Annotated in this window: 47 protein-coding genes, 1 tRNA gene and 1 riboswitch (1 of these 49 running past the window's edge); of the genes, 28 read left to right on the top strand and 20 right to left on the bottom strand. The window is 70.2% G+C overall.

The genetic code is table 11. The annotated features are described in order from the left end of the window. A protein-coding gene (locus tag KV106_RS23815) for a TetR/AcrR family transcriptional regulator (protein WP_261212766.1) crosses the window boundary here: on the bottom strand, nt 1–886 show its 5' portion. The gene continues 368 nt to the left of window position 1, outside the view; 886 of the gene's 1,254 nt are visible here — the first part of the coding sequence; it begins with the start codon at nt 884–886; its stop codon lies beyond the left edge, outside the window. Between the two features lie 256 nt (nt 887–1,142). On the opposite strand from KV106_RS23815, the gene KV106_RS23820 reads away from it, so the two are divergent. From KV106_RS23820 to KV106_RS23840, 5 genes are read left to right on the top strand one after another with little or no spacing between them, the layout of a single operon-like run. Next, nucleotides 1,143–2,375, top strand: coding sequence for an acyl-CoA dehydrogenase family protein (locus tag KV106_RS23820; RefSeq protein WP_057596515.1), 1,233 nt, complete (start codon nt 1,143–1,145; stop codon nt 2,373–2,375). A gap of 23 nt (nt 2,376–2,398) precedes the next feature. After that, nucleotides 2,399–3,163 (top strand): SDR family NAD(P)-dependent oxidoreductase, encoded by a 765-nt coding sequence (locus KV106_RS23825; RefSeq protein ID WP_057596516.1) that lies wholly within the window; start codon nt 2,399–2,401, stop codon nt 3,161–3,163. A gap of 11 nt (nt 3,164–3,174) precedes the next feature. Further along, a complete protein-coding gene (locus tag KV106_RS23830; protein WP_261212770.1) occupies nt 3,175–4,377 on the top strand; it encodes an acyl-CoA dehydrogenase family protein in 1,203 nt (400 codons plus the stop codon). A 40-nt stretch (nt 4,378–4,417) separates the two neighbouring features. Then, nucleotides 4,418–5,539, top strand: coding sequence for an acyl-CoA dehydrogenase family protein (locus KV106_RS23835; RefSeq protein ID WP_261212772.1), 1,122 nt, complete (start codon nt 4,418–4,420; stop codon nt 5,537–5,539). A 14-nt stretch (nt 5,540–5,553) separates the two neighbouring features. Then, nucleotides 5,554–6,630, top strand: a complete 1,077-nt coding sequence (locus tag KV106_RS23840) for a phosphotransferase (RefSeq protein ID WP_261212774.1) — start codon at nt 5,554–5,556, stop codon at nt 6,628–6,630. 25 nt (nt 6,631–6,655) lie between these two features. On the opposite strand, the gene KV106_RS23845 is transcribed toward KV106_RS23840, so the two are convergent. Continuing rightward, the gene (locus tag KV106_RS23845; RefSeq protein WP_261212776.1) at nt 6,656–8,338 is read right to left on the bottom strand and encodes a long-chain fatty acid--CoA ligase; all 1,683 of its coding nucleotides are present in this window, start codon (nt 8,336–8,338) and stop codon (nt 6,656–6,658) included. Nucleotides 8,339–8,650: 312 nt separating this feature from the next. Here KV106_RS23845 and KV106_RS23850 point away from each other — a divergent pair, with 312 nt between their 5' ends. From KV106_RS23850 to KV106_RS23885, 8 genes are read left to right on the top strand one after another with little or no spacing between them, the layout of a single operon-like run. Beyond that, nucleotides 8,651–9,640 carry an ABC transporter permease gene (locus KV106_RS23850; RefSeq protein ID WP_261212778.1) on the top strand — a complete coding sequence of 330 codons (990 nt, stop codon included), beginning with the start codon at nt 8,651–8,653 and terminating at the stop codon, nt 9,638–9,640. Then, nucleotides 9,630–10,520 (top strand): ABC transporter permease, encoded by an 891-nt coding sequence (locus KV106_RS23855; protein ID WP_057596521.1) that lies wholly within the window; start codon nt 9,630–9,632, stop codon nt 10,518–10,520. The genes KV106_RS23850 and KV106_RS23855 overlap by 11 nt, the downstream gene beginning before the upstream one ends. Continuing rightward, entirely contained in the window at nt 10,517–11,506 is a 990-nt protein-coding gene (locus KV106_RS23860) for an ABC transporter ATP-binding protein (protein ID WP_261212780.1), read from the top strand. The genes KV106_RS23855 and KV106_RS23860 overlap by 4 nt, the downstream gene beginning before the upstream one ends. Next, the gene (locus KV106_RS23865; protein ID WP_261212782.1) at nt 11,503–12,534 is read left to right on the top strand and encodes an oligopeptide/dipeptide ABC transporter ATP-binding protein; all 1,032 of its coding nucleotides are present in this window, start codon (nt 11,503–11,505) and stop codon (nt 12,532–12,534) included. Before KV106_RS23860 ends, KV106_RS23865 begins: the two co-directional genes overlap by 4 nt. Beyond that, a complete protein-coding gene (locus tag KV106_RS23870) occupies nt 12,531–14,066 on the top strand; it encodes an ABC transporter substrate-binding protein (protein WP_261212784.1) in 1,536 nt (511 codons plus the stop codon). Before KV106_RS23865 ends, KV106_RS23870 begins: the two co-directional genes overlap by 4 nt. Nucleotides 14,067–14,101: 35 nt before the next feature. Further along, nucleotides 14,102–14,626 (top strand): carboxymuconolactone decarboxylase family protein, encoded by a 525-nt coding sequence (locus tag KV106_RS23875; protein WP_261212786.1) that lies wholly within the window; start codon nt 14,102–14,104, stop codon nt 14,624–14,626. 49 nt (nt 14,627–14,675) lie between these two features. Beyond that, complete coding sequence (locus tag KV106_RS23880) at nt 14,676–15,527, top strand: SDR family NAD(P)-dependent oxidoreductase (protein WP_057594458.1); 852 nt, start codon at nt 14,676–14,678, stop codon at nt 15,525–15,527. 16 nt (nt 15,528–15,543) lie between these two features. Next, nucleotides 15,544–16,527: a Bug family tripartite tricarboxylate transporter substrate binding protein gene (locus KV106_RS23885; protein ID WP_064262298.1), complete on the top strand. Its 984-nt coding sequence runs from the start codon at nt 15,544–15,546 to the stop codon at nt 16,525–16,527. Nucleotide 16,528: 1 nt separating this feature from the next. Here KV106_RS23885 and KV106_RS23890 read toward each other — a convergent pair whose 3' ends face one another. Both KV106_RS23890 and KV106_RS23895 read right to left on the bottom strand, forming a co-directional pair. Continuing rightward, nucleotides 16,529–16,756 (bottom strand): hypothetical protein, encoded by a 228-nt coding sequence (locus tag KV106_RS23890; protein WP_057594459.1) that lies wholly within the window; start codon nt 16,754–16,756, stop codon nt 16,529–16,531. 159 nt (nt 16,757–16,915) lie between these two features. Then, nucleotides 16,916–17,116: a hypothetical protein gene (locus tag KV106_RS23895; RefSeq protein ID WP_261212790.1), complete on the bottom strand. Its 201-nt coding sequence runs from the start codon at nt 17,114–17,116 to the stop codon at nt 16,916–16,918. 440 nt (nt 17,117–17,556) lie between these two features. Between KV106_RS23895 and KV106_RS23900 the strand changes: the two genes are divergently transcribed. Continuing rightward, on the top strand, nt 17,557–17,793 hold the full coding sequence (locus tag KV106_RS23900) for a hypothetical protein (protein ID WP_057594461.1): 237 nt from the start codon (nt 17,557–17,559) through the stop codon (nt 17,791–17,793). A gap of 171 nt (nt 17,794–17,964) precedes the next feature. Here the strand turns inward: KV106_RS23900 and KV106_RS23905 are convergent. The 6 genes from KV106_RS23905 to cysS form a co-directional block, all read right to left on the bottom strand. After that, nucleotides 17,965–18,057, bottom strand: a tRNA-Ser gene (locus tag KV106_RS23905). Between the two features lie 27 nt (nt 18,058–18,084). After that, complete coding sequence (locus KV106_RS23910) at nt 18,085–19,353, bottom strand: aspartate kinase (RefSeq protein ID WP_057594462.1); 1,269 nt, start codon at nt 19,351–19,353, stop codon at nt 18,085–18,087. Nucleotides 19,354–19,432: 79 nt separating this feature from the next. Next, on the bottom strand, nt 19,433–20,398 hold the full coding sequence (gene tilS / locus KV106_RS23915) for a tRNA lysidine(34) synthetase TilS (protein ID WP_261212793.1): 966 nt from the start codon (nt 20,396–20,398) through the stop codon (nt 19,433–19,435). A gap of 19 nt (nt 20,399–20,417) precedes the next feature. Beyond that, nucleotides 20,418–21,398, bottom strand: a complete 981-nt coding sequence (locus KV106_RS23920; protein ID WP_093344296.1) for an acetyl-CoA carboxylase carboxyltransferase subunit alpha — start codon at nt 21,396–21,398, stop codon at nt 20,418–20,420. A gap of 16 nt (nt 21,399–21,414) precedes the next feature. Continuing rightward, nucleotides 21,415–22,068, bottom strand: coding sequence for a DNA-3-methyladenine glycosylase family protein (locus KV106_RS23925; protein ID WP_057594465.1), 654 nt, complete (start codon nt 22,066–22,068; stop codon nt 21,415–21,417). A 17-nt stretch (nt 22,069–22,085) separates the two neighbouring features. Further along, nucleotides 22,086–23,465, bottom strand: coding sequence for a cysteine--tRNA ligase (gene cysS / locus KV106_RS23930; RefSeq protein WP_261212797.1), 1,380 nt, complete (start codon nt 23,463–23,465; stop codon nt 22,086–22,088). A 251-nt stretch (nt 23,466–23,716) separates the two neighbouring features. Here cysS and KV106_RS23935 point away from each other — a divergent pair, with 251 nt between their 5' ends. The 5 genes from KV106_RS23935 to KV106_RS23955 all read left to right on the top strand — a co-directional run bounded on the left by KV106_RS23935 (nt 23,717) and on the right by KV106_RS23955 (nt 27,174). Beyond that, complete coding sequence (locus KV106_RS23935) at nt 23,717–24,307, top strand: tetratricopeptide repeat protein (RefSeq protein ID WP_057594467.1); 591 nt, start codon at nt 23,717–23,719, stop codon at nt 24,305–24,307. Between the two features lie 111 nt (nt 24,308–24,418). Beyond that, nucleotides 24,419–25,006 (top strand): peptidylprolyl isomerase, encoded by a 588-nt coding sequence (locus tag KV106_RS23940; protein ID WP_082321896.1) that lies wholly within the window; start codon nt 24,419–24,421, stop codon nt 25,004–25,006. Nucleotides 25,007–25,038: 32 nt separating this feature from the next. After that, on the top strand, nt 25,039–25,551 hold the full coding sequence (locus tag KV106_RS23945) for a peptidylprolyl isomerase (RefSeq protein ID WP_057594469.1): 513 nt from the start codon (nt 25,039–25,041) through the stop codon (nt 25,549–25,551). Nucleotides 25,552–25,576: 25 nt separating this feature from the next. Continuing rightward, the gene (locus KV106_RS23950; RefSeq protein ID WP_261212802.1) at nt 25,577–26,353 is read left to right on the top strand and encodes a UDP-2,3-diacylglucosamine diphosphatase; all 777 of its coding nucleotides are present in this window, start codon (nt 25,577–25,579) and stop codon (nt 26,351–26,353) included. 14 nt (nt 26,354–26,367) lie between these two features. Then, entirely contained in the window at nt 26,368–27,174 is an 807-nt protein-coding gene (locus tag KV106_RS23955) for a M90 family metallopeptidase (protein WP_261212804.1), read from the top strand. On the opposite strand, the gene KV106_RS23960 is transcribed toward KV106_RS23955, so the two are convergent. The 3 genes from KV106_RS23960 to KV106_RS23970 form a co-directional block, all read right to left on the bottom strand. After that, complete coding sequence (locus KV106_RS23960; RefSeq protein WP_261212806.1) at nt 27,171–28,466, bottom strand: flavin-dependent oxidoreductase; 1,296 nt, start codon at nt 28,464–28,466, stop codon at nt 27,171–27,173. The genes KV106_RS23955 and KV106_RS23960 overlap by 4 nt on opposite strands. Nucleotides 28,467–28,569: 103 nt before the next feature. Next, a complete protein-coding gene (locus KV106_RS23965; RefSeq protein ID WP_261212808.1) occupies nt 28,570–31,437 on the bottom strand; it encodes a DUF349 domain-containing protein in 2,868 nt (955 codons plus the stop codon). A 225-nt stretch (nt 31,438–31,662) separates the two neighbouring features. Beyond that, the gene (locus tag KV106_RS23970; protein WP_261212839.1) at nt 31,663–35,535 is read right to left on the bottom strand and encodes a DUF748 domain-containing protein; all 3,873 of its coding nucleotides are present in this window, start codon (nt 35,533–35,535) and stop codon (nt 31,663–31,665) included. Between the two features lie 598 nt (nt 35,536–36,133). On the opposite strand from KV106_RS23970, the gene KV106_RS23975 reads away from it, so the two are divergent. The 3 genes from KV106_RS23975 (at nt 36,134) to nrdR (ending at nt 38,933) form a co-directional block, all read left to right on the top strand. Further along, entirely contained in the window at nt 36,134–37,000 is an 867-nt protein-coding gene (locus KV106_RS23975; protein ID WP_261212810.1) for a lytic transglycosylase domain-containing protein, read from the top strand. A gap of 44 nt (nt 37,001–37,044) precedes the next feature. Continuing rightward, nucleotides 37,045–37,179, top strand: a riboswitch (ZMP/ZTP riboswitch). 41 nt (nt 37,180–37,220) lie between these two features. Beyond that, nucleotides 37,221–38,465: a serine hydroxymethyltransferase gene (gene glyA / locus KV106_RS23980; RefSeq protein WP_261212811.1), complete on the top strand. Its 1,245-nt coding sequence runs from the start codon at nt 37,221–37,223 to the stop codon at nt 38,463–38,465. 24 nt (nt 38,466–38,489) lie between these two features. Further along, nucleotides 38,490–38,933, top strand: a complete 444-nt coding sequence (gene nrdR, locus KV106_RS23985; protein WP_057594475.1) for a transcriptional regulator NrdR — start codon at nt 38,490–38,492, stop codon at nt 38,931–38,933. An 18-nt stretch (nt 38,934–38,951) separates the two neighbouring features. On the opposite strand, the gene KV106_RS23990 is transcribed toward nrdR, so the two are convergent. The 6 genes from KV106_RS23990 to pilV all read right to left on the bottom strand — a co-directional run bounded on the left by KV106_RS23990 (nt 38,952) and on the right by pilV (nt 45,757). Next, nucleotides 38,952–39,500, bottom strand: a complete 549-nt coding sequence (locus tag KV106_RS23990; protein ID WP_261212814.1) for a GspH/FimT family pseudopilin — start codon at nt 39,498–39,500, stop codon at nt 38,952–38,954. After that, on the bottom strand, nt 39,497–39,925 hold the full coding sequence (locus KV106_RS23995; RefSeq protein WP_261212816.1) for a type IV pilin protein: 429 nt from the start codon (nt 39,923–39,925) through the stop codon (nt 39,497–39,499). Before KV106_RS23995 ends, KV106_RS23990 begins: the two co-directional genes overlap by 4 nt. Continuing rightward, nucleotides 39,922–43,485, bottom strand: coding sequence for a pilus assembly protein (locus KV106_RS24000; protein WP_261212818.1), 3,564 nt, complete (start codon nt 43,483–43,485; stop codon nt 39,922–39,924). Before KV106_RS24000 ends, KV106_RS23995 begins: the two co-directional genes overlap by 4 nt. A gap of 112 nt (nt 43,486–43,597) precedes the next feature. Continuing rightward, nucleotides 43,598–44,248, bottom strand: coding sequence for a pilus assembly PilX family protein (locus tag KV106_RS24005; protein WP_261212820.1), 651 nt, complete (start codon nt 44,246–44,248; stop codon nt 43,598–43,600). Further along, nucleotides 44,245–45,159, bottom strand: a complete 915-nt coding sequence (locus KV106_RS24010; RefSeq protein ID WP_261212822.1) for a PilW family protein — start codon at nt 45,157–45,159, stop codon at nt 44,245–44,247. Before KV106_RS24010 ends, KV106_RS24005 begins: the two co-directional genes overlap by 4 nt. Beyond that, the gene (gene pilV, locus KV106_RS24015; RefSeq protein ID WP_261212824.1) at nt 45,152–45,757 is read right to left on the bottom strand and encodes a type IV pilus modification protein PilV; all 606 of its coding nucleotides are present in this window, start codon (nt 45,755–45,757) and stop codon (nt 45,152–45,154) included. Before pilV ends, KV106_RS24010 begins: the two co-directional genes overlap by 8 nt. 159 nt (nt 45,758–45,916) lie before the next feature. On the opposite strand from pilV, the gene ribD reads away from it, so the two are divergent. From ribD to KV106_RS24045, 6 genes are all read left to right on the top strand, one after another. After that, nucleotides 45,917–47,044 carry a bifunctional diaminohydroxyphosphoribosylaminopyrimidine deaminase/5-amino-6-(5-phosphoribosylamino)uracil reductase RibD gene (ribD, locus tag KV106_RS24020; protein ID WP_261212825.1) on the top strand — a complete coding sequence of 376 codons (1,128 nt, stop codon included), beginning with the start codon at nt 45,917–45,919 and terminating at the stop codon, nt 47,042–47,044. A 110-nt stretch (nt 47,045–47,154) separates the two neighbouring features. Further along, nucleotides 47,155–47,802 carry a riboflavin synthase gene (locus KV106_RS24025; RefSeq protein ID WP_057594483.1) on the top strand — a complete coding sequence of 216 codons (648 nt, stop codon included), beginning with the start codon at nt 47,155–47,157 and terminating at the stop codon, nt 47,800–47,802. A gap of 37 nt (nt 47,803–47,839) precedes the next feature. Further along, a complete protein-coding gene (ribBA, locus tag KV106_RS24030; RefSeq protein WP_057594484.1) occupies nt 47,840–48,994 on the top strand; it encodes a bifunctional 3,4-dihydroxy-2-butanone-4-phosphate synthase/GTP cyclohydrolase II in 1,155 nt (384 codons plus the stop codon). Nucleotides 48,995–48,999: 5 nt separating this feature from the next. Beyond that, on the top strand, nt 49,000–49,476 hold the full coding sequence (gene ribH / locus KV106_RS24035; RefSeq protein WP_057594485.1) for a 6,7-dimethyl-8-ribityllumazine synthase: 477 nt from the start codon (nt 49,000–49,002) through the stop codon (nt 49,474–49,476). Next, a complete protein-coding gene (nusB, locus tag KV106_RS24040) occupies nt 49,473–50,042 on the top strand; it encodes a transcription antitermination factor NusB (RefSeq protein ID WP_261212826.1) in 570 nt (189 codons plus the stop codon). Before ribH ends, nusB begins: the two co-directional genes overlap by 4 nt. A gap of 43 nt (nt 50,043–50,085) precedes the next feature. Next, nucleotides 50,086–51,270, top strand: a complete 1,185-nt coding sequence (locus KV106_RS24045) for a pyridoxal phosphate-dependent aminotransferase (RefSeq protein WP_057594487.1) — start codon at nt 50,086–50,088, stop codon at nt 51,268–51,270. A gap of 278 nt (nt 51,271–51,548) precedes the next feature. Here KV106_RS24045 and KV106_RS24050 read toward each other — a convergent pair. Next, nucleotides 51,549–51,765 (bottom strand): hypothetical protein (locus tag KV106_RS24050; protein WP_261212827.1); only part of this gene is annotated, 217 nt, incomplete at its 5' end.

Raw genomic sequence — 51,765 nt, forward strand, 5'->3', positions numbered from 1 at the left:
CGGACGCCTCCGCGAGATCGAAGGCCCGGCGGATGACCTGGAAGGTGCGCTCGAAGCAGGCCGAGATCAGGTCCAGCTTGTTGTCGTTGTGGTGATAGAACGAACCCTTGGTGACGTTGAGCCGCGCCGAGATCTTGTCGACCGAGGCGCCGCGGTAGCCCTGCTCGTTGAGCAGCGCGGTGGCCGCGCGCAAGAAGGCATCCATCGCGGCGTTGTCGGTCGGCGCGTGCAGCACGGTCTCCTCGGACAGCGCCGCCGCCTCCTCCCATCGCGCCGCCGGTGCGCCCAGCCCGTGCAGCGCGATGTCGGCCACGCGCTCCACCATGCGCGGGTACTGCGCCTCCTCGTAGCGGCCGAACCAGGCCGGCAGCCAGTGCACCAGCGACAGCAGCAGGTGGGTGCGCGCATTGCGCATCTCGCGCGGCCAGTGCGCCGTGGTGTCGTCCTTGAACAGGCCGCGCACGCGGCGGAACATGCCGGTGTAGGCGGTGTGCACGGTCTCGAGCTGCGGGCTCGGCAGCGCGCGCACGTCGCTGAAAGCCACCACCGGCGGATGCTCGCCGAGCGCCACCGCCGCCAGCAGCGCGGCATGGCCCGCCAGGAAGGCACGCACCCGCGCCGCCACCGTGGCCTCGCGCGCCGCGGCCTCGGCGATGCCGTCGAACAGCGCGATGGCGCGCAGGAAGCAGGCCGCGGCCAGGTCTTCCTTCTTGCGGTAGTAGTAGGTGACGCTGTTGGTCACCAGGCCCACGCTGGCCGCGATGCCGGCCAGGGTCGCGCCCTTGACGCCCTGCGCATTGAACTGCGCCGCGGCCGCGTTGAGGATGGCATCGCGCTTTTCCTGGAAACGCGCGGTCTGCGGCTCGCGGGCGGTGACGGCGGTCATGGGGGCAGGCTTCTTCGGCGGCAGGTGGCGGTGGGCCGCGATTATGCCGGGCTCCGCCCGGGCACGCCCCAGGCTCGCGAGGACACACGCGCATGAATCGAATAACAAGTATGCGCAATGCAAACGAACTTAGCCATGCGAGTCACCTATGTTCCACAATTTTAGAATTACCGGTTTGTATAGAAGCGACTCCCCTGCTATCGTCGCCTGGCCCGGCATCCGCCGGATCCGACGAACGAAAAAAGAGGAGACCGTCGTGGACTTCACCCTGTCCGACAAGCAAGTGCACTGGCGCGATCGCGTGATCGCGTTCATGAAGGCGCACGTCTATCCCGCCGTGCCCACCTACATGGCGCAGATGCAGGGCTTCGGCGAGAACCGCTGGCAGGTCGTGCCGATCGTGGAGGAGCTCAAGGCCAAGGCGCGCGAGGCCGGACTGTGGAACCTGTTCCTGCCGCTCGATTCGGTGCCGCAGGACAGCCCCTACAAGGGCGCCGGCCTCACCAATCTCGAGTACGCCGTCTGCGCCGAGGAGATGGGCAAGGTCGGCTTCGCCTCCGAGGTCTTCAACTGCTCGGCGCCCGACACCGGCAACATGGAGGTGCTGATCCGCTACGGCACGGAGGAACACAAGAAGCGCTGGCTGCAGCCGCTGCTCGAGGGCCGGATCCGCTCGGCCTTCCTGATGACCGAGCCCGACGTGGCCTCCTCCGACGCCACCAACATCGAGACCTCGATCCGCCGCGACGGCGACCACTACGTGATCAACGGCCGCAAGTGGTGGTCCTCGGGCGTGGGCGATCCGCGCTGCGAGATCGCCATCGTGATGGGCAAGACCGACCCCGAGGCGCCGCGCCATTCGCAGCAGTCGCAGATCCTGGTGCCGCTGGACACGCCCGGCATCGAGATCGTGCGCATGCTGCCGGTGTTCGGCTTCGACGACGCGCCGCACGGCCATGCCGAGGTCGTGTTCCGCGACGTGCGCGTGCCGGCGGCGAACCTGCTGCTCGGCGAGGGCCGCGGCTTCGAGATCGCGCAGGGCCGGCTCGGCCCGGGGCGCATCCACCACTGCATGCGCTCGATCGGCGGCGCCGAGGTGGCGCTCGAGAAGATGGTGCGCCGGCTGCAGTCGCGCACCGCCTTCGGCAAGCGCATCGCCGACCAGTCGGTGTGGGAGCAGCGCGTGGCCGAGGCCCGCATCGACATCGAGATGACGCGCCTCTTGTGCCTCAAGGCGGCCGACCTGATGGACCGCGTGGGCAACAAGGTGGCGCGGCTGGAGATCGCGATGATCAAGGTGGCGGCGCCGCGCACCGCGCTGCGCATCATCGACATGGCGATCCAAGCCCATGGCGCGGCCGGCGTCACCACCGACTTCGGCCTGGCCAAGCAGTACGCCAGCATGCGCACCATGCGGCTGGCCGACGGACCCGACGAGGTGCACAACCGCTCCATCGCCCGCATGGAGTACGGGCGCTACGCGAACTGACCATTTCGAGGAGACACGAAACCATGTCCTTGTTCTCGCTGGCCGGCAAGGTGGCCATCGTCACGGGTTCCTCGCGCGGCATCGGCCGCGCCATCGCCGAGCGCCTGGCCGAGCACGGCGCGAAGGTCGTGATCTCGTCGCGCAAGCCCGAGCCCTGCGCCGAGGTGCGCGACGCCATCAACGCCGCGCACGGCGCGGGCGCGGCGATCTCGATCCCGGCCAACATCTCGTCGAAGGAGGAGCTGCGCCACCTGGTCGAGGAGACCACGCGCCAGCTCGGACGCGTCGACATCGTGGTGTGCAACGCCGCCTCGAACCCCTACTACGGCCCGCTGGCCGGCATCGAGGACGACCAGTTCCGCAAGATCCTCGAGAACAACGTGATCGCCAACCACTGGCTGATCAACTTCGCGGCGCCGCAGATGATCGAGCGCAGGGAAGGCTCGATCATCATCGTCTCGTCGATCGGCGGCCTGCGCGGCTCGCCCGTGATCGGCGCCTACAACGTCTCGAAGGCGGCCGACTTCCAGCTCGCGCGCAACCTCGCGGTGGAGTACGGGCCGCACAACGTGCGCGTGAACTGCATCGCGCCGGGCCTGATCAGGACCGACTTCGCGCGCGCTCTCTGGGAAGATCCCGAGAACCTGCGCCGCCGCACCGAGAGCACGCCGCTGCGGCGCATCGGCGACCCCGACGAGATCGCGGGCGCGGCCGTGTTCCTGGCCTCGCGCGCCGGCGCCTTCATGACCGGGCAGAGCCTGGTCATCGACGGCGGCGTGACCTGCTGAGGAAGCGGGCCATGTCCTCGCTCGACGACTTCCGCGCCAAAACCCGCGCCTGGCTCGAAGCCCATTGCCCGCCCGAGATGCGCACGCCCGCGCGCAGCGAGGACGAGGTCTGCTGGGGCGGGCGCCATTTCCGCTTCCGGTCCGAGGCGCAGCGCCTGTGGCTCGCGCGCATGGCCGAGCGCGGCTGGACCGTGCCGGCCTGGCCGCGCGACTACGGCGGCGGCGGCCTCGATGCCGCGCAGGCACGCGTGCTGGCCGAGGAGATGCGTTCGCTCGGCTGCCGCGTGCCGCTGCAGAGCTTCGGCATCTGGATGCTCGGCCCGGCGCTGCTGAAGTTCGGCACCGAGGCGCAGAAGCGCGAGCACCTGCCGCGCATCGCGCGCGGCGAGATCCGCTGGTGCCAGGGCTACTCCGAACCCAATGCCGGCTCCGACCTGGCCTCGCTGCAGACGCGCGCCGAGGACCGCGGCGACCACTTCGTCGTCAACGGCCAGAAGATCTGGACCAGCTATGCCGACCAGGCCGACTGGATCTTCTGCCTGGTGCGCACCGACCCCGGCGCGAAGAAGCACACCGGCATCAGCTTCGTGCTGTTCGACATGGCGACGCCGGGCGTGAGCACGCGGCCGATCCGGCTGATCTCGGGCAAGTCGCCGTTCTGCGAGACCTTCTTCGACGACGTGCGGGTCGAGAAGCACAACGTGGTCGGCGAGCTCAACGCCGGCTGGACCGTGGCCAAGTACCTGCTGACGCACGAGCGCGAAATGATCGGCGCCATCGGCGACCGCGCGGCGCCGCGGCCGATGGGCGAGCTGGCCGCGCAGTGGCTCGGGCTCGACGAAGGCGGCCGCCTCGCCGACCCGCTGCTGCGCGCGCGCATCGCGGCCTTCGAGGTCGACGAGGCCGCGTTCCGGCTCGCGATGGCGCGCACCGGCGACCTGGCTCGCAACGCCGAAGGCGGCGGCGAGCACGGCGTGCATCCGGCCTTCTCGTCGGTGCTGAAGTTCTACGGCGCCGAGCTCAACAAGCGGCGCTTCGAACTGCTGATGGCCGCCGGCGGCAGCGATGCGCTCGAGTGGGACAGCGAGCGCTCGCAGCATGGCGCGCACGCGCGGGCCTGGCTGCGCACCAAGGGCAACTCGATCGAGGGCGGCACCAGCGAGGTGCAGCTCAACGTGATCGCCAAGCGCCTGCTCGCGCTGCCCGACGCCTGAGCCCCCTCTTCCTTCACCGACACCGCGAGGAACCCCGGCGATGCCGCTCGTCCTGACCGAAGAACAGACCCTGTTGCGCGACAGCGCGCGCGGCTTCATCGCCGAGAACGGCCCCGTCGCGCAGTTGCGCCGGCTGCGCGACGCGAACGACCACGACGGCTTCTGCCGCGAGCTCTGGGCGCGCTTCGCCGGCATGGGCTACACGGGCGTGCTGGTGCCCGAGGCGCACGGCGGCCTGGGCCTCGGCGCGGTCGAGGCCGGCGTGGTGATGGAGGAGATCGGCCGCCAGCTCACGGCCTCGCCCTTCCTCGCCTCGGGCGTGGTCGCGGCCACCGCGCTGATGCGCGCGGGCAGCCCGGCGCAGCAGGCCGAATGGCTCGCGGCCATCGCTTCGGGCGAACGCATCGTGGCGCCGGCCTTCGACGAGCGCAGCAAGCACGACCCCGCGTGCATCGAACTGCGCGCGCAGCCCGCGGCCGAGGGCTGGCGTCTCGACGGCGCCAAGTGCTTCGTGGTCGACGGCCATGCGGCCGATGCCTTCGTGGTGTCGGCGCGCGCGCCGCAAGCCCCGGGCCCCAGCCTGTTCCTGGTACCGGCCGATGCCGCCGGCCTCGCGGTCGAGCGCGTGGCGATGGTCGATGCGCGGCCGACGGCGCGGCTGGTCCTCGACGGCGTCGCGCTGCCGGCGGCCGCGCTGCTGGGCGAGGCGCATGGCGCGGCGGCCGCGATCGAGGCCGCGCTCGACGCGGGCCGCGTCGCGGCCGCGGCCGAGCTGCTCGGGCTGGCCGAGGCCGCCTTCGAGCGCACCCTGGCCTACCTCAAGGAACGCCGGCAGTTCGGCCGCGCCATCGGCGAATTCCAGGCGCTGCAGCACCGCGCCGCGCTGCTGTGCACCGAACTCGCGATCACGCGCGCCGCGCTGGTCCATGCCCAGCAGACGCTGGCCGCCGGTGGGGCCGAGGCCGCGGCCTCCATCGCCAAGTCGCGCGCGGGCAGCACCGCCACGCTCGCGGTGCAGGAGGCCGTGCAGATGCATGGCGGCATGGGCATGACCGACGAGTTCGACGCCGGCCTCTACATGAAGCGCGCGCGCGTGCTGCAGGAGCTGTGGGGCGACGCGGACTTCCACGCCGACCGCCTGGCGCGGCTGCGCGGCTACTGAGCGGGAGCGCGACGATGAGCGCATCGCAGGACACCGACAGCTTCACCGGCACGCGCGAGGTCGCGCCGCAGCATGCCTTCGACGTGGCCGCGCTCGCGGCCTTCATGCGCGCGCACGTGGAAGGCTTCGAGGGCGAGCTGGCGGTCGAGCAGTTCAAGGGCGGCCAGTCGAACCCGACCTTCCGCCTGAGCGCGGGCGGACGCCGCTACGTGATGCGGCGCAAGCCGCCCGGCGTGCTCCTGCCCTCGGCCCACGCGGTGGACCGCGAGTACCGCGCGATCCGCGCGCTGGCCGCCACGCCGGTGCCGGTGGCGCGGCCTCTCGCGCTGTGCCAGGACCCGTCGGTGATCGGCACCGACTTCTACCTGATGGACTGCGTCGAGGGCCGCATCCTCTGGGACCCGGCGCTGCCCGGCATGGACCCGGCCGCGCGCGCGGCGCACTACGACGAGCTCAACCGCGTGATCGCCGAGCTGCACCGCGTCGACCCGCTGGCCGTGGGCCTGGCCGACCATGGCAAGCCCGGCCACTACATCGAGCGGCAGGTGGCGCGCTGGACGCGCCAGTACCGCGCCGCCGAGACCGAGACCATCGAGGCGGCCGACCGGCTGATCGAGTGGCTGCCGCGGCACATTCCCGCGGGCGACGAAACGCGCATCGTCCATGGCGACTACCGCATCGACAACGTGATCTTCCATCCGGACGAACCGCGCATCCTCGCGGTGCTCGACTGGGAACTGTCGACGCTGGGCCATCCGCTGGCGGACTTCGCCTACCACTGCATGAGCTGGCGCATGGGCGGCCACTCGCGCGGCCTCGCGGGCGCGGACCTGGCCGCGCTGGGCATTCCCTCCGAGGCCGAGCACCTGCGGCGCTACCTCGAGCGCAGCGGCCGCGCGCCCGACGCGGTGAGCGCGCGCGACTGGAACTACTACCTCGTGTTCAACATGTTCCGGCTGGTGGGGATCCTGCAGGGGATCATGGCGCGGGCGCTCGCGGGCAATGCCTCGAATGCGAAGGCGCTCGAGGCCGGCCGGCGCGCGCGGCCGCTGGCCGAGCAGGCCTGGGCGATGGCGCGGGCGCTGGACTGAGCCCGGCGCCGCGCCGGCGGCCGCGTCAGGCCGCCGCGGCGCGCGCGTTCTCGCGCTCCTGCAGCTCGCGCCACTGCACCTTGCCCGTGCCCGACTTCGGCAGGCTGGCCACGAACTCCACGATGCGCGGAATCTTGTAGGCCGCCATATTGGCGTGCGACCAGTCGACGATCTCCTGCGCGCCGATCTTGTCCACGAAGGCCGGGCGCAGCACCAGCAGCGCCTTCACGGTCTCGCCGCGCCGCGCGTCGCTGACCGCGATCACGCAGGCCTCCTGCACGGCCGGATGCTGGTGCAGCAGCGCCTCGACCTCGGCCGGCCAGACCTTGAAGCCGGCCGCGTTGATCATGCGCTTGAGCCGGTCGGTGAAGAAGAAGTAGCCCTCCTCGTCGGTGCGGCCCAGGTCGCCGGTGCGCAGGAAGCGCTGGCCGTCGATCTCGACGAAGGCCTGGCGCGTGGCCTCGGGGTTGTTCCAGTAGCCGCGCATCAGCTGCGGCCCGTGCACCACGATCTCGCCGACCTCGCCCGGCGGCAGCTCGGCCAGCGTCTGCGGATCGACCACGCGCGCGTCGACGTCGAAGATCGGGATGCCCAGGCACTGCGCCTTCGGCGCCTGCGGCGGGTTCATGTGCGTGGCGGCCATGGTCTCCGACATGCCGTAGCCCTCGCCATAGCTCAGGCCCAGCCGCTCGCTCATCTGCTCGGCCACCGCGCGCGGCATCGCCGCGCCGCCGCCGCCGATGCGCCGCAGGCTGCCGAGCTCGTAGTCGTCGAGCCGCGGGTTGGCCATGAAGTCGATCACCATCGCGGTGATCAGCGCCATGCTCGTGACGCCGTAGCGCTGCACGCACCGGGCGGCCGCGTCGCGGTCCCAGCGCGGCAGCAGCACCGTGGTGGCGCCGTTGTAGATGGTGCCGTTGAGCCCGCTCTGCATGCCCGTGACATGGAACATCGGCAACACCGACAGCGTCACCGAGCCCTGGTTGCCCGAATACCAGAGCCCGCCCGAGACGGTGTTGACCATGGTGCTGCGGTGCGTGTGCATGCAGCCCTTGGGCAGGCCGGTGGTGCCCGAGGTGTAGGGCATCACGCAGAGGTCGTCGGGGCCGCCGGCCAGCGGCGCGGGTTCGCGCGCGGCCGCGAGCACGTCCGACCAGGCGACGGCGCCCGCGGCGATGTCGGCCTCGGACAGCGCACGCCGCGGCTCGGCCACGAAATCGGGCACCGGCAGGCTGGTGGGCTCATGCAGGTAGTCGCTGTAGCTGGCCACCACCAGGTGCGCCAGCTCGTGGCCCAGCAGCGGCTGGATGCGCGCCAGCAATTCCTGCGACGCGAACGCGACCTTCGCGCCGCTGTCGCTCGCGCAGTGCCGCAGCTCCTGCGCGAGGTTCATCGGGTTCACCGGCACCACCACCGCGTCGGCGCGCAGGATGGCGTAGTAGGCCAGCATGAACTGCGGGCTGTTCTGCATGTAGAGCAGCACCCGGTCGCCGCGCGCCACGCCGCCGACCTGCTGCAGCCAGGCCGCGATGCGCTCGGTCTCGCGCTGGAAGCGCGCATAGCTCACGGCGTTGTCGTAGAAGACCACGCAGGCCTTGTCCGGGTAGCGCAGCGCCGAGATCTCGAGGTTGCGGTAGAGATGCGTCGCGGGCATCGGGATCGACGGCGCCACGTGCGATGGCAGGTGGGCAAGGTGCCGGTTGGACATCGTCCTCTTTCGTTGGTGGATGGGCGGGTCTGCGCAGCCGTCCTGCTTTCGCCCGGAACATACTGCAACTTCTAATTCTCCAGATCACACCCTATGGCCGTCAATTATTTCGCAGGGAAAACACTGAGTAAATTCGCCATTGATCTCGTCAGAAAGCCATACCTATAATTCTTACGACCGGCGTTCACCGCCGGATTCCGCCGACGAAAACACTGCTCGCGCTTTTTTTTGGCGCCAGCGATGAAACGATTCAGGAGACAAGCCTTGCGCCCCTCAGGCCACGCGCCCCCATGCCCTTCGCCGCGCGCTGCGGTGAAACGATTCATCGAGGCCGCGGGCACCGGGAATGCGGTGCCGGCCCTCGCGCGCCGCGCCGGCCATGTGCTGCTGGTGGTGGCGCTGCTGAGCATCGCGACCTTCCTGATGCTCGAGCTGCTGCCGGGCAACGTGATCGACGCCATGCTCAGCGACAACGCACGCCCCGAGGAGATCGCGCGGCTGCAGCGCGAGCTCGGCCTCGACCAGCCGATGCACCTGCGCTTCCTCGGCTGGCTCGGCAACGCGCTGCAGGGCGACCTGGGCACCTCGCCGCTGAGCGGCGAAGCGGTGTCGCAGGCGATCGCGCACCGGCTGCCGGTGTCGATCCAGCTGATGCTCCTGGCGCAGCTGATCGCGCTGGCGCTGGCGCTGCCGCTGGGCATCTGGGCCGGCTACCGCGCGGGCGGCACGGCCGACCGCGCGATCTCGAGCGCCGCCTTCGGCGTGCTCGCGGTGCCGCACTTCGTGCTGGGCCTGCTGCTGATCCTGCTGTTCGCGATCTGGCTGCGCTGGTTCCCGGCCACCGGCTACGTGCCTTTCGCGAGCGATCCCCTCGCGAGCCTGCGCTCGCTGGCGCTGCCCGCGCTCACGCTGGCGCTGGTCGAGGCGCCGATCTACCTGCGGCTGCTGCGCAGCGACATCGCCAGCACGCTGCGCGAGGAGTTCATCACCGTCGCGCGCGCCAAGGGGCTCTCGGACCTGCAGATCCTGGTGCGGCATGCGCTGCGGCCCTCCTCCTTCAGCCTGATCACGGTGATGGGCATCAACGTCGGCCACCTGATCGGCGGCGCCGTGATCATCGAGACGCTGTTCGCGCTGCCAGGCGTGGGCCGGCTGCTGATCGAGGCCATCACGAAGCGCGACTTCGTCACCCTGCAGGGCGTGGTGCTGTTCATCGGCGTGGCCTTCGTGCTCGTGAACCTGGCGGTCGACGCGGCCTACGCGCTGCTCGACCCTCGCGTGGGAGAGCGCCATGCACGCTGAATCGCTGCCCGCCGCGCCGGCGCAGGCCGCCGTCGCCGCCGCCGTGCCGAAGCGCCGCATCGGGCTGCGCGGCGTGCTGCGCCTGGGCCTGCCCTGCGCCTGGCTGCTGCTGGTGCTGGGCTGCGCCATCGCGGCCGACTGGCTGCCGCTGCCCTCGCCCACCGACATGGACTTCGCGGCCGCCGAGCAGGGCCCGAGCGCGGCCCACCTGCTGGGGGCGGATCTCGATGGCCGCGACATCCTCTCGCGGCTCGCGCATGGCGCGCGGGTGTCGCTCGCCGTGAGCCTGGTCGCGCCGCTGATCGGGCTGGTGTTCGGCTCGGCGCTGGGCCTGCTCGCGGCCTGGTACGGCGGGCCGCTGCGCACCGCGATCCTCGCGCTGCTCGATGCCATGCTGGCCTTTCCGAGCCTGGTGTTCGCGCTCGGCCTCACGGTGGTGCTCGGGCCCTCGGTGCAGAACGTGACGCTGGCGCTCGGCGTGATGTCGATCCCCGCCTTCGCGCGCATCGCGCGCGCCAACGCGCTGCCGCTGATCGGCCGCGAGTTCGTGCTGGCCGCGCGCACCGCGGGCGCGAGCGACCTGCAGATCATGCTGCGCGAGATCCTGCCGAACATGCGCATGTCGCTCCTGACCTACGCGCTCACCATCATGTCGGTGATGATCGTCGCGGAGGGCTCGCTGAGTTTCCTCGGCGTCGGCGTGCCGCCCCCCACGCCGAGCTGGGGCGGCATGATCGCCGAGGGCCGCGAATCGCTGGAGCGCGTGCCGCATGCGAGCCTGATCCCCGCGGCCGCGATGTTCCTCACCGTGCTGAGCCTGAACCTGCTCGGCGACAGCCTGCGGCAGCGCCGCGGCGGCGGGCGCGGAGGTCTGCGATGAACGACACCCTGCTCCAGGTGAGCCGGCTCGGCGTGCAGTTCCAGACCCCGCGCGGCTCGCTGCGCGCGCTCGACGACGTCTCGCTCGCGGTGGCGCGCTCGCGCACCCTGGCGATCGTCGGCGAATCGGGCTCGGGCAAGTCGGTGCTCTCGCGCTCGATCCTGCGGCTGCTCGGTCCCGCCGCGACGACCTCGCCCGAAGCGCGGATCCTGTTCGACGGCCGCGACCTGCTGCGGCTGGACCGCGCCGCCATGCAGGCGGTGCGCGGGCAGCGCATCGCGATGGTGTTCCAGGACCCGATGACGGCGCTGAACCCGGTGCGGCCGATCGGCGCGCAGCTCGCCGAGGGCATGCGCCAGCACCTGCGGCTCACGCGCCACGAGGCCGAGGCGCGCGCCGTCGCGCTGCTCGCGCAGGTGGGCATCGGCTCGCCCGAGCGCCGCCTGCGGCAGCTGCCGCACGAACTCTCGGGCGGCATGCGCCAGCGCGTGGTGATCGCGATGGCGATCGCCTGCGAACCCGAGCTGCTGATCGCCGACGAACCCACCACCGCGCTCGACGTGACGGTGCAGGCCGAGATCCTCGACCTGCTGCGCCGGCTGCAGCGCGAGCACCGCATGACCATGATCCTCGTCACCCACGACCTCGGCGTGGCGGCCGGCCATGCCGACGACATCGCCGTGATGTACGCGGGCCAGGTCGTCGAGCAGGCACCGACCGCCGCGCTCTTCGACGCGCCGCGCATGCCCTACACGCGCGACCTGCTGCGCTCGATCCCGCGGCTCGACGATCCGCCGCATGCCGCGCTGCACACCATCGGCGGCCGGCCGCCCGCCGTGCACTCGCTCGCCGGCGGCTGCCGCTATGCACCGCGCTGCGACCGGCGCAGCGCGCATTGCGAGGCGCTGCGGCCCGCGCTCGAAGCCGTCGATGGGCGCGGCGACCGGGCCTGTCGCTGCTGGCGTCCGCTGGAGCACGCGGCATGAACGGCATCGATCCATCGACGGCACCGGTGCTCGCGGTGCGGGACCTCGAGGTGGTCTATCCGCTGGCCGGCCGGCAGGCCATGCGCGCCGTCGACCGCGTGGGCTTCGAGATCGCGCACGGCGAGACGCTGGCGCTGGTCGGCGAGTCGGGTTGCGGCAAGTCCTCGGTCGCCAAGGCCGTGATGCAGCTCGCGCCGGTGGCCGACGGCGCGATCGCGCTCGAGGGCCAGCCGCTCGCGCGGCTCGATGCGCGCGCGCTGCAGCGGCTGCGCCGCCGCTTCCAGATGATCTTCCAGGACCCGATCTCCTCGCTGAACCCGCAGCGCACGGTGCGCGAGATCCTCGAATTCCCGCTGCGCGTGAACGGCCTGTTCGATCCGGCCGCGAGCGCCCGGCGCATCCGCGAGACGCTCGAGATCGTGGGCCTGGACAGCGAGAGCGTGCTCGGGCGCTATCCGCACGAGTTCTCGGGCGGCCAGTGCCAGCGCATCTCGATCGCGCGCGCCCTGATCCTCGAGCCGGTGCTGCTGGTGTGCGACGAGCCGGTGTCGGCGCTCGACGTGTCGGTGCGCGCGCAGGTGCTCAACCTGCTCAATGCACTGCGCGGCCGGCTCGGCCTGAGCATGCTGTTCATCTCGCACGACCTCGCGGTGGTGCGCAACGTGGCCGACCGCGTGGCCGTGATGTTCCTCGGCGCAATCTGCGAGATCGGCCCCGCGCGGGAGGTGCTCGAGCGTCCGGCCCATCCCTACACCGCGGCGTTGCTGAGCGCGGTACCGCGCGCCGATCCGGGCCTGCAGCCGCGGCGCATCGCGCTGCGCGGCGAGATGCCCTCGCCGATGGCGCTGCCCGCGGGCTGCCGCTTCCGCACCCGCTGCCCGGGCGCGCAGGCCGCCTGCGCGGCCGCCGCGCCGCCGCTCGCGCGCCTGCCCGACGGGCGGGAGGTCGCGTGCCACTTTCCGTTCTCGGTGGCGGTGCCGCCGCCCGCCGCTGTCGCCCCCCTGGAACCCGAGGAAATCACCGCATGAAGCACTCCGCTCCCGTCTCCCGCATCGCCGCGCTGTGCGCCGCCGGCCTGCTCGGCACCGCCCTGCTCGTCCCCTGCGCCCACGCGCAGAAGAAGGGCGGCACGCTCACGCTCGGCATGGAGGCCGAGTTCAGCGGCTTCAATGCCGCGAAGGCCAAGATCTTCAACCAGAACACCAGCGCGCCGGCCTCCTCGGTGATGGAGACGCTGTTCGTGTTCGAGGGCAAGCAGATCGTGCCGCGGTTGGGCCTGAGCTTCGCCGAGGCGCCCGACCGCCTGAGTGCGACCGTGAAGCTGCGCCCGAAGGTCAGGTTCCACGACGGCACGCCCTTCGACGCCGACGCGGTGGTGGCGCACTACGCCTGGCTGATGGCACCCGAGAGCGGCATCAACCTGTCGATCATCGCGCCGGTCAAGACGGTGGAGAAGGTCGACGACCTGACGGTGCGCTTCGTGCTGAAGCAGCCGTGGTCGGCGCTGCAGTCGGCGCTGGCGTCGGAGAACCTCGTCAACTTCTTCGGCTCGCCGGCCGCGCTCAAGGCCGATCCCGAGGGCTTCCATCGCAAGCCGGTCGGCACCGGGCCCTTCGTGTTCAAGGAATGGCAGGCCGGCGACCGCATCGTGATGGAGCGCAACCCCGATTACTGGGACCCGAAGCTGCCCTACCTCGACCGGCTGGTCTACCGCGTGCTGCCCGACGGCAACACGCGCTACCAGAGCATCAAGTCGGGCCAGGTCGACATCGGCCGCATGGACACCGCGAACCACGTGCTCGACGCGAAGAAGGACCCGCAGCTCAAGGTGCACGAGTACCAGGGCTCGGGCGCGATCTCGTGGAACTTCAATGCCTCGAAGGAGCCCTTCAACGACCAGCGCGTGCGCGCGGCCGTGGTGCATGCCTTCAACAGCAAGGCGATGCTCGACACTTTCTTCCTCGGCACCACGGTCGCCACCACCGACCTGCTGGGCTCGAACTCGGAGTGGCACTGCCCGAACCTGAACTGGCGCGGCTACGACCTCGCCAAGGCGCGCGCGCTGGTGGCCTCGGTGGGCAAGCCGATCAAGTTCCAGCTGGTGTCGACCAACACGCCCGCGGGCCGGCGCCAGGCCGGCATGGTGCAGCAGTTCGTGAAGGAGGCCGGCATGGAGGCCGAGATCCGGCTGGTCGAGCAGAGCCAGAACGTGCGCGTGGGCCTGAGCGGCGACTACCAGATGGACGTCTGGCGCTTCAGCGACATCGTGGGCGAGCCCGACGTGGCGCTGGCCTATTACTTCGGCGGCGAGAACGGCGCGCCCGTGAGCCGCCACGACACCGCGAAGGTCGACGCGATCCTCGCCAAGGCGCGCGCCGAGACCGACAAGGGCAAGCGCAAGGCCATGTACTGCGAGGTCGCGCAGATCGTGTCAGACGAGGCGTTCCAGCTGATCCCGATCCGCGTCACCTATTACGCGGTGGCGAGCCCCAAGGTCCGGGACGTGCCGCCGATGCTCAACAGCGTGATCCGCACGCGCGCGATCTGGCTCGACCGCTGAGCCGCTCCATTCCTCCAACCACCAACGGACACACCATGGCCCGCATCCCCTACTTCGACCTCGCGCAGGCACCCGACTCCTACACCCGGCTGATCGCCTCGCGCCCGCCGCTCAACCTCTACCGCATGCTGCCGCACGCGGGCAAGGCGGCCGAGGGCTTCCTCGCGCTGGGCGGCGCGATCCTGCGCGACAACCGGATCGACGCGAAGCTGCGCGAGATCGCGATCCTGCGCGTGGGCATCCTCAGTGGCGCGAGCTACGAGGTGCACCAGCACAAGCGCGTGGCGCGCCGCGTCGGCCTGGCCGAGGACAAGATCGCCGCGCTCGAGAAAGGCGCCGACACCGCCGCGCTCGACGAGACCGAACGCATGGTGCTGGCCTACACCGACCAGGTGCTGCTGCACGTGAAGGCGCCCGACGCGATGTTCGAGGCGCTGTGCGAACGGCTCACGCCCGGCGGAGTCGCCGAGCTCACGCTGGTGATCGGCTTCTACATGCTGGTGAGCCGCTTCCTCGAGAACTTCGAGGTCGACATCGAGCCGCCCGGCACGGTCGAGTGAACGGCCGCCCTTCCCGCCCTTTCCCCGAACAACTTCTTCCTTCAGCACCATGAACCTCGCTCCCCAGGAACTCGACCCCGGCCTCCAGATGCACGACGAAACGCTGGGCCGCTCGCCGGGCCGCGGCCGCCTGCAGGGCCGCCGCGTGCTCGTGATCGGCGCCGGCCAGCGCGACATCCCCGAGGAACAGCCGCCCGTGGGCAACGGCCGCGCGATCTCGCTGCTGTTCGCGCGCGAGGGCGCGAGCCTGGCCTGCGTCGACATGTCGCGGCCCGCGGTCGAGCAGACCTGCGCGCTGGTCGAGCGCGAGGGCGGCCGGGCCTTCGCCGAGGTCGCCGACGTGCGCGATGCCGCGGCCATCGCGCCGCTGGTGCGGCGCTGCGCCGAGCGCCTGGGCGGGCTCGACGGGCTGGTGCTCAACGTCGGCATCTCGCGCGCCCTGCCGCTGGACCGCCAGACGGCGGCCGACTGGGACGAGGAGTACGCCGTCAACGTGCGCAGCCACATGCTGTTCAGCCAGGCGGCGCTCGAGCTCATGGCGCCGGGCTCGGCCATCGTGCTGATGTCCTCGCTGGCCGCGGTGCGCAACAGCGGGCGCAACCCGGCCTACGAATCCTCGAAGGCCGCGCAGGTGGCGCTGGCGCGCGCCATCGCGGTGGCTGGCGAGCCGCGCGGCATCCGCTGCAATGCGCTGCTGCCGGGCCTGATGGACACGCCCATGGGCCGCGACGCCTCGCGCCGGCGGCCGGGCCGCGCGGCGGCCGTGCCCTTCGGCCGCCAGGGCACGGGCTGGGAGGTGGCCTACGGCTGCCTCTACCTGATCTCGAACGAATCGAGCTACGTCAACGCGCACGCGCTGATGGTCGACGGCGGGCTGGGCGTGGGCGTGGCCCGCGCCTGAGCGGGGAGACCTCCTCATGAACGCAGACGCCTCGCGCCGCGGCGCGCTCCTGGCCCTGCTGGCGGCGGCGCTCCCGCTGCCGGCCAGCGCCCAGGCCGACAGCTTCCCCACGCGCCCGATCAAGCTGGTGGCCGGCTTCACGCCCGGCGGCGCCACCGACATCACGGCACGGCTGCTCGCCAACCAGATGGGCAGGATCCTCGGCCAGCCGGTGGTGGTCGAGAACAAGCCCGGTGCCTCGGGCAACATCGGCGCCGAGTTCGTCGCGCGCGCGCCGGCCGACGGCTACACGATCATGTACACCACGAGCACGGTGCACGGCATCAACCCGAACCTGTTCGCGCGCCTGCCCTACGACCCGGTGAAGGACTTCGCGCCGATCATGCGCGTGGGCAAGACCACCATGGTGCTGATCGCGAACAACGACTTTCCCGCGAAGACCGTCGGCGAGCTGATCGCGCAGGCCAGGGCCAGGCCCGGGCGCGTGGCCTATGCGAGCGCCGGGCCGGGCAGCACCTTCCACCTGACCACCGCGCTGTTCGCCCATCGCGCGCAGGTCGAGCTGCTGCACGTGCCGTACAAGGGCAGCGGGCCCGCGCTGTCGAACCTGATGTCGGGCGACGTGCAGGTGATGTTCGACAACATCTCCTCCTCGCAGTCGCTGATCAGGGCCGGCAAGGTGCGGCCGATCGCGGTGGCGGCCACGGCGCGCTCGGCGGTGCTGCCCGAGGTGCCGACCATCGCCGAGTCGGGCCTGCCGGGCTTCGGCATCTATTCGTGGGGCGGCCTGGTGGCGCCGGCCCATACGCCGCGCGAGGTGATCCGCAGGCTCAACGAGGCCGCGAACAAGGCGCTGCAGACCGAGGAGGTGCGTCAGGCGATGCGCGACAACGCGAGCGAACCGCAGGGCGGGACGCCCGAGGAGTTCGCGGCCTTCATCCGCAGCGAGATGGCGTTCTGGGGCGACGCGGTGAAGCTGACCGGCGCGAAGGCGGACTGATTCAGTCGGCGCTGCAGTTCCAGGCGCGCACGAACTGGACCGCCTTGGCCTGGGCGCGCTGGAAGGCGATGTCCCAGGTCGGCTGCTCGGAAATCACCAGGGCGCAGCGTGGAACGCCGTCCAGGAAGATCTCGGCCACGCCGGCGCAGGAGCCGTCGGCATTCATCGTGGGTTCGAAGGCGCCGGTCCAGTGATCCGGCAGTTCGAGAACGAGGGAGGGAGCGTGCATGTGCGCTCCATCTTAGGACTCAGGCTCGAAATCGACAACAAAAGTTAACATTCTTGCCGGAACAAAATCACGTTTTCTGCGCAAAAGCAGAAATGATTTGCTGGCAATTCGGCAATGTTTCGACTGGATTTGGGCCAGCCTGCCCGCTGTCGTTCCGGCTCAGGGCCGCGGCAGGCTCGAGAGAAAGGTCGAGACGAACAGCGATGCGGCCCGCCCGACCTCGAGCACCTCCGACAGATCGAAACGCTGCGGCGTGGCGCCGCTGTCGTCGCCCGCATGCCGCACCTCGATCAGCACCTCGCTCGCGAGCTCGCGGTCGCCGCGGGCTTTTCCGTCGGGCATCAGCCAGGTATCGAGCATTTCCGGCGGAATCCGGCGAAAGATGGCAACCGCCGGCACGTAGCGGAAACATCGCTCCTCGGCCGTGGCGATGGGCATGCTGACGCGACAGGCGAAGCTGTCCTGCAATGTGTTTGTCACTCCCTGTACCTTTTTTGTGTGACGAGTTACGTAAGTTAATTCCTCCCTGCATGGGTAGGAAGAATCGAGTTACGTTTTGCATGGACGGTTTGTGAATAACACACGCTTGCGGATTCACAGTTCACGGTTTCACGTCCTCATTGCCGTCGTCGATGGCTTTCAGGCCGACGCAGTTCACAAGGCTTGACCGCGCGACGCTAAGGTTTTGACCTTCGTGACGCGCACGACTCCGCCTACAACCAAAGACATCAGGTAACTGACGGCAACCTTTGTTAAATCACCCGACCATCGCTCCAGCCCATCGACAACAGGAGGTACTGATGAGCTTCAAGGAGATCAACGACCGTTTCGGCCTGCAGTTCCAGCGCGGCAGCCGCGTGTTCTGCGATGGACGCCTGGGCACCATCACCGGCGCGACCCATTCGCACATCCGCGTGCGCTTCGACGGCCGCCAGAACGGCGCGCCCTGCGATCCGCTGGAAGTGCGGCTGGTGGACACGATGCCGGCGGGCGTGCCTGCCATGCCCGAGTCGCAGGTGTCGGTGCACGGGCAGTAGGCGAAACGATCGGGCGGCCATGCAATGCCGCCGCCATGCTGTCAGGCCGCGAAGGAACGAAAAGAAGGAAGCGCCACCCAGAGCGCATTCCGAGCGGCCAAGAAAAAAGCCCAGAAGCAGCGATGCTTCTGGGCTTTTCCGTCCTTGGACTTGCGTCCTCGGCACGGGTCTTGGCGGAACCGGAGGGATTCGAACCCTCGATGAGGCTCTACACCCCATACTCCCTTAGCAGGGGAGCACCTTCGGCCACTCGGTCACAGTTCCTGAAAGAAGCCGAGATTATGCCATCACTCAGGCGGCCGGTTGGTCCAGATCGAAGGCTTTGTGCAACGCGCGCACCGCCAACTCCATATATTTTTCGTCGATCACGACCGAGGTCTTGATCTCGCTGGTCGAAATCATCTGGATGTTGATGCCCTCTTCGCTCAGCACGCGGAACATCTTGCTCGCCACGCCCACGTGGCTGCGCATGCCGATGCCCACGATGCTGACCTTGCAGATCTTGGTGTCGCCGACGATCTCGGTCGCGCCCAGCGAAGGCATGACCTTGGCCTGCAGCAGGTCGACGGTGCGCGCGTACTCGTTGCGGTGCACCGTGAAGCTGAAGTCGGTCTTCCCGTCCTTGCTGAGGTTCTGGATGATCACGTCGACCTCGATGTTGGCGTCGGCCACCGCACCGAGGATGTGATACGCGATGCCCGGCTTGTCGGGCACGCCGAGCACCGAGATCTTGGCTTCGTCGCGGTTGAAAGCGATGCCGGATACGACGGCTTGTTCCATGTTTTCGTCTTCCTCGAAAGTGATCAGCGTGCCGGACTTGGCCTCTTCATTGATGTCGATGTCCCAGGGCGTGAAGCTGGACAGCACGCGCAGCGGCACCTTGTACTTGCCGGCGAATTCCACCGAGCGGATCTGCAGCACCTTGGAGCCCAGGCTCGCCATCTCGAGCATCTCCTCGAAGCTCACGGTCGAGAGGCGGCGCGCATCGGGCTCGACGCGCGGGTCGGTGGTGTAGACGCCGTCGACGTCGGTGTAGATCAGGCACTCGTTGGCCTTCATCGCGGCCGCGATCGCCACCGCCGAGGTGTCGCTGCCGCCGCGGCCCAGCGTCGTGATGTTGCCGGCATCGTCCACGCCCTGGAAGCCGGTGATGACGACCACGCGGCCGACCGCGAGGTCGGCGCGCACGCGGGCATCGTCGATGCTCTCGATGCGGGCCTTGGTGTAGGAGCTGTCGGTGCGCACCGACACCTGCCAGCCCGCGTAGCTCACGGCCTCCACGCCCTCGGCCTGCAGCGCGATCGCCAGCAGCGCCGACGAGGCCTGCTCGCCCGTGGAGGCGAGCATGTCGAGCTCGCGGTTGTGCGCCTCGGCCGGTTTGCTGGGCGCGAGCTCTTTCGCCAGGCCGAGCAGGCGATTGGTTTCGCCGCTCATGGCACTCGGGACCACGATCATCTGGTGGCCGGCGCGCGCCCACTTGGCGACGCGCTTGGCGACATTGCGGATGCGCTCGGTCGAGCCCATCGACGTGCCGCCGTATTTGTGAACGATCAATGCCATGGGTGAATTCTGAGAGAAGAAAAATCCCGCGCTTCAACCATATGCGGCGCATGCGGCGAAGGCGGCGCCCCGCAGGCTGTCAGCGCGAGGCTGGTGGCGAGGGCGGGGCATTGTACCAATGCAGCCGATCCCCCCTGCGTTCGGCGAAACCGTCGGCCACCTTGAGGTGGATCCGGTGGCCGCGCGTGGTGCAGGCGCGGACCTGGTCGAGCCACTGGTCGAGCTGCGCCGCGCTCGGTGCGCGACCGTGCACGCGCGCGAGCCAATGGCGCAATACGTTGGCCTGCCGGGCACGCGACAACGCCTGCAGCGCGGCGATCCGCGGCGGCTCGCCGACGGTCTCCAGATCCTGCGCCGCGACCTCGTCGAGCAGTTGCTGCGCCTGCGCCGCATGGCCGGCGCTGCGCGCGAAGGTGCCGCGGAACTGCGGGAAGGCCTCGGCCAGCGCGGGCAGCAGCACGGCGCGGATGCGGTTGCGCGTGAAGCGCGCGTCGGTGTTCGTCGGATCCTCGATCCACGACAGCCCGGTGGCCTCGAGCCACGCGCGGATCTCGCTGCCAGGCACCGCGAGCAGCGGCCGATGGAAGTCGATGCCGCCGCGCAGCGCATGCGCGGGCATGGCCGAAAGACCCGGCAGCCCCGCGCCGCGCGACAGCGCCAGCAGCAGGGTCTCGACCTGGTCGTCGGCGTGATGGCCCAGCGCGATGGCGCGCACCCCCTGCTCGCTCGCCATCGCGGCCAGGGCCTCGTAGCGCGCGCGCCGCGCCGCGTCCTCGGGGCTGTCGCCGGCGGCATGGCGCGCATCGACGCGCCGCACGCTCGCGGGCACGCCGAGCCGCTCGCAGACCGCGCGGCAATGGCGTTCGAAATCGTCGGCCGCCGACTGCAGGCCGTGATGCACGTGCAAGGCACGCACCTGGCCCGGCCAGCGCGCGGCGCAGGCCGCCAGCAGTGCGGTGGAATCGGCCCCGCCGCTGAAGCCCACGGCCAGCGGCAGATGCGCCGGCTCGAACGCGGCCAGGGCCCGTTCGAAGGCGGCGATCATGAAAGCTGCGCCAGCGGGCTCAGCGGCCGGCGTCGGCCTTGGTGTCGGTGAAGCGGCCGTAGCTTTGCAGGCGCTCGTAGCGGCGGTCGAGCAGTTCGCGCGGCTTCAGGTCGCTGACCTGGCGGAACGCATCGTTGAGCGCGCGCTTGAGGAAGGCGGCCATCTGGCGATGGTCGCGGTGCGCGCCGCCCACCGGCTCGCTCACGATCTTGTCGACCAGGCCCAGGGCCTTGAGGCGGTGCGCGGTGATGCCGAGCGCGTCGGCGGCTTCCTGCGCCTTCTCGCTGGTCTTCCAGAGGATCGAGGCGCAGCCTTCGGGGCTGATCACCGAATACACGGAGTACTGCAGCATCAGCACCTGGTCGCCGACCGAGATCGCCAGCGCGCCGCCGGAGCCGCCCTCGCCGATGATGGTCACGATGATCGGCACCTCGAGCTGCGCCATCTCGAAGATGTTGCGGCCGATGGCCTCGGACTGGCCACGCTCCTCGGCGTCGATGCCGGGATAGGCACCGGGCGTGTCGACGAAGGTGAAGACCGGCAGCTTGAACTTCTCGGCCGTCTTCATGAGGCGCAGCGCCTTGCGGTAGCCCTCGGGCTTGCTCATGCCGAAGTTGCGCGCGGTGCGCTCCTTGGTGTCGCGGCCCTTCTGGTGGCCGAGCACCATGCAGGGCGTGCCGTTGAAGCGCGCGAGGCCGCCGACGATCGAGAGGTCGTCCGAGAAGTGGCGGTCGCCGTGCAGTTCGACGAAATCGGTGAAGATCTCGTGGACGTAGTCGAGCGTGTAGGGGCGTTCCGGATGCCGTGCGATCTTGGTGATCTGCCAGGGCGTCAGGTCGCTGTAGATGTCCTTGGTGAGTTGCTGGCTCTTTTTGCCGAGCTGATCGATTTCTTCCGAGATGTCGACCGCGGATTCGGTCTGCACATAGCGCAATTCTTCGATCTTGGTTTCGAGCTCCGCGATGGGTTGCTCGAAGTCTAGGAAGGTTCGTTTCGCCAACGTCTTCTCCTGTTTTTCAGTATGCGACGACCGGCGCCGGGTCGAGAGAGCGCCAAATATACCAAGTCGCCACGCTGCAATACGGGGCCCAGGCCACGGCCACGTCGCGGGCATCGCTGCGGCTGACGGGGTCGCCCGAAAAATAGTTGACGCTGATGCCGTTGAGCAGCCCCAGGTCGTCCACGGGCAGCACGTTGGGCCGCATCAGGTGGAAGATCAGGAACATCTCGGCGGTCCAGCGCCCGATGCCGCGGATGGCGACGAGCTCTTCGATGATCAGCTCGTCGGCCATGTCCTTCCAGGCATCGACGTGCACCTTGCCCGAGTCGAAATGCAGCGCGAGGTCGACCAGGTAGTCGATCTTGCGCACCGACAGGCCGGCCGCGCGCATGTCGTCGACCTTGAGCTTGAGCACGTTGCGCGGCGTGAGCTTGCGCGGCAGCGCGGCGAAGCGGTCCCAGACCGACTGCGCGGCCTTCACCGAGATCTGCTGCCCGACGATGCTGCGCGCCAGCGTGACGAAGGCGTCGCCATGCGATTCGAGGCAGGCATCGCCGAACTGCGGAATCAACCGCTTCATCACGCGGTCCTTCTTGGACAGATGCCTGCAGGCCTCCTCCCAATAGTCCGGCGTGATGATCTCGACGCTCGTCTTGGGCAGGGTGGGCATGGGATTGGTTGTTCCGTTCACTGGGCAACGGCCCAGGTGGTGCCGGTGGGCGAGTCCTTGAGCACGATGCCCTGGTCGAGCAGCTCCTTGCGGATGCGGTCGGCCTCGGCGAAGTTCTTCGCGGCCTTGGCATCGGCACGCTGTGCGATCAGCACCTGGATGGCCGCGTCGTCAAGCGCGCTGCCCGCCTGCAGGAAGGCCTGCGGGCTGCCCTGCAGCAGGCCGAGCACGCCGCCCAGCGCCTTGAGCAGGCCCGCGACCTCGGCCGAGCGCGTGCGGTTGACCTCGCCCGCGAGCTCGAACAGCACGGCGATCGCCTCGGGCGTGCCGAAGTCCTCGTCCATCGCGGCCTTGAAGCGCGCCGCGTGCGGTTGCCTCCAGTCGATCGCCACGTTCGCGGGCGCCACCGCGTCGAGCGCGGTGTAGAGGCGCTTGAGCGAGTTGCGTGCATCGTCGAGATGCACGTTGCTGTAGTTCAGCGGGCTGCGGTAGTGCGTGCGCGCGACGAAGAAGCGGATGGTCTCGGCGTCGTACTTCTCGAGCACGTCGCGGATCAGGAAGAAGTTGCCCAGGCTCTTGGACATCTTCTCGTCGTCGACGTTGATGAAGCCGTTGTGCATCCAGGTGCGCGCGAACGGCGCCTGGCCGGTCGCGCCCTCGGATTGCGCGATCTCGTTCTCGTGGTGCGGGAACTGCAAGTCGGCGCCGCCGCCGTGGATGTCGAAGCGTTCGCCCAGCAGGTCGCAGGCCATGGCCGAGCACTCGATGTGCCAGCCCGGGCGGCCGGGCCCGAACTCGCTGGCCCACTTCACCTCGTCGGGCTCGCTGGGCTTGGCGCTCTTCCAGAGCACCGGGTCGAGCGGATCGTCCTTGCCGTCGAGCACGGCCACGCGCTCGCCCGCATGCAGCTCGTCGAGCGACTTGCCGCTGAGCTTGCCGTAGCCGGGAAACTTGCGCACCGCGTAGTTCACGTCGCCGTTGGGCGCGCGATAGGCCAGGCCCTTCCGCTCGAGCGTGCCGATCATCGACAGCATCTGCGGAATGAACTCGGTGGCGCGCGGCTCGTGCGTGGGGCGCTCGATGCCCAGCGCATCGGCATCCTCGTGCAGCGCGTCGATCATGCGGTCGGTCAGCGAACGGATGCTCTCGCCATTCTCGACCGCGCGGCGGATGATCTTGTCGTCGATGTCGGTGATGTTGCGCACGTAGGTCACGGCGAAGCCGCTGGTCTTGAGCCAGCGCTGCACCACGTCGAAGGCGATCATCGAGCGCGCATGGCCCAGGTGGCAGAAGTCGTAGACCGTCATGCCGCAGACGTACATGCGCACCTGACCGGGCAGCAAAGGGGAGAACTCCTCCAGTTCACGCGAAAGCGTGTTGTAGATGCGCAGACTCATGAGATTCGGAAAGCGTCGTGTCGCGCTCGTGCGATGCGGGCGAACGACGGTGTTTTCAGGGGTGATGGGGCTGTGGCGACGAGGCGGCTGGACAGGGGCCCTCGGCTACAATGCCGGGCAGTATAAACGGCTGCCGCCGAGTCTTCTTCCGGGTGTTTTCGAGCCCTTGCGCAGCGCAAGGCTTGCTCCCGACCCGGCTCCACCCCGCCCCCAATTCCGCGGCATTCGTGCCGCACTTTTGCAGAGGCTTCATGAAGAACGCCGTGTTTCCCAGACTTTCGATCGCCATCGCCCTGCTGTTCGGCCTGTGGGCCTCCGCGGCCCAGGCCAACGACTACGACGACGTCAACCTGCTGCTGCGCCAGGGCAAATCGAACGAGGCGCTGGCCAAGGCCGACACCTACATCGCCGGCAAGCCGCGCGATCCGCAGATGCGCTTCCTGCGCGGCGTGATCCTCACCGAGCAGGGCAAGAAGGACGAGGCCGTCAAGACCTTCACCCAGCTCACGCAGGACTTCCCCGAACTGCCCGAGCCCTACAACAACCTCGCGGCGCTCTATGCCTCGCAGAGCCAGTTCGACAAGGCGCGCGATGCGCTCGAGACCGCGCTCAAGCTCAACCCCAACTACGCCACGGCCGAGGAGAACCTCGGCGACGTGTATGCGCGCCTCGCCGCCCAGTCCTACACCAAGGCGCAGCGCTTCGCGACCACCAACACCAGCGTCGCGCCGAAGCTCGAACTGATCCGCCAGATCTTCACGCCGAAGGCCGAAGCCGACGCGGCCGCGCTGCCCGGCGCCGCGCCCGTGGTGCGCAAGCCGGTGGGCCGCACCAGCAAGTAGGCGACGCGAGCCGCCGTCGAAACGCGGCCTCGCGCCGGAACGTTTTTCGCAGGCTCGCGCTCCCACGGCCAGCCTTCATCCTTTTCATCCCTCGGACACGGAGCTCTTTCCTTGACGATCCAAGCCCTCTCCCGTTTCAGCCGCCGCGGCGCCCTCGTGTTCGCGGCCACCCTCGCCTTCGCCGCCGCGGGCCATGCCCAGGCACAGCAGCGCGTGAAGCTCGCGACCTCGGCCGGCGACATCGTGGTCGAGCTCGACGCGGCAAAGGCGCCGAAGACGGTCGAGAACTTCCTGCAGTACGTCAAGGACAAGCACTACGACGGCACCGTGTTCCACCGCGTGATCGACGGCTTCATGATCCAGGGCGGCGGCTTCACGGCCGACCTGCAGCAGAAGCCCACGCGCGCGCCGATCCCGCTCGAGGCGAGCAACGGCCTGAAGAACGACAAGTACACGATCGCCATGGCGCGCACCGGCAACCCGAACTCGGCCACCTCGCAGTTCTTCATCAACGTGAAGAACAACGACTCGCTCAACGCCCCCAACCCCGACGGCTACGGCTACACGGTGTTCGGCAAGGTGGTGGCGGGCACCGACGTGGTCGACAAGATCCGCGGCGTCGCCACCGGGAACAAGAACGGCATGCAGAACGTGCCGGTCACGCCGGTCGTGATCCAGTCCGCCACCCTGGCGAAGTAAGCCAGCCCCACCCCTTTCAAGGAGCATCCAGCATGAGCAATCCCCAAGTCGACCTGCACATCCAAAACCTCGGCGTGATCACGCTCGAACTCGACGCCGAGAAGGCGCCGAAGTCGACCGCCAACTTCATCGAGTACGTGAAGAAGGGCCACTACGACAACACGGTGTTCCACCGCGTGATCCCCGGCTTCATGGTTCAAGGCGGCGGCTTCGAGCCCGGCATGAAGCAGAAGCCCACCGGCGCGGAGATCGAGAACGAGGCCAACAACGGCCTGAAGAACGCGGTCTATACCGTGGCGATGGCCCGCACCAGCGCGCCGCACTCGGCCACCGCCCAGTTCTTCATCAACGTGGCCGACAACGGCTTCCTCAACCACACCGCCCCCTCGGCCCAGGGCTGGGGCTACGCCGTGTTCGGCAAGGTGGTCAAGGGCACCGAGGTGGTCGACAAGATCAAGGCCGTGAAGACCGGCCGCAAGGGCTTCCATGACGACGTGCCGCTCGAGGACGTCGTGATCGAGAAGGCCGTCGTCGTCGGCGAATGACGACAGGGCCGGCGGCGGCATGAGCATGGCAGCCACTGCACCCGCGGCCTTCGCGGAACTGGTGGCGCCTGCCTCCTGGCGCACCGTCGACCTGATCTCCGACCTGCACCTGCAGGCCGGCGAGCCCGCCACCTTCGAGGCCTGGCGCGGCTATCTCGAGACCACGCCGGCCGACGCGCTGGTGATCCTCGGCGACCTGTTCGAAGTCTGGGTCGGCGACGACGCGGCCGACGAGCCGGGCTTCGAGGCCCAGTGCGCCGAGCTGCTGCGCCGCACGGCCGCGCGGCTGCCGGTGTTCTTCATGCACGGCAACCGCGACTTCCTCGTCGGCGCCGCGCTCGCGGCCCGAAGCGGTCTCACGCTGCTCGACGATCCCACGGTGCTGGTGCTGCACGGCGAACGCTGGCTGCTGAGCCATGGCGACGCGCTGTGCCTGGACGACACCGACTACCTGCGCTTTCGCGCCCAGGTGCGCACGCCCGAGTGGCAATCGGCCTTTCTCGCGCGCCCGCTCGCCGAGCGCCGCGCCCTCGCGCGCGCGATGCGCGTGCAAAGCGAGGACCGCAAGCGCGATCCCTCGGTGGTCTGGGCCGACGTCGATGCCGATGCGGCGCGCGACTGGCTCGCGCGTGGCAACGCACGCACGCTGATCCACGGCCACACGCACCGCCCGGCCGACCACGACCTCGGCAACGGCCTGCGCCGCCTCGTGCTCAGCGACTGGGATGCCGCCGCGCATCCGCCCCGCGCGCAGCTGCTGTGCCTGTCCCCGGCGGGCGCCCAGCGCGTCGATCTGCGCTAGACACACCCCACGCGATGCTCGACTGGCTGCGCCGCCTGCGCCATCCGCGCGCCCTGCCCCCGATTCCCGAAGCCGCCTGGCAGGCCACGCTCGCGCGCTATGCCTTCCTGGCCGAGCGCCCGGCCGCCGACGTCGAGCGGCTGCGCGTGCTCACGGCGCAGTTCCTGCGCGACAAGCAGTTCCATGGTGCCCAGGGCTTCGTCATCACCGATGAGGTCGCGCTCGCGATCGCGGCGCAGGCCGTGCTGCCGGTGCTGCACCTGCGCGGCGGCCTGGTCTGGTACGACGATTTCGTCGGCATCGTGGTGCATCCCTCCGAGGTGGTCGCCCAGCGCAAGGTGGTCGACGAGGCCTCGGTGGTCCACGAATACGAGGAAGTCGTGGCCGGCGAGGCCATGGACCACGGTCCGGTGATGCTGAGCTGGCAGGACGTGCTCGCCAGCGGCGCCACCAGCGAGGGCGGCTACAACGTGGTGATCCACGAGTTCGCCCACAAGATCGACATGCGCGGCGGCGATGCCGACGGCTGCCCGCCGCTGCCGCCGGGCTTCGCTGGCAGCCGCAATGCGCGCGAGGCGCGCGCGGCCTGGCTCGGCGTGCTGCAGCCCGCCTACGAGGCCTTCCGCGAGCAGACCATCATGGCCGAGCGCTTCGGCGCCGAGCCGCCCTGGCTCGACGACTATGGCGCGACCTCGATCGGCGAATTCTTCGCGGTGGCCTGCGAGGCCTACTTCGTGAACCGCGCGAACTTCGGGCGCGACTTTCCGGGCGTGCTCGAACTGTTCGACCGCTTCTTCGGCCCGCCGCCGAGCCGAGGCTAGGCGGCGATCCTCGCGCCCGGCGTGATCGTCGACGGCGCCGCGTTGAGGGTCTCGATCGCGAAGCCGGCCGCGGCCTTGTAGCGCGCCATGTAGGCTTCGCGCTCGGCCGCCGGAATGACCTGCTCGATGTCGTCGAACACGCCGCCGCAGCGCTCGTCGACCAGGCCCAGCAGGCCGAACGGACCGGCTCCGCGGTTGCGCAGCACCAGCGCCGAGATGTCGGCGCACAGGCGCTCGTCGTAGGCGCGCAGCGCGGCCGGCGTCACGCCGTGCGAGAGCATGGAGGCGCCGAGCACGCGCGCATCGACGATGGCCTGGCTCGCGCCGTTGGAACCCACCGGGTACATCACGTGCGCGGCGTCGCCGAGCAGCGCGACATGGCCGTCGACCCAGGTCGGCACCGGGTCGCGGTCGATCATCGGGTACTCGAAGACCTCCTTCGCACCGCGCAGCATCGAGGGCACGTCGAGCCAGCCGAAGTCCCAGCCCTCGAAGTGGTGGGCGAAGTCGCTCAGTTCGACGCGCCGGTTCCAGTCGCCCTGCGTCCAGCCTTCGGCGTTGTCGACCGTGATCTCGGCGATCCAGTTGATGGTGGCCAGGCCCGTGGCAGGATCGGGCGGCGAGATCGGATAGAGCACCACGCGATGCCGCAGCGAGCCGACGCCGACGAAGGACGCGCCGCTGCGCACCGGCACGCCCGGCGTGGTGCCACGCCACATGATGGCGCCGCCCCACTGGATCGGCGGCTGCTGCGGATGCATCTGCGCGCGCACCGCCGAATGCAGGCCGTCGGCCGCCACCAGCAGGCGGCCCTCGACCTCGCTGCGCTGGCCGTCGCGCGACTCGACCAGCGCGGTCACGCCCTGCTCGCCGTTGCGATAGCCCGTGACCCGCTGGCCGAGCTGGATCGCATCCGGCCCGAGCCGCTCGAGCGCCGTGCGATACAGCAGCATCTGCAGCTCGCCGCGATGCAGCGAGTACTGCGGCCAACGGTAGCCCGCGCGCAGTCCGCGCGGCTCGGCATAGACCTCGTTGCCATTGCGCCCGACCAGCGCCCATTCGCGCGCCTGGATGCCGATGCGGTCGAGCAGGTCGTTGCCGATGCCGAGCTCGTGCAGTTCGCGCACCGCGTTGGGCTGCAGGTTGATGCCCACGCCCAGCGGCTGCAGCGCGGGCACCGCCTCGAACACGCGGCAGGGCACGCCGATCTGGTGCAGGCTCAGCGCGAGCGAAAGACCGCCGATGCCGCCACCGGCGATCAGTACGGGAGGTGCGTCAGGAGTGGAGGCCATGCGGCGATCGTCGGAAGTCGGAAAAAGGAAGGGCCGCACGAAGCGGCCCGAGGAATGCCGGGCTCGCCACGGGCGCCCGGGCCCGCGGCGGCGCGTCGGCCGCTTACTTGCGCAGCAGCGCCTTCAACGCGTTCTGCAGGCGCCGCGCGCTGGTCGCGTCGTGCGCAGCGGCCAGCACCTTGCCGGCATCCTGGCCCCAGGTCTGGGCCGGCGCCGGATCGCCGCGCTTGGTCAGCAGCTTGAGCTGCAGCGCACGGCGCGCTTCGAGCTGCTCGGCGGGCGTGGGCACTTCGGCAGCCATCTCGAGGCGCAGCAGCGCTTCGGCGGCCTCGTCGGCACGCGCGGCCGGCGAAGCGCCGATCGCCTGCGACCAGCTGCTGCGCACCGCGGGCGTGACCGCGCGGCCGAGTTCCTGCACGCTCGGCAGGCGCGCGGCATCGCGCTGCTCCCAGGCGCCGAGCACCTGGGTCAGCGCTTCGCCGTGGGCCTGGGCCGCCAGCTTGCGCAGTGCCATGTCGGCACGCTCGAGCGCCTCGCGCTGGGCACGGAAGGCGGTGTCGCCCAGGCGAGGACCACGGTCCTCGCGCGGCGGGTAGTCGCCGAAGCGGCCGCCCGGTGCGCCACGGTCGCCGCGATCGCCACGGCCATCGGGGCGCGGACCGCCACGGTCGCCGCCCGGACGGCCAGGGCCGCCGGGACCGCCGGGTCCGCGCCGGTCGCCGAAGCGGCCACCGCCACGGGCCGCGGGTGCCGCGGGTTCGGACTTGCGGTTGCCCGGACGGTCGTCGCCGCGCACGGCCACCACCGGACGGGGCGCGGGCTTGGGCGGCGCGGCCGGCGCCGGGGGTTCGGCCGCGGCGGCTTCGCCGGCATCGTGCGCCGCGCTGTCGGCACGCGCCGAGGCGTCGGCACCGTCGGCCGGAGCCACCAGGTCGGGCGCGGCGGCGGATTCATGGGCCGGCACGGCCGCGGGCGAAGCCTCGGCATCGCGGGGCGACGGCGCCTGCTCGGCGCTCTCGCCGAATTCGGCGGCCGCCTGGTCCGGTCCAGCCACCTCGGTCGCGCCGACCGCCGGGCCGTCGCCCGATGCGGCCCGTTGCGGCGCCGGTGCCGGAGGCGGCACCTCGCCGCGCAGCGCGGCTTCGAGCTGGGCGATGGCGGCGCGGATCTTCTGCGCGTCGCCGCTGGCATTGGCCGCGTCCAGCGCCTTCGAGGCGTTGAGCACGTGGCGATCGCGTTCGCTCATCGCGGCGGACGCCTTCTCGCGCTCGGCCGACTTGCGGTTGAAGGCTTCGTCGATGGGCGCGCGGAAGGCATCCCAGAGCTTCTGTTCCTGGCGGCGGTCGAGCGGCACGCCCTGCGCCTCGGCCTGCCAGCGCTGCTGCAGCGCCTTGACGGCGTCGATGCGCAGCACGGGCTGGGCACCCAGTTCCGTGGCTTCGGCGATCATGGCCTGGCGGCGTTCGATGCTGGCCTTCTGGGCGGTCTCGAACGGCGCGCGCGCGGCGCCGAAGGCCTCGTTCCACTGCGGCTGCAGCTCGGCGAACACCTTCTCGCCCACGTGGCCGGCGTCGCGCCAGCGGTCGGCGAACTGGTGCAGCGCGCGGTTGTGCGCCTTCAGGTCGGTGGCGCCCGCGTGTTCGGCGGCCCAGGCCTTGACCTCCTCGATCAGGGCCACGCGCAGCGCGCGATGCTCGGCCGCGTCGGCGCGCACCTTCTCGAGCCAGGCCTCGACCACCTTGTGGGCCTCGTTGCAGGCTTCGTCGAAGCGCTTCCACAGCGCATGGTTCGGCACGCCGCCCTGGTCGGCCTGCTTCCACTGGTCGCGCAGGGTGCGCAGGGTTTCCTGCATCTTGCGGCCGCCCAGGGCCTGGCCTTCGGGGCGCTTGAGCAGGCCCTCGGCCTTGGCGACAAGGTCCTCGCGCACCTTGTCGGCGCTCCAGCGCTGCCAGCCTTCGAGCTCGCCGGCCGCCACCAGCGCGGCATGCACGCGCGCCTCGAGCGGGGCCTCGACCAGCTTGCCGTGTTCCTTCAGCACCGCGCGCAGCGCGGCGGCGGCGCCGGCGCTGGCCTTGCCATGGCCTTCGGCGGTTTCCTGCTCGAGCTTGGCCAGCGCGGCCTGCACGGCCTCCTGCGCGGCGGCGCGCACCGCGGGATCGACCTTGGGTGCCGGCGGGCGCGCGGGTGCCGCGGCCTTGGGCGCGACGGCCTCGCCGCGCGCGGCGCGCAGTTCGTCGGCCCAGACGGGCACCGGCGGCAGCGGCGCGGCGGCATCGGCCGCGGCGGCGATGGCCTGCGCCAGCGCGCTGTGGAAGGCGTCCGACACCACGAGCAGCTGTGCCTTCGAGGCTTCGAGCTGCGGCGCGAACTTGGCGTCGAGGCTGGTCCAGTTGGCGTCGGCGGCGATGTCGGCGGCCTGCTGCTGCCAGTGCGTCACGTCGGTGCGCAGCGATTCCTCGGCGACCTGCGCATCCTTCCAGCCCTTGGTCGACAGCACCTCGAAGCGCTGCGCCAGCAGCACGGCGGCCTCGCGGTGGACCTGGGCGCGGTGCTGCAGGTCCTCGATGCCCTTGATGCGCTCGGCCAGCCGTGCCTTGAGGCCGGCCAGCGGCTCGCGCGACAGCGGCGCGCCAGCCTTGGCGGCATCGCGCTGCCAGGCGAGCGCGTCGGCGATGTTGAGCTTGGACTGGCCCAGCAGGCCCTCGGCCTTCTGCGCCCATTCGGCGGCGATGGCCTCCTGCCCCTTGGCGCGCTTGAGCTCGTCGAGTTTCTCGCGCAGCAGGCGGGCGGCGCCCTTGTCGCGGCCGCTCAATTCCTTGAAGACTTCCTGCATCTGCTCGGGTGCCGGATTGCTCGCGAGCCAGTCGCGGATGCGCGAGGCACGTTCGCCCGAAGTCGGCGCGGTGAAGGCGCCGCCGGTCAGCGAATCGAGGGCCTGAAGGTCGTGTGGCTTGGAAGAATTAGAGGTCACGTGCGCGAGATCGTTGTCTGAAGAGAGAAAGCGAAGGCGCCGGCAGAGGCCGGCGCAGACCGCCATTTTGACCCACTTGCCGCGCGCCGTCGAAATCCACCTTGCGGCGCGACCCGGCGATGCGGCGAAACGACGCCGGGGCCGGGGGCGCCGCAGGGGAAAACGGTGCCTGCATATATAGCAATGCACCGCAGAAAACCAAGGGCCCCGGGGCCCCGCCGGCGCTCAGCGCATCGCGAGCTTGAGCTCGGCGCCCGGCTTCCAGTCGTCGCCGCTGGCCGTGGTGCGCACCGCGCCGAGGAACAGGCGCTCGCTCGTCAGCTTCTGCGAGAGCAGATAGTCGCGCACGGCGGCCCCGCGCTCCACCGCCAGCTGGCGCATCGACTCCTCGTCGACCGGCACGCTCGCGAGCAGCAGGTTCTCCATCTCCTTGAGCGGCAGGTCCTTGGCCAGGCCGACCATGTTGCGCGGCTTGGTGATGTCGGCGCGCTTGTAGACGGCGGTCAGCAGCGCGGGGTACTCGGCGTCGGTGACCGGCGGCACGTCGGTGCCGGCCTGGCCGCCGCGCACCGCGGCGCGGCGCTTTTCGGCCAGGGCCATCTGGCGCACGCGCTGGCGCTGGTAGGCATCGCGCTCCTTCTCGAGGCTGGAGGTGCCGATCACGGTCATCTCGAGCGTCGGCCGGTCGACCAGCGCCTTCACGACCTTGTCGAGGCTCTCCTTGGCCGAGGCGCTCAGCACCGAGCTGCCGGCCTCGAAAGTGATGGTGCTCGACTCGCCGCTGCCGCCGCCGCCCAGGCCGCCGGTCAGCAGGCTGAACGGCGCGGTGACGGCCTTCACGATCAGGTTGACCACCGCCTTGAAGATCAGCGGCCCGATGCTGAACTGCGGATCGTTGAGCGAGCCGCGCAGCGGCAGGTCCACGTCGATCACGCCGTTGCGGTCGGCCAGCAGCGCCACTGCGAGCTTGACCGGCAGGCTGTTGGGCGCGCCGGCGACCTCCTCGCCGAACTGCAGCTGGTTGAGCACCAGCTTGTTGGTGGCGGTGAGCTGGCCGTCGGGCGCGATCTTGTAGTTGACGTCCATGCTCATCTTGCCGCGCTCGATGCCGTGGCCGGCGTAGCGCACCGAGTACGGCGACAGCGGCGCGAGGTCGAGGTCGCGCATCTTCGCGGTGATGTCGAGCTCGAGCGGCTTGGCCAGCGGATTGAGCTTGCCGGTGATCTCGAGCGCCGCGGTCTGCTGCGCCTTGCCGCGCAGCTCGAGCTCGGCGAGTGCCGGCCGGCCGCCCTGCCCGTTCGGCGGATTGGACGAGAAGGAACTGAGCTTGCCGGTCAGCTCGCTGAGGTCGGCCGAGTAGTTGGGCTTGACGAACAGGTCGGTGAAGTCGATCTTGCCGTTGACCAGGCTCATCGGGCCGAAGTTGATGACGGGCGCCGGGCCGCTCGGTGCTGCGGGCGCGGCCTGGGCCACCGCGGCGGGCGCGGAAGCCGGTGCCGCCGGCGTCGAAGGCCCGCCGACCATCAGCTCGGCCGGCACCGGTGCGCCGCCGCCCGCGGGCCGCTCGGATCCGCGCGTGGTGGTGGTCGTGCCGCCCAGGCTGCGGCGCGAACGGGTCTCGGCCGTCGTGGCGGCGGCGGCCTTGGACTCGGCCTCGCCCTTCTTCGTGAGGCTCAGCAGGTTGAGCTGGCCGCTGGGGTCGATGATGACCCGGGCGAAGAAGTCGGTCAGCGTGGTCTCGCGCACGTCGACCGTGGGCGCCGCGTTGGGCTCCAGGCCCACCTGCAGGCCGCGCAGGCTCAGCGTCTTCCAGCTCAGCAACTGGTTGTCGTTGCGGTCGAAACCCGGCGACTGGGTCAGCGACACGCTGTTGGCGCGGAAGTCGTCGAGCGCCGTGTCGCCCGCGAGCTTCACGCTCATGCCGGCCGGGGCGCTCGCGTAGTTCACGCTGCCGCGGTAGCTGACGAAGGCCCGGCGGATGTCGACGTTGAGCGCGTCGGCGTAATAGGCCTTGAACGCATGGGCCGGGAACGAAGCCACCTCGAGCCGGCCTTCGGCGGCCAGCGGCTTGAGCACGATGTGGCCCTTGTAGTCGAAGCGGCCCGGGTCGGCGCGGCGGCCCGAGCCGATGCGGCCCGACACCTGCAGCGGCGACTTGGTGGCGGTTTCGGGGGCGAGCTTCTGGGCATTGAGCTTGAAGGCCGTGATCTCGACCGCGACCGGCGTGGCCCCGGCCTTGTCGGCGTACGAGAAGCTGCCGTTGTCGACCGCGAGCGTGCCGACCGTGAGTGCCCAGGGCCTGGTGTTGGTGCCCGGCGGCGCCGATTCGGGGCCGCTGCCTGCCGGCTTGGGTGCCGCCACCTTGGCTTCGGCTTCGGGCTTGCCGCCCGCGCCGGCCGGCGTCTTGAGCCAACGCTCGAACATCCAGCGCTTCTCGCTGTCCCGCTCGATGCTGAGCTTGGGATTGGTGGCGGTGAAGGTGCCCACGGCCAGCGTGTGCTTCGCCATGTCGACCTCGGTATCGAGCAGCTCGAAGCGGCCGACGCTCGCGAGCGCGGTCTTGGCCTGGGTCAGCGCGAGGTTGTCGGCCGCCACCCGCCTGGCCTTGAAACGCAGGTCCGGCGGGGCCCAGGCGATGTCGATCTGGCCGCTGAGCTTGCCGTCGAGCGTGGGCTCGAGGCTGTGGGCCAGGTACGGCGCGGCCAGCGACAGCGGCAGCGCCTCGACCTCGGTCTGCACGTCGGCCGCCTTGTCGGTACCGCTGCCCTTGAACTTGAGCGTGGCGCCGCCGACCGCGGTGCTGCCGCTGAACTGGGCCGGCTTCTCCATCGGCCAGGTGATGGCGGTGACGTCGAGGCCCAGATCGGTGACGTCGATGGAAGCGCCGGGCTGCACGGTCTCGTCGCGCCAGCCGATGCGCCCGCCGCTGAGGGCGACCTTGTCGACCTGGACCTTGAGCACGGGCTTGGGCGCCGCCACGCCCGCGGCACCGCTGGCGGCACTGGCAGATGAAGCGGGCGGTGCCGGCGGCTTGGCCGCGACCACCTTCTCGGTCTGGCCGGTGGCCGGATCGCGCGCCATCAGGTTGAGCTGGCCCGAGGCATCGCGCGCCACCACCAGTTGCGGGCTCGCCAGCGCGACCTCGCTGAGGTGGAACACCGACTCGAGCGGCCGCACGTCGGCCAGCGCGAGCCTGAGCGAGTCGAACGCCAGCAGGTCGCGCCCGCGCGCGTCGGCCAGCTTGGCGCCGTGCGCCTCGACCGTGCCGGTGACCTTGAGGCCCACCGTGGCGGCCTGCTGGAAGTCGATCTTCAGGTCGGCGTCGAGGCTGCCGGCCTGCAGTTGCACCGGCATGCCGCCCGGGATGTAGCCCAGGTAGGGCACGAGATCGAGCCCCTTGAACTGCACGTGGGCATCGGTCTTGCGGCTGGCGGCGAAGGGGGTCGACTGCGCGGCCGAGTCGAACTTGCTGCCGTTGAGCGCGAAGGCCAGCTTGGGCTCGGTGTTGACCTCGCGCTGCGAGGCCAGGTTGCTGAGGAACGGCACCTTGAGCACGAAGTCGCGCAGCTCATGGCGGCGCTTGACGGTCTGGTCGTCGAAGTCGACCGCGCCCTCGGTGATCGCGATGTTGTAGATGGCGAAGCGCGCGGGCTCGGCCTTGGGGTCGGGCGGCGGGCCGGAGGCCAGCTTGGCGAGGATGTCGTCGATGTCGTACTTGCCGTCGGCCTGGTGGGTCAGCAGGATGGCCGGCGCCTCCACGCTCACCGCATCGATCACGGGCGCGAGGCGAAAGATCGACTGCAGCTCGGCATCGGCATAGATGCGCCGCACGGCGAGCTGGGTGCCCTTGCCGTCCGCGGTGGCGATGCGCAGGTTGTTGAGCGTGAGCTCGAGGGTCCAGGGCTTGAAGCCGATGCGCTCCACCGTGACCTGGCGGCCCAGCTTCTCGCTCGCGATCTTCTGCAGCTGGCTCTTGGCGATCGGCGGCACCGCCAGCCAGGCCAGGACCCAGAGGCCCAGAAGCACCAGCAGTGCAACGATTCCGCGTCGCACCCATTTGTTCTTCCTTAAGCTTTGTATCGAGGCGGCTGCATTCATTCGCGCGAGTGTGCCCCAAACAGATGCCAAGCCAGAAACAAGAAAGCCCGGCGACGCGACGAATGTCATGTCACCGGGCTTGATGGCGGGCATACGACCCATTGCCATCGTTTCGCTCGACCGGAAGTCGATGGTTCCTGTCGTGCTGGCGGCAAGAGATTGCCGCCGTGGTTCCTCCGCCGTTCGGCCCCGGCTCGCACCGTGACCGGCTGGCTTCGGAAAGCACCTGAAAACCTCAGGCCCGTTCAGCTTAGACGGCCTTCCCCGGCTTTTCAAACCCGATGTTGCAAGGGATTTCCCTTAAGAAAGACGCCGTCTCGCGGGTCGGTTTGAAACATTTGTTCGACAGTTTTAAGAATTAAGAAGGAATTCCTTATGCTTGACCGGGTATTTAGCAACGATAGAATCCCGCCTGCTCCGGACGCCCGACGCGACGGAGCCACCCTGTATCCGCTGCCGACTCCCCCCGGCTTGATCAGGCGGCCGCGCACCTTATCCCCCGAGCGCGGAACCTGATTGGTACCAATCCAAGCGCCGCTGCCTCCATCCCATCGCCCTTCCCGGCGCTGCGACAGGTGCCGCACAGAAAGGAAGAGCGATGAACAAGGCGTTTGATGCCACGGCCCGCGGGCTGAGGACATTCGTGTCCGATGTGGCAGACGGCTTTTTTGAAATCACGCACAACGGTTTCGCCCTGCTGGGCCTGGCCATCGTGTTCGCGGCCCTCGCCCTCGTGGCGCGGCCCGACCTGCGCCATCAAGGCGAGGAACAGCTCATGGGCTGGCTGCAGTCGCGCAAACCCGCGCCCGAAGCCACCGACCTCGAGCCGACCGCGATCGAGCGCACGACGGCCGCGAGCCCCGGCGACCTGCCCAAGCAGCAGGCCGCCGTGGCCTACTGGCTCAGCAAGAAGTACCGCGTCGCGGCCGAGCCGCTGAGCGTGCTCGTGGCCGAGGCCTACAACATCGGCAAGCACACCAAGCTCGACCCGACGCTGATCCTCGCGATCATGGCGGTCGAGTCCAGCTTCAACCCGTTCGCGCAGAGCCAGGTCGGCGCGCAGGGGCTGATGCAGGTCATGACCCGCGTGCACGGCGACAAGTACGAGCCGGCCGGCGGCACGCTGACCGCCTTCGACCCCGTCACCAACATGCGGGTCGGCGTGAAGGTGCTGCAGGAATGCATCGCCCGCGCCGGTTCGCTCGAAGGCGGCCTGCGCTACTACGTGGGCGCGGCCAACCTCGAGGACGACGGCGGCTACGCCGGCAAGGTGATGGCCGAGCGCGAGCGCCTGCTGCAGGTGGCCAGCGGCCGCGCGCCCTCGCCGTTCGCGCCGACGCCGCCGGTGCTGCGCCCGCAGCCGCTGCCGATACCGGTGGTGGCCCCGGCCAAGCCCGACGAGGCGACCGAGCCGGCCAACGGCCCGACGCCGCCCAAGGTGGCGCTGCTGTCCGCCGTCTCTTGAATCTCCTTTCGCGCGCCGCCGGGCCAGCCCGATCCGCTACACTCGGCCCGGTACGCGACTGGCGATAGGCGCGGTGCCGACGAGGCACCCGCGCTGACGTGGACTACCACTGGGAAGCGTACCGCCCGCGACGTCGCTCCAGACGCGCGGGCGATCAGCCGTTCGCCTGGGCAGCCCTTGTTTGGTTGAAGAACAAGGACCTCGTCTTCAAAGGACTGCCATGTACCAACGCAACATCCTGGTCGAACAGACCGATCCCGAAATCTGGGCTGCCATCCAGGCCGAAAACGCGCGCCAGGAACACCACATCGAGCTGATCGCGAGCGAGAACTACGCCTCGCCGGCCGTCATGGCCGCGCAGGGCTCGCAGCTCACCAACAAGTACGCCGAGGGCTACCCGGGCAAGCGCTACTACGGCGGCTGCGAGCACGTCGACGTGGCCGAGCAGCTGGCCATCGACCGCGTGAAGCAGATCTTCGGCGCCGAAGCCGCCAACGTGCAGCCCCATTGCGGCGCCTCGGCCAACGAGGCCGTGCTGCTGGCCTTCCTGAAGCCCGGCGACACCATCATGGGCATGAGCCTGGCCGAAGGCGGCCACCTGACCCACGGCATGCCCCTCAACATGAGCGGCAAGTGGTTCAACGTGGTGAGCTACGGCCTGGATGCCAACGAAGCCATCGACTACGACGCGATGGAGCGCAAGGCGCACGAGCACCAGCCCAAGCTGATCATCGCGGGCGCCTCGGCCTACTCGCTGCGCATCGACTTCGAGCGCTTCGCCAAGGTGGCCAAGGACGTGGGCGCGATCTTCATGGTCGACATCGCCCACTACGCCGGCCTGGTGGCCGCGGGCGTCTACCCGAACCCGGTGCCGCACGCCGACGTCGTGACCTCGACCACCCACAAGAGCCTGCGCGGCCCGCGCGGCGGCATCATCCTGATGAAGTCGCAGCACGAGAAGGCGATCAACAGCGCGATCTTCCCGGGCCTGCAAGGCGGCCCGCTGATGCACGTGATCGCCGCCAAGGCGGTGGCCTTCAAGGAAGCGCTGTCGCCGGAGTTCAAGGCCTACCAGCAGCAGGTGGTCAAGAACGCCCAGATCGTGGCCGAAACGCTCACGCAGCGCGGCCTGCGCATCGTGAGCGGACGCACCGAGAGCCACGTGATGCTGGTCGACCTGCGCGCCAAGGGCATCACCGGCAAGGAAGCCGAGGCCGTGCTGGGCAGCGCCCACATGACCATCAACAAGAATGCGATCCCCAACGACCCCGAGAAGCCGATGGTGACCAGCGGCGTGCGTGTCGGCACGCCGGCCATGACCACGCGAGGCTTCAAGGACGAAGAGGCCCGCATCACCGCGAACCTGATCGCCGACGTGCTCGAGAACCCGCGCGATGCCGCGAACATCGAGGCCGTGCGCGCCAAGGTCCATGCGCTGACCAGCCGTTTCCCGGTCTACCGCTGATCTCGAAGAAGAAGCCCTGACCGCATGAAATGCCCTTTTTGCGGTCATCTCGAAACGCAGGTCGTCGAGACCCGCGTTTCGGAAGACGCCGACTTCGTGCGCAGGCGCCGCCAGTGCGGTGCCTGCGACAAGCGCTTCACCACCTACGAGCGTCCCGACGTCAATTTCCCGGTCGTGGTGAAGAAGGACGGCAGCCGCGCCGACTTCGACTCGACCAAGGTCCGCGCCTCGATGATGCTGGCGCTGCGCAAGCGGCCGGTGAGCATCGAGCAGATCGACAACGCGCTGCTGCGCATCGAACAGAAGCTGCTCGCCAGCGGCCTGCGCGAGATCGAGTCGACCAAGGTCGGCGAACTCGTGATGCGCGAACTCAAGAAGCTCGACAAGGTCGCCTATGTGCGCTTCGCCTCGGTCTACCGCAGCTTCGAGGACGTGGACGAGTTCCGGCAGCTGCTGCGCGACATCTGAGCCGCGGCCGGCGAAGGCCTACCCGCCGCCCCGCCCGCACACCCCCGTTCCGCATTCCCCCGCCTGGTCGGGATTGCAGCTGCGCGCGCGCCCCGACGCCGAGAGGACGATGGCCGCGCGCCGTCTTGTCTCGGCCTTGAACACGAGACAGCCCGCGCCGAAGCCCGCATTGCGCGCGCGCCGCGAGAAGCCGTTGCCGTCGTAGTGCACGCCCTGCACCAAGCCGTCGCCCAACCCCGGGTCGACGGCGATGCCCGGCGGCAGCCTGTCGAAGCGGCGCAGGACTCGCGGCGCGCCTTTGCCCTCCGGGTCGGCGACGACCGCCCAGCCCCCGTTCCACCCGGCGCCGCCTTCCGCGAGCACGCTGACCGGCTCGCCGCGCCGGATCGCTTCGATCCGTGCCATCCCGAGCGCGGCGACGAAGGCGTGCGAGGCGGCCTCCAGCCGCTGGTGGAGCAGCAGCGCGCGAAAGCCCGGCACGCCGACGGCGGCCAGGATGGCGACGATGGCGATCACGGTGAGCAGCTCGATCAGCGTGAGCCCGCGTGCCCGTCCCGCGCGCTTCATTGCCAGCACCGCTCACGCTGCGCGCCGTCGCAGCCGCGGCCGCCCGTGCTGTCCAGCCACAGGTTGCCGACCGGCGGGTCCGAGAAGCCGGGCTTGAGCCGCGCCGAGAGCCGCAGGCAGTCGTCGAGGCTGCGCTGGCCGTCGCAGTGCTCGCTGCGCACGAGGTACTTGCCGCCCTGCCCGTTCTCGGCGGAATCGCCTTCGTAGCGCCGGTAGCGGCCATCGACGGTGAAGTGGCGCTCCTGCTGCTGCATCTGCGCGAGCAGCGCCGAACGCGCCTCGGCGCGCCAACTGCGATGCGCCGCATCGAGGTACGAGGGGAAGGCGATGGCCGCGAGGATCGCGACGATCGCGAGCGCGATCAGCAACTCGATCAGGCTCCAGCCGAGGGCCGCGCCCGCTCGGTGGCAGCGGCGGGAGATCATGGCCGCGTCCTTTGCGGGTCCGGCACCTGCCGCCAGCTGAGGCGGCCGGCCCGCCGCGCTGCCGTGGCGTCCTCGAGCGGCTGGGCCACCGACACCGCCTTGTCCCGGCGGGTACCGGGGCTCAGGACCGCGAGCCGCCGGGTCTCGGTCCTGCGCCCGGTCGGATCGGCGGCGCCGTACGAAGCATCGCCCTGCTGGACCACCAAGGGCGCTCCGAGCAACCCCGCCTCGGAAGGCACGCAGGTACCGCCCTTCGACAGGCCGGTCATCGCATCCACGGCACAGCTGCGGCCCCCGCCTTCGTCGCAGGCCGCCCGCGGCGGGATCAACGTGTTGAAGAACAGGCGGCCGTCGGCGAGCACCGGCCGCTCGACCTGGCGCTCGCCCTGGTCGCGCGACGCGGGCAGGTCGAGGTACCAGCCACGCCGCTGCGTCGTCGTGCGATCGAAAGCGCCATAGACGAATGGCGGGCCTTCGATGGCCGTCAGCCCGCCCTCGACGGAACGCGCCCGCCGCGGCGCCAATTGCCCCCGCGCCTCGCCCGCGCGGATCGGCGTGCCCGTGTCCTGCACCGCATACACGGTCTGGAGGCCGCGGCGCGAGGCACCGAGGTCCGTCGGCTCGACGAACTTGCCGGTGCCGAACAGCACGATGCCGCCGCCGCCCGGGCCGAGCCCCACCTCCGGCGGCACCGTGATCGGCTGGCGCCGGCTGCCCGCGTCGCCGTCCGTCGCGACCATCAGCGGCACGCCGCCGAAGCCCAGCGCCCGGGCCTCGCTCCACGGTGCATCGCGCTCGAAGTCGAACTTCCACAGGTTGCCCTGGGTATCGCCCGCATAGAGCCAGCGAACCGTTCCGTCGTCGGCCGCATGGTCGCCGGGCGCGCTCGCGAGTGCATTGACGAGGCTGGCGTCCGCGGGCCGGGGCAACAGGATCTTGTGATAGTCGAGGCCGCGCCGCCAGGGCGTGCCGGCCGGCTTGTCGAGCGACAGCAGGAACAACGCGGCCCGCTTCTCGGGGTTGCGGTTGTTGAAGCCCGAGGGCACGACCGCGAACCAGGCGTGGGTGGCCGGATGGCCCATGGTCGCGGCCCTGGTTCGGAACTTCAGGATGCGCGGCGGCTGCATCAGGTGGCCCATGTCGGGGTCGTCGGCAGCGCCGAACTCCCACAGCACCTTGTCGGCCGAGAAGGCGCCCGGATCGCTGACCTCGAGCGCGAAGACCCCTGCAGCGCCCGCGCCCAGGCCCGAGACCAGCACGCTTTTCCACTGACCGCTGGCCATGCGTGCCTCGGCCACGGCGGGCGTGCCGTCGACATGGGCGCGATGCGGGCCACCGGCCAGTGCGAGCGTGCCGAGCACCGGGAACAGCAGGCGCGGGACATAGCCGAACAGCTCCTCGCCCGTGCGCGCCGAGAAGGCATGCAGCATGCCGTCGTTGGCGCCCAGATAGACGGCGGGCTCGCGCTGGCGGTAGGTGGCGAGGAAAGCCGGGTAGCCAGCCTCGCGCGAAGCGGGATCGGGTGCGCCCACGTACACCGGCGCCGCATGCGCGATGTCGCCCATCACCGAGTCGCGCACGCGCAAGCGGCCGCCCGCGAACGAGGCTTCGTTCCGGCGCTCGCCGCGCAGATAGTTCAGGCGATCGCGGGCCAGGGTCTCGACCGATGCCGCCGACGCGGGCTCGGCCGCCGGATCTGGATCCGCGCGCAGCGAGCGCCGCAAGGGCTCGTCGAGAGCCTCCCATTCGAAGGGGATGCCGAGGCCGGCGGTCGACAGCGTGAAGAGCCTCCGCGAGGCCGCCGCACCGGGCTTCTCCAGGCGCGCGTCGAGCAAGGCACCCGCATCCCATGACGGCTGGTCGGCCACGCGCAAGGCGCCGGTCTCCGGCGCCACGAACAGGCGAAACGACTGCAAGGTGCCGGACCAGCGCCGGCTGTCGGAACGAGAGCGGTAGAGGCTCGCGCCGGCCGCTCCCACCGTGTCCGAGGAGATCGCGGCCGTGGCATTCGCGCCCAGCGACGGCGCGGTGGCACGGCGCAGCACGCCGCGCAACGCATCCGCCGTCGATCGCGCATCGCTGGCCAGGAAGTAGTTGGCCGGCATCGGCCGCCCGTCGTTGTCGAGCCCTTCCGCCCATTCGGCGTTACCGAACCATGCCGGCTGGCCCGCCGCGTCCGGGGCGCCGAAAAGCGCGGTGCTGCGGAACGGATCGCCATCGCCGTTGCGGTCCACGAATCCGCCGTACTTCGCGGCCAGGTAGAGCGCGCTGCCGCGCTGGCGCGCGCCCACCGAGGCACCGCGGCCGGCATCGAGGTCGATCGCGAAGGTCTGCACGCGCGCATCGGGATGGTCGGCGCGGATGCGCTGGGTGTGCGCCCAATAGGCGAGTCCCGCCATGCCGAAGGAACCATGGGCCGCGCCGGCATCCCGGTTCTCGAACGCAGCGACGCGGCGGGCCCCGTACGCGACGTCGGGCTCGAAGGCCGCGCCCGGCCATGGACGTTCCTCGCGGGCATCGAGGCCGCCTATGCTCAGGACATGGTTGCGCTGGCAGTTGCCAAGCACCGGATCCACGGCTGCCGGCAACTTGGCCTGCAGATAGCGCAGCGATGCATGGAACAGCTCGCCCGCGGTATCGGCGCGCGCGTACTCGCCCGAACGTCCGATGCGGTTCACCGCCGCGACGATGCCCTGCGCGGTTCCCGCGGGGTCGTCGCGAAACACGCCCGTGCGCGCATCCCACTCAGCCCGCGGGTTCGCAACCCGATCGAAGCCGGCATCGGTCTTCTCCGGCCCGATGGACTTCATCGCTTCGCGCGGCACGCCGCCATAGCGCCCGGGATCGCCGCCGAACACGGCGAAGCGCGCATCGCCCGCGTTGACCTGCAGGGCTCCCACCGGTTTGTGATGCCCGCCGGGATACGCGACGCACAGATCGCGGCGCACGACCGCCTCGTCGGCGGCGCAGACCTCGACGCGCGCGAAGTGGATATCGGCCCCGGCCGCCGAGACACAGCCACGGTCCGCATCGGCGCGGGTGTCCGCATCGACAACCAGCCGATCCCCGCAGTTGCGGATGCGCAGCGTCCCGTTCGCGCGAAGCCTGCCGGGCGGAACCAGCCACTCGAGATGCCCGCGCACGGTCTTGACGGGAAGCTCGAGGCCGGCCTCGATCGGCCAGGTCGCGCGCTGCAGCACGGTCCGCTCCGGCGTGTCCGCCACGCGGTCGCCGCCGGTCAGCGCCATGCGCAGATGGTCGAGCGGCGATGCCGTGGCCCAGTTCAGCAGATTGCCGCTCCATTGCCCGTTGCAGACGAGCTCGCCACCGGCGAGCGTGGCGGCCGTTGCCAGGCGACGGAAATGGCCTTCGACGCGCAGGTAGTCGTAGCAGCCCTTCGCATCCCAGTAGCCGCCGTAGACCCTGGCGGGTTCGAAGCTGCCGAGGTACGCCGGTCCCGCGCTCGAGGCCTGGATCGCCAGATCGATCACGACGTTGGGATCGGGCTGGCCCGCCAGCGCGTGAAGCGGTACGCTGGTCAGCAGCGCATCGGGCGGCATGGCGGACGGTATGGCGGACGACGCGCCGGCCCATGCCGGCCCCCTCCATGTCGTGCAGCAAAGCAGGACGATACACACGATGAATGTTCGAAGCGAGGGCATGGCGGTCCGATCAGGAAGAAGGAGAAGAAGCGACGGAACAACCGGGACTCGCCGATGGCTTCGCCAGCGTGGTCTGCAGCAGCACCCGTGTCTCTTCGCGCGGCCCGTAGCCGATGGCGGTGACGCGGAAGACATGCGGCGTCGCGGCGGCCGCGCTCGCGCTGTGCAGCACGCCCTGCGCGCCGCCACCGCGGCTGCGCAACGCTTCGACGACATAGCGCGGCGCGCGTGCCGACAGCCCACCGGCACCGGTGGCATAGACCTGCCCCGTGAAGCGGCCATAGGCCACCGACCGGCCGGCATCGGGTGCGAAATCGACCCGCATCCACGCCGGCTCGGCGCCCACCGGCGCGGCCGCGCAAAGTCCCAGCCGTGCACCGGTGCCGGCGCAATCGGCGACGAAGGCCGAGACATCGCGGCCATCGAACAGGCACAGCCGCCGGGCCGCATGGTCGTTGGGCCCGAGCACATCGCGCTCGGCATCGAGCAGCGCGGCCTCGGCGGCCTGGAACGCCACCTCGGCATCGCGCTCGTTGCGCGCGATCCGCTCGCCGACCAGCGCGTTCTGCGCCGCGGCCAGGCCGAGCACCGACACGACGAGCAGCAGCATCAGCACGACGATCAGCGAGAAACCCCGCGAGACGCGCGCGCTTCGGCTCATGGCGCGTCCTCGCGCTGGCTGTTGCGCAGCGCCACCGTGAAGCTCATCACACGCCGCAGCCGCCCATCGGCGGCGGGCCGGAAGCGGGCCGAAGGGAACTCGGGGCCGAGCGGATGAAGCTGCGCCTCTTCGGGCGGTGGCCAACGGCCCGGCCGCGCGCTGCGCGCCACCATCCCGATGCGCAGCGCCACCACCTGGCGCCAGGCCGCGTGGCCCAGCGACGAGGCCGTGGCCAATGCGTCGAGTTGCGCGGCATCGAGCCACTGCTCGGGCGTGCCATCGCCGTCGAGGTCGCGCCCGAACAGCACGCGAAACACCTCGATGCCGCGCGCCAGCGGTTCGGACCGGAAGCTGCCACCCCGGTCCCCGCGGTACTTGCAATAGAGCTCGGGCTCCCCGTCGGCGGCCTCGGCCACGTGGAAGATGCTCCAGGCGCGGTCGGCCGGCGTGGCGGTGCCGGCGCCCGGCGCGGCCTGCGCGAAGCCCATGCAGTCGACCATGGTGCCGTCGGCTTCCGTGGCATTGCCGTCGTCGTCGGTGCGCGAGCTGCCGGCAAAGCGCACGAGCAGCGAATCGCTGTCGTTCACGCCGCGGGCGCCGTGCTTCCCGTAGCTCTCGCCGCTGGCGCCGACGCGCGTGTTGCGCGCGCCGACGATGTCGAGGTCGAAGGGGTCGTTCCCGGCGGCCACGGCCGAATCGCCGGCCGCGCGATCGGCATAGCCGGCATGCCGCACCGTGCGCCGCACGACGAAGGCCGCGAAGCGCAGCGACTCCTCCACCGTGCGGGCCTCGGACTCGGCCACGAACAACTGCCGGTTGCCGCCGAAGGCCAGCATGGCCATGAGCACGACCACCAGGCCGAGCGCCAGCGCGACCATCAGTTCGACCAGCGAGATGCCGCGCTCAGCCACCGCGCGCGCCCTCGACCGCCTGCACGGGCATCAGCGGCAGCGCGAGCCGCGGCGCTGCCGATGCCCCCGCGCGGCGCTGCGCCTCGTTCGCGTTGCGCGGCAACCAGCCGAGCTTGACGACCAGCAACGGTCCGTCGGCCTCGCAGGCCCAGGCATGGGCGCCCGATGCGTCGTTCCATGGATTGCCGTCGAAGCAGACCGTGGCGCGCGCGCCGGGCAAGGCCTTCGCGGCGCGGCGCTTCCACGCCTGCATGTCCCAGCGCGCGAGGTCCTCGGGCTTGCAGGCGGCGGAGGCCGCCGCGCAATCGGGACCGCCGGTCTCGCCCGTGGCGGAGGCCGCGGTCCAGCTCGCCACGAGGTAGCCATTGGCCGCATCGCGCCGCGCCGCCACGCTCCGGTTGAGCCGCGTCTTCTCCGACAGCTCGCGCACCAGGTTCAGTGCCGCGCCGAAGTTCGCGGCCTCGCCGCTCGCGCGCACCGCGTGCAGCAGCGTCGCCGCCGCGCCGAGCAGCCCGAGGCTCAGCAGCGCGATGGAGACCAGCACTTCCACGAGCGAAAAACCCGAGGCGGCGCGCGCCGATCGATTCGACCTTTTCATGTCCGTCCCTCCCCCGTTCTCTTCTTGTGTCGCGTGTCTCGCGATCGAACGGCAAGCGTACGAGCGCCCCATGCGCGGACGCCGCGCCGTCCATCCGCATTCGCGCGCCGCTCGTATGATCCCGGCGCACCCGTGTCAACTTTTCCTCGCGAAGCCTCCATGCCCTCCCCCGAACACGACGCCCAGCACATGGCGAGCGCCCTGCGCCTGGCCGCGTCGGCGCTGCTGATCACCGACCCGAACCCGCGCGTGGGCTGCGTGATCGCCGATGCGCAGGGCAGCGTGCTCGGCCAGGGCCACACGCAGAAGGCCGGCGGCCCGCATGCCGAGGTGATGGCGCTGCGCGACGCGGCGGCACAGGGGAATTCGGTCGCGGGCGCCACCGCCTACGTCACGCTCGAACCCTGCGCCCACCATGGCCGCACCGGCCCGTGCTGCGATGCGCTGATCGCGGCCGGCATCGGCCGTGTCGTCGCCTCGCTCGCCGATCCCAATCCGCTGGTCGCGGGCCAGGGCTTCGAGCGGCTGCGCGCGGCGGGCGTGGCGGTCGAGGTGGGCCCAGGCGCCGAGGAAGCGCGCGAGCTCAATCTCGGCTTCCTCTCGCGCATGGTCCGCAAGACCCCCTGGGTGCGCATGAAGGTCGCGGCCTCGCTCGACGGCCGCACCGGCCTCGCCAACGGCGTGAGCCAATGGATCACGGCCGAGGCCGCGCGCGCCGACGGCCACGCCTGGCGTGCCCGGGCCAGTGCGGTGCTGACGGGCGTCGGCACGGTGCTCGAGGACAACCCGCGGCTCGACGTGCGGCTGGTCGAGACGCCGCGCCAGCCGCACCTGGTGATCGTCGACAGCCACCTGCAGACGCCGCCTGACGCTCACCTTTTCATAGCAGGCCGCGCGGTCTGGATCTACGCCGCGGCGCGCGACGAAGCCCGCGCCGCGGCGCTCGAGGCGCGCGGCGCCACGGTCAGTTGCCTGCCGAATGCCCACGGCAAGGTCGACCTGGAGGCGATGCTGCGCGACCTCGCGGCGCGCGGCGTCAACGAACTGCACGTGGAATCGGGCCACAAGCTCAACGGCTCGCTGCTGCGCGAGGGCTGCGTCGACGAGCTGCTGGTCTATCTCGCGCCCAAGCTGATCGGCAGCGGCCTGGACATCGCGAGCCAGATCCACGCCGGCGGCCCGCTGGTCTCGCTGGCCGGGGCGCTGCCGCTGGCATTCCGCTCGGTCGACATGATCGGGCCCGACCTGCGGATCGTGGCGCGCGTGGCCGGCCGGGACGCTTTCTGACGCCGCCCGCGGCGCGCCGGCCGCCGTCCAGAGCCGCCCGCGCGACCCCGCCGGCGGTCCCGAAGTGCCAGGAAATGCCGCGGGCCTTCCGGACCTGCGAAAATGCGCGGATGTTCACCGGAATCATCACCGGCGTGGGGCGCATCGCCGCCATCCACGACCTCGGCTCCTCCTCCTCCCACGGCAAGAGACTCGGCATCGCGGCGCCCGACGGCTACCTCGACGACGTCGGCCTCGGCGACAGCATTGCGCTCAACGGCGCCTGCATGACCGTCACCAGTTTCGACCCCGCGCAGAGGCTCTTCACCATCGACATCTCGGCCGAGTCGCTCGATAAAACGGCGGGCCTGACCGAGGAAGGTGCGCGCATCAACCTCGAGAAGGCGCTGCGCGCGAGCGACCGCCTCGGCGGCCACATCGTCTCGGGCCACGTCGACGGCATCGGCACCGTGAGCCGCTTCGAGCCCGTGGGCGAGAGCTGGGAGCTGCGCGTGGTCGCGCCTCAGGCGCTGGCGCGCTTCCTGGCCTACAAGGGCTCGATCACCATCAACGGCGTGAGCCTGACGGTCAACACCGTCGCCGACGCGGCCGACGGCAGCAGCGAGATCAGCATCAACCTGATCCCGCACACCGTGCAGAACACCTCGCTGGGCGACCTGCGCGCCGGCTCGCGCGTGAACCTCGAAATCGACACCGTGGCGCGCTACGTGGAGCGCATGCTCCAGGCGGGCGTGCTGCAGCCGGCCCGGCCGGCCTGACACCGACATTCCCCGCATCCAAGGACCCCGCCCCATCATGAACGCATCCGTCACGCCGATCGGCGCCTCGCGCGCCAATCGGACGCCCGCGCCGATCTCCCCGGTCGAGGAGATCGTGGCCGAACTGGCCGCCGGCCGCATGGTCATCCTCGTCGACGAGGAAGACCGCGAGAACGAGGGCGACATCGTGGTCGCCGCCGACCACATCACGCCCGAGGCCATCAACTTCATGGCCCGCCATGCGCGCGGCCTGATCTGCCTCACGCTGTCGCGCGAGATGTGCGAACGCCTGCAGCTGCCGCCGATGGTGGCGCGCAACGGCACCAAGCACGCCACCGCCTTCACGGTCTCGATCGAGGCCGCCGAGGGCGTGACCACCGGCATCTCGGCCGCCGACCGGGCCCGCACCGTGCAGGCCGCGGTGGCGCGCAACGCCGTGGCCGCCGACCTGGTGCAGCCCGGCCACATCTTCCCGCTGCAGGCAGTCGACGGCGGCGTGCTGATGCGCGCCGGCCATACCGAGGCCGGCTGCGACCTCGCCGCCATGGCCGGCTGCTCGCCCGCCTCGGTGATCTGCGAGGTGATGAACGAGGACGGCACGATGGCGCGCCTGCCCGACCTGCAGCTGTTCGCGGCCGAGCACGGCCTCAAGATCGGCACCATCGCGGCGCTGATCGAGCACCGCAGCCGCACCGAATCGCTGATCAAGAAGGTCGGCTGCCGCGAGATCCAGACCGCCTGGGGCGCGTTCACCGCCCATGCCTTCGTCGACCAGCCCAGCGGCGGCGTGCACCTCGCGCTGGTGCGCGGCAAGTGGGCGCCCGAGGACACGGTCGACGTGCGCGTGCACGAGCCGCTGTCGGTGCTCGACGCGCTCGAGATCAACCGCTCGCTGCACTCGTGGAGCCTGGACGCCAGCCTCTCGCACATCGCGCAGCTCGACCGGGGCGTGGCCGTGCTGCTGAACTGCGGCGAGACGGCGCACGAGCTGCTGGCCCAGTTCGACGGCACCGCGCGCCCCGCGCAGGCGCCCGAGCGCGGCCGCATGGACCTGCGCAGCTACGGCATCGGCGCGCAGATCCTGCGCGAATGCGGCGTGCAGAAGATGAGATTGCTCGGCACGCCGCGGCGCATGCCGAGCATGGCGGCCGGCTACGGCCTCGAGATCGCCGGCTATCTGGCAAAGGACTGAACGACATGCAAGGTGCAAACCAGGGCGCGGCCGACAAGCCGCTGGACGGCAACAGCGGCAAGGGACTGCGCATCGGCATCGTGCAGGCGCGCTTCAATGCCGACATCACCGATGCGCTCGCCAGCGCCTGCCTCGACGAGTTCGCGGCGCTGGGCGTGGCCGCCAACGACATCCACCACGTGCGCGTTCCCGGCGCTCTCGAAGTGCCGGTCGCGCTGCAGGCGCTGGCCGAGCGCGGCGGCTACCACGCGCTGGTCGCGCTGGGCTGCATCATCCGCGGCGAAACCTACCACTTCGAGCTGGTGGCCAACGAATCGGGCGCGAGCGTGAGCCGCGTGGCGCTCGACTACAAGCTGCCCATCGCCAACGCCATCCTCACCACCGAGAACCTCGAGCAGGCCGTCGCCCGCCAGACCGACAAGGGCCGCGACGCGGCCCGCGTGGCGGTCGAAATGGCGCGACTGCTGGCCGACCTTTCATGACCGACGACAACACCCAAGAAGACCAGGGAGGCGCTGCACCGCAGCGTTCCGCACGACCGGACAAGGCGCGAGCGACGCGCACCGGCCTCACAGCCACCGGCGCGCGCAAGGCCTCGGCCAAGTCCAACCGCACCCGCGCGCGCGAGTTCGCGCTGCAGGCGCTCTACCAGCACCTGGTGGGCCGCAACGAGGCGGCCGCCATCGACAGCTTCACGCGCGACCTCGCGGGCTTCCACAAGGCCGATGCCGCGCACTACGACGCGCTGCTGCACGGCTCGATCGAAGGCGCCGAGCAGCTCGACGCGCTGATCGTGCCGCTGCTCGACCGCAAGCTGGCCGAGATCTCGCCGATCGAGCATGCCGTGATGTGGATCGGTGTCTACGAGTTCCAGCATTGCCTCGACGTGCCGTGGCGCGTGGTGCTCAACGAATGCATCGAGCTCGCCAAGGAGTTCGGCGGCACCGACGGCCACAAGTACGTGAACGCGGTGCTCAACGGCCTCGCGCCCCAGCTGCGTCCGCTCGAGGTCGAGGCCGACCGCGCGACCGGCAAGGCGCGGCCCTGATCCCTTCCCCTCTTCCTCCTTCTTCTTTCGCGAAGCACCCCGCATGAGGATTTCGACCCGGGCCGAGCGCATCGAGCCCTTCTACGTGATGGAAGTGGCCAAGGCCGCCGGCAAGCTGGCGCGCGAGGTGGCCCACACCGACCGGCCGATGATCTTCCTGAACATCGGCGAGCCCGACTTCACCGCGCCGCCGCTGGTGCAGGAAGCCGCGGCACGCGCGGTGCGCGCTGGTGCCACGCAATACACCCAGGCCACCGGCCTCGACCATCTGCGCGAACGCATCAGCCAGTGGTATCGCGACCGCTTCGGCGTCGACGTGCCGGCGCGCCGCATCGTGGTCACGGCCGGCGCCTCGGCCGCGCTGCAGCTGGCCTGCCTCACGCTGATCGAAGCCGGCGACGAGATCCTGCTGCCCGACCCCAGCTATCCCTGCAACCGCCACTTCGTGAGCGCGGCCGAGGGCAAGGCGGTGCTGATCCCGACCACCGCCGAGGAGCGTTTCCAGCTCAGCGCCGACAAGGTCGAGGCCGCGTGGACCGACAAGACCCGCGGCGTGCTGCTGGCCTCGCCGTCGAACCCGACCGGCACCTCGATCGCGCGCGACGAGCTGCGGCGCATCCACGAGGTGGTGAGTTCGCGCGGCGGCATCACGCTGATCGACGAGATCTACCTGGGGCTGTCCTACGACGATGCCTACGGGCAGACGGCGCTGGCGATCGACGACAACGTGATCAGCATCAACAGCTTCAGCAAGTACTTCAACATGACGGGGTGGCGGCTGGGGTGGCTGGTGGTGCCCGATGTGCTGGTGCCCGTGGTGGAGCGGCTGGCGCAGAACCTGTTCATCTGTGCGAGCACGGTGGCTCAGTACGCGGCGCTGGCTTGCTTCGAGGCGGAGAGCATTGCGGAGTACGAGCGTCGTCGGGGCGAATTCAAGGCACGGCGCGACTGGTTCATTCCGCAGCTCGAGGCGTTGGGGCTACCGGTTCCGGTGGTTCCGGATGGCGCTTTCTACGCCTGGGCCGATTGTTCGGGGCTGGCTGCTCGGCTCGGGATTTCGGGGAGCTGGGATTTTGCGTTCGAGGCGATGAAGCGGGCGCATGTGGCCGTGACCCCGGGGCGCGACTTCGGGACTGCTGATACTGCTCGCTTTGTTCGGTTCTCTACGGCTAGTTCGATGGCGCATCTTGAGGAAGCTATTGGTCGGTTGCGTGGTTTGGCTGGATGAGGGGTTCGGCTTTCTGGTTTGAAGCTGCTTTTTTGTTGAGGCCGTTGGCCGGGAATTCGCCCCGGCGGGCGAGTCACTTTCTCTTGTCTCGCCAAGAGAAAGTAACCAAAGAGAAGGCGACCCCGCTGTCTGTGTCCCTCCGCTTCGCTGCGGGCAACCTGCGGTGCTCGGAGAAAGCGGGGGGCCGCAGAACTCGCTCCACTTCGTTGCGCTCAGACAGCTGCGGCCCTTATCCCGCTTTCTCCTGCGCTCCTCGGCACAGCCAGAGGGGATCAGGGTCAACGCGCCTTGGCGCGTCCTTGTGTGGGGAGTGCGCATGCGTAGGCCTTGGATCTTTCATTGAGGCCGAGCGAAGCGAAGGCCCGTTGGGTCTTGGTGGCCGAGCGCAGCGATGGCCCGAACCACCCCTCTGGCTGCGCCGAGGAGCGCAGCGTTTCGCGGATCAGGGCTCGCAGCTGTTTGAGCGAAGCGAGTTCTGCGAGACCCCGCGAAACG

Source organism: Variovorax endophyticus (assembly GCF_025376855.1).
In the GTDB taxonomy this organism is placed as follows: domain Bacteria; phylum Pseudomonadota; class Gammaproteobacteria; order Burkholderiales; family Burkholderiaceae_C; genus Variovorax.

What these genes read in the sequence shown, in the direction of transcription:
- KV106_RS23825 (WP_057596516.1), top strand. Translation starts at nt 2,399, where the DNA reads ATGTCCTTGTTCTCGCTGGCCGGCAAGGTGGCCATCGTCACGGGTTCC.
- KV106_RS23830 (WP_261212770.1), top strand. Translation starts at nt 3,175, where the DNA reads ATGTCCTCGCTCGACGACTTCCGCGCCAAAACCCGCGCCTGGCTCGAA.
- KV106_RS23835 (WP_261212772.1), top strand. Translation starts at nt 4,418, where the DNA reads ATGCCGCTCGTCCTGACCGAAGAACAGACCCTGTTGCGCGACAGCGCG.
- KV106_RS23840 (WP_261212774.1), top strand. Translation starts at nt 5,554, where the DNA reads ATGAGCGCATCGCAGGACACCGACAGCTTCACCGGCACGCGCGAGGTC.
- KV106_RS23845 (WP_261212776.1), bottom strand. Translation starts at nt 8,338, where the DNA reads ATGTCCAACCGGCACCTTGCCCACCTGCCATCGCACGTGGCGCCGTCG.
- KV106_RS23855 (WP_057596521.1), top strand. Translation starts at nt 9,630, where the DNA reads ATGCACGCTGAATCGCTGCCCGCCGCGCCGGCGCAGGCCGCCGTCGCC.
- KV106_RS23860 (WP_261212780.1), top strand. Translation starts at nt 10,517, where the DNA reads ATGAACGACACCCTGCTCCAGGTGAGCCGGCTCGGCGTGCAGTTCCAG.
- KV106_RS23865 (WP_261212782.1), top strand. Translation starts at nt 11,503, where the DNA reads ATGAACGGCATCGATCCATCGACGGCACCGGTGCTCGCGGTGCGGGAC.
- KV106_RS23870 (WP_261212784.1), top strand. Translation starts at nt 12,531, where the DNA reads ATGAAGCACTCCGCTCCCGTCTCCCGCATCGCCGCGCTGTGCGCCGCC.
- KV106_RS23875 (WP_261212786.1), top strand. Translation starts at nt 14,102, where the DNA reads ATGGCCCGCATCCCCTACTTCGACCTCGCGCAGGCACCCGACTCCTAC.
- KV106_RS23880 (WP_057594458.1), top strand. Translation starts at nt 14,676, where the DNA reads ATGAACCTCGCTCCCCAGGAACTCGACCCCGGCCTCCAGATGCACGAC.
- KV106_RS23885 (WP_064262298.1), top strand. Translation starts at nt 15,544, where the DNA reads ATGAACGCAGACGCCTCGCGCCGCGGCGCGCTCCTGGCCCTGCTGGCG.
- KV106_RS23890 (WP_057594459.1), bottom strand. Translation starts at nt 16,756, where the DNA reads ATGCACGCTCCCTCCCTCGTTCTCGAACTGCCGGATCACTGGACCGGC.
- KV106_RS23895 (WP_261212790.1), bottom strand. Translation starts at nt 17,116, where the DNA reads ATGCTCGATACCTGGCTGATGCCCGACGGAAAAGCCCGCGGCGACCGC.
- KV106_RS23900 (WP_057594461.1), top strand. Translation starts at nt 17,557, where the DNA reads ATGAGCTTCAAGGAGATCAACGACCGTTTCGGCCTGCAGTTCCAGCGC.
- KV106_RS23910 (WP_057594462.1), bottom strand. Translation starts at nt 19,353, where the DNA reads ATGGCATTGATCGTTCACAAATACGGCGGCACGTCGATGGGCTCGACC.
- tilS (WP_261212793.1), bottom strand. Translation starts at nt 20,398, where the DNA reads ATGATCGCCGCCTTCGAACGGGCCCTGGCCGCGTTCGAGCCGGCGCAT.
- KV106_RS23925 (WP_057594465.1), bottom strand. Translation starts at nt 22,068, where the DNA reads ATGCCCACCCTGCCCAAGACGAGCGTCGAGATCATCACGCCGGACTAT.
- cysS (WP_261212797.1), bottom strand. Translation starts at nt 23,465, where the DNA reads ATGAGTCTGCGCATCTACAACACGCTTTCGCGTGAACTGGAGGAGTTC.
- KV106_RS23935 (WP_057594467.1), top strand. Translation starts at nt 23,717, where the DNA reads ATGAAGAACGCCGTGTTTCCCAGACTTTCGATCGCCATCGCCCTGCTG.
- KV106_RS23945 (WP_057594469.1), top strand. Translation starts at nt 25,039, where the DNA reads ATGAGCAATCCCCAAGTCGACCTGCACATCCAAAACCTCGGCGTGATC.
- KV106_RS23950 (WP_261212802.1), top strand. Translation starts at nt 25,577, where the DNA reads ATGGCAGCCACTGCACCCGCGGCCTTCGCGGAACTGGTGGCGCCTGCC.
- KV106_RS23955 (WP_261212804.1), top strand. Translation starts at nt 26,368, where the DNA reads ATGCTCGACTGGCTGCGCCGCCTGCGCCATCCGCGCGCCCTGCCCCCG.
- KV106_RS23960 (WP_261212806.1), bottom strand. Translation starts at nt 28,466, where the DNA reads ATGGCCTCCACTCCTGACGCACCTCCCGTACTGATCGCCGGTGGCGGC.
- KV106_RS23970 (WP_261212839.1), bottom strand. Translation starts at nt 35,535, where the DNA reads ATGAATGCAGCCGCCTCGATACAAAGCTTAAGGAAGAACAAATGGGTG.
- KV106_RS23975 (WP_261212810.1), top strand. Translation starts at nt 36,134, where the DNA reads ATGAACAAGGCGTTTGATGCCACGGCCCGCGGGCTGAGGACATTCGTG.
- glyA (WP_261212811.1), top strand. Translation starts at nt 37,221, where the DNA reads ATGTACCAACGCAACATCCTGGTCGAACAGACCGATCCCGAAATCTGG.
- nrdR (WP_057594475.1), top strand. Translation starts at nt 38,490, where the DNA reads ATGAAATGCCCTTTTTGCGGTCATCTCGAAACGCAGGTCGTCGAGACC.
- KV106_RS23990 (WP_261212814.1), bottom strand. Translation starts at nt 39,500, where the DNA reads ATGAAGCGCGCGGGACGGGCACGCGGGCTCACGCTGATCGAGCTGCTC.
- KV106_RS23995 (WP_261212816.1), bottom strand. Translation starts at nt 39,925, where the DNA reads ATGATCTCCCGCCGCTGCCACCGAGCGGGCGCGGCCCTCGGCTGGAGC.
- KV106_RS24000 (WP_261212818.1), bottom strand. Translation starts at nt 43,485, where the DNA reads ATGCCGCCCGATGCGCTGCTGACCAGCGTACCGCTTCACGCGCTGGCG.
- KV106_RS24005 (WP_261212820.1), bottom strand. Translation starts at nt 44,248, where the DNA reads ATGAGCCGAAGCGCGCGCGTCTCGCGGGGTTTCTCGCTGATCGTCGTG.
- pilV (WP_261212824.1), bottom strand. Translation starts at nt 45,757, where the DNA reads ATGAAAAGGTCGAATCGATCGGCGCGCGCCGCCTCGGGTTTTTCGCTC.
- ribD (WP_261212825.1), top strand. Translation starts at nt 45,917, where the DNA reads ATGCCCTCCCCCGAACACGACGCCCAGCACATGGCGAGCGCCCTGCGC.
- KV106_RS24025 (WP_057594483.1), top strand. Translation starts at nt 47,155, where the DNA reads ATGTTCACCGGAATCATCACCGGCGTGGGGCGCATCGCCGCCATCCAC.
- ribBA (WP_057594484.1), top strand. Translation starts at nt 47,840, where the DNA reads ATGAACGCATCCGTCACGCCGATCGGCGCCTCGCGCGCCAATCGGACG.
- ribH (WP_057594485.1), top strand. Translation starts at nt 49,000, where the DNA reads ATGCAAGGTGCAAACCAGGGCGCGGCCGACAAGCCGCTGGACGGCAAC.
- nusB (WP_261212826.1), top strand. Translation starts at nt 49,473, where the DNA reads ATGACCGACGACAACACCCAAGAAGACCAGGGAGGCGCTGCACCGCAG.
- KV106_RS24045 (WP_057594487.1), top strand. Translation starts at nt 50,086, where the DNA reads ATGAGGATTTCGACCCGGGCCGAGCGCATCGAGCCCTTCTACGTGATG.